The 57,671-nt window shown below is 55.1% G+C and carries 47 protein-coding genes and 1 tRNA gene (2 of these 48 running past the window's edge); 22 read left to right on the forward strand and 26 right to left on the reverse strand.

From position 1 onward, the window contains the following. The 7 genes in view from EGY08_RS05060 to EGY08_RS05090 are tightly spaced (at most 28 nt apart) and all read left to right on the forward strand, a layout consistent with a single transcriptional unit that may run on beyond the window. A protein-coding gene (locus EGY08_RS05060) for an ABC transporter substrate-binding protein (RefSeq protein ID WP_004131076.1) crosses the window boundary here: on the forward strand, positions 1-270 show its 3' end. It extends 543 nt beyond the left edge of the window; the window shows 270 of its 813 coding nt (coding positions 544-813); the start codon falls outside the window, past its left edge; it ends in the stop codon at positions 268-270. 28 nt (positions 271-298) lie between these two features. Then, entirely contained in the window at positions 299-1,024 is a 726-nt protein-coding gene (locus EGY08_RS05065; RefSeq protein ID WP_004131075.1) for an amino acid ABC transporter permease, read from the forward strand. Further along, positions 1,021-1,761, forward strand: a complete 741-nt coding sequence (locus EGY08_RS05070) for an amino acid ABC transporter ATP-binding protein (RefSeq protein WP_049112763.1) — start codon at positions 1,021-1,023, stop codon at positions 1,759-1,761. Before EGY08_RS05065 ends, EGY08_RS05070 begins: the two co-directional genes overlap by 4 nt. Before the next feature lie 13 nt (positions 1,762-1,774). Continuing rightward, the gene (locus tag EGY08_RS05075) at positions 1,775-2,950 is read left to right on the forward strand and encodes a M20 family metallopeptidase (protein WP_004131071.1); all 1,176 of its coding nucleotides are present in this window, start codon (positions 1,775-1,777) and stop codon (positions 2,948-2,950) included. Further along, entirely contained in the window at positions 2,947-4,047 is a 1,101-nt protein-coding gene (locus tag EGY08_RS05080) for a mandelate racemase/muconate lactonizing enzyme family protein (protein WP_049123080.1), read from the forward strand. Before EGY08_RS05075 ends, EGY08_RS05080 begins: the two co-directional genes overlap by 4 nt. Further along, positions 4,034-5,203: a M24 family metallopeptidase gene (locus EGY08_RS05085; protein ID WP_004131067.1), complete on the forward strand. Its 1,170-nt coding sequence runs from the start codon at positions 4,034-4,036 to the stop codon at positions 5,201-5,203. Before EGY08_RS05080 ends, EGY08_RS05085 begins: the two co-directional genes overlap by 14 nt. A gap of 10 nt (positions 5,204-5,213) precedes the next feature. Beyond that, on the forward strand, positions 5,214-6,137 hold the full coding sequence (locus tag EGY08_RS05090) for a dihydrodipicolinate synthase family protein (protein WP_049123361.1): 924 nt from the start codon (positions 5,214-5,216) through the stop codon (positions 6,135-6,137). Here the strand turns inward: EGY08_RS05090 and EGY08_RS05095 are convergent. Next, complete coding sequence (locus EGY08_RS05095) at positions 6,121-7,218, reverse strand: glutamine amidotransferase-related protein (RefSeq protein WP_123828292.1); 1,098 nt, start codon at positions 7,216-7,218, stop codon at positions 6,121-6,123. The genes EGY08_RS05090 and EGY08_RS05095 overlap by 17 nt on opposite strands. A 68-nt stretch (positions 7,219-7,286) precedes the next feature. On the opposite strand from EGY08_RS05095, the gene EGY08_RS05100 reads away from it, so the two are divergent. Next, positions 7,287-8,495, forward strand: a complete 1,209-nt coding sequence (locus EGY08_RS05100; RefSeq protein ID WP_123828293.1) for a pyridoxal phosphate-dependent aminotransferase — start codon at positions 7,287-7,289, stop codon at positions 8,493-8,495. 123 nt (positions 8,496-8,618) lie between these two features. On the opposite strand, the gene EGY08_RS05105 is transcribed toward EGY08_RS05100, so the two are convergent. Then, positions 8,619-8,706: transfer RNA gene (locus tag EGY08_RS05105), tRNA-Ser, on the reverse strand. A gap of 141 nt (positions 8,707-8,847) precedes the next feature. Continuing rightward, on the reverse strand, positions 8,848-10,476 hold the full coding sequence (locus EGY08_RS05110; protein ID WP_087828862.1) for an ABC transporter substrate-binding protein: 1,629 nt from the start codon (positions 10,474-10,476) through the stop codon (positions 8,848-8,850). A 267-nt stretch (positions 10,477-10,743) separates the two neighbouring features. Here EGY08_RS05110 and yccA point away from each other — a divergent pair, with 267 nt between their 5' ends. Together yccA and tusE are read left to right on the forward strand one after the other, a co-directional pair. Next, on the forward strand, positions 10,744-11,403 hold the full coding sequence (yccA, locus tag EGY08_RS05115) for an FtsH protease modulator YccA (RefSeq protein ID WP_004100829.1): 660 nt from the start codon (positions 10,744-10,746) through the stop codon (positions 11,401-11,403). An 89-nt stretch (positions 11,404-11,492) separates the two neighbouring features. Continuing rightward, complete coding sequence (gene tusE / locus EGY08_RS05120) at positions 11,493-11,822, forward strand: sulfurtransferase TusE (protein WP_004131058.1); 330 nt, start codon at positions 11,493-11,495, stop codon at positions 11,820-11,822. On the opposite strand, the gene yccX is transcribed toward tusE, so the two are convergent. From yccX to EGY08_RS05135, 3 genes are read right to left on the reverse strand one after another with little or no spacing between them, the layout of a single operon-like run. After that, a complete protein-coding gene (gene yccX, locus EGY08_RS05125; RefSeq protein ID WP_004131057.1) occupies positions 11,819-12,100 on the reverse strand; it encodes an acylphosphatase in 282 nt (93 codons plus the stop codon). The two genes, tusE and yccX, sit on opposite strands and share 4 nt — an antisense overlap. A 51-nt stretch (positions 12,101-12,151) precedes the next feature. Beyond that, positions 12,152-12,940, reverse strand: a complete 789-nt coding sequence (locus EGY08_RS05130) for a helix-turn-helix transcriptional regulator (RefSeq protein ID WP_004131056.1) — start codon at positions 12,938-12,940, stop codon at positions 12,152-12,154. Positions 12,941-12,955: 15 nt separating this feature from the next. Then, on the reverse strand, positions 12,956-13,510 hold the full coding sequence (locus EGY08_RS05135; protein ID WP_004131055.1) for a YbhB/YbcL family Raf kinase inhibitor-like protein: 555 nt from the start codon (positions 13,508-13,510) through the stop codon (positions 12,956-12,958). A gap of 191 nt (positions 13,511-13,701) precedes the next feature. On the opposite strand from EGY08_RS05135, the gene rlmI reads away from it, so the two are divergent. Together rlmI and hspQ are read left to right on the forward strand one after the other, a co-directional pair. Continuing rightward, positions 13,702-14,904, forward strand: coding sequence for a 23S rRNA (cytosine(1962)-C(5))-methyltransferase RlmI (gene rlmI, locus EGY08_RS05140; RefSeq protein ID WP_123828294.1), 1,203 nt, complete (start codon positions 13,702-13,704; stop codon positions 14,902-14,904). 60 nt (positions 14,905-14,964) lie between these two features. Beyond that, complete coding sequence (gene hspQ, locus EGY08_RS05145) at positions 14,965-15,282, forward strand: heat shock protein HspQ (RefSeq protein ID WP_004131053.1); 318 nt, start codon at positions 14,965-14,967, stop codon at positions 15,280-15,282. A 35-nt stretch (positions 15,283-15,317) separates the two neighbouring features. On the opposite strand, the gene EGY08_RS05150 is transcribed toward hspQ, so the two are convergent. The 9 genes from EGY08_RS05150 to EGY08_RS05190 form a co-directional block, all read right to left on the reverse strand. Further along, complete coding sequence (locus EGY08_RS05150) at positions 15,318-16,250, reverse strand: hypothetical protein (protein WP_004131052.1); 933 nt, start codon at positions 16,248-16,250, stop codon at positions 15,318-15,320. Between the two features lie 42 nt (positions 16,251-16,292). Beyond that, positions 16,293-19,436, reverse strand: a complete 3,144-nt coding sequence (locus EGY08_RS05155) for a glycosyltransferase (protein ID WP_123828295.1) — start codon at positions 19,434-19,436, stop codon at positions 16,293-16,295. A gap of 197 nt (positions 19,437-19,633) precedes the next feature. Beyond that, positions 19,634-20,839, reverse strand: coding sequence for an HlyD family efflux transporter periplasmic adaptor subunit (locus EGY08_RS05160; RefSeq protein WP_004131043.1), 1,206 nt, complete (start codon positions 20,837-20,839; stop codon positions 19,634-19,636). Further along, positions 20,836-22,983, reverse strand: coding sequence for a type I secretion system permease/ATPase (locus EGY08_RS05165; protein ID WP_004131041.1), 2,148 nt, complete (start codon positions 22,981-22,983; stop codon positions 20,836-20,838). The genes EGY08_RS05160 and EGY08_RS05165 overlap by 4 nt, the downstream gene beginning before the upstream one ends. Beyond that, the gene (locus EGY08_RS05170; protein ID WP_004131040.1) at positions 22,980-24,416 is read right to left on the reverse strand and encodes a TolC family outer membrane protein; all 1,437 of its coding nucleotides are present in this window, start codon (positions 24,414-24,416) and stop codon (positions 22,980-22,982) included. The genes EGY08_RS05165 and EGY08_RS05170 overlap by 4 nt, the downstream gene beginning before the upstream one ends. A gap of 170 nt (positions 24,417-24,586) precedes the next feature. Next, positions 24,587-29,080, reverse strand: a complete 4,494-nt coding sequence (locus tag EGY08_RS05175) for a beta strand repeat-containing protein (protein WP_370519168.1) — start codon at positions 29,078-29,080, stop codon at positions 24,587-24,589. A 551-nt stretch (positions 29,081-29,631) separates the two neighbouring features. After that, a protein-coding gene (locus tag EGY08_RS05180; protein WP_096913407.1) for an IS3 family transposase occupies positions 29,632-30,833 on the reverse strand; the annotation gives its coding sequence in 2 pieces (ribosomal slippage) (positions 29,632-30,518 and positions 30,518-30,833; 1,203 coding nt in all). 43 nt (positions 30,834-30,876) lie between these two features. Continuing rightward, on the reverse strand, positions 30,877-33,003 hold the full coding sequence (locus EGY08_RS05185; protein ID WP_228712771.1) for an Ig-like domain-containing protein: 2,127 nt from the start codon (positions 33,001-33,003) through the stop codon (positions 30,877-30,879). A 603-nt stretch (positions 33,004-33,606) separates the two neighbouring features. Beyond that, positions 33,607-34,020 carry a CoA-binding protein gene (locus EGY08_RS05190; protein WP_004131030.1) on the reverse strand — a complete coding sequence of 138 codons (414 nt, stop codon included), beginning with the start codon at positions 34,018-34,020 and terminating at the stop codon, positions 33,607-33,609. Positions 34,021-34,174: 154 nt separating this feature from the next. Here EGY08_RS05190 and mgsA point away from each other — a divergent pair, with 154 nt between their 5' ends. Further along, positions 34,175-34,633, forward strand: a complete 459-nt coding sequence (gene mgsA, locus EGY08_RS05195) for a methylglyoxal synthase (protein ID WP_024360052.1) — start codon at positions 34,175-34,177, stop codon at positions 34,631-34,633. Positions 34,634-34,661: 28 nt separating this feature from the next. Here the strand turns inward: mgsA and helD are convergent, their stop codons facing one another. Beyond that, complete coding sequence (gene helD / locus EGY08_RS05200; protein ID WP_123828296.1) at positions 34,662-36,716, reverse strand: DNA helicase IV; 2,055 nt, start codon at positions 36,714-36,716, stop codon at positions 34,662-34,664. A 122-nt stretch (positions 36,717-36,838) separates the two neighbouring features. Between helD and EGY08_RS05205 the strand changes: the two genes are divergently transcribed. After that, complete coding sequence (locus tag EGY08_RS05205) at positions 36,839-37,285, forward strand: YccF domain-containing protein (RefSeq protein ID WP_004871560.1); 447 nt, start codon at positions 36,839-36,841, stop codon at positions 37,283-37,285. Positions 37,286-37,302: 17 nt separating this feature from the next. Further along, positions 37,303-39,438: a YccS family putative transporter gene (yccS, locus tag EGY08_RS05210; RefSeq protein WP_049112826.1), complete on the forward strand. Its 2,136-nt coding sequence runs from the start codon at positions 37,303-37,305 to the stop codon at positions 39,436-39,438. Here the strand turns inward: yccS and EGY08_RS05215 are convergent. Then, positions 39,426-40,049: a TfoX/Sxy family DNA transformation protein gene (locus tag EGY08_RS05215; RefSeq protein WP_049112818.1), complete on the reverse strand. Its 624-nt coding sequence runs from the start codon at positions 40,047-40,049 to the stop codon at positions 39,426-39,428. The two genes, yccS and EGY08_RS05215, sit on opposite strands and share 13 nt — an antisense overlap. Positions 40,050-40,511: 462 nt before the next feature. Here EGY08_RS05215 and sulA point away from each other — a divergent pair, with 462 nt between their 5' ends. After that, positions 40,512-41,021 (forward strand): SOS-induced cell division inhibitor SulA, encoded by a 510-nt coding sequence (gene sulA, locus EGY08_RS05220; protein WP_049112816.1) that lies wholly within the window; start codon positions 40,512-40,514, stop codon positions 41,019-41,021. Positions 41,022-41,374: 353 nt separating this feature from the next. Next, the gene (gene ompA / locus EGY08_RS05225; RefSeq protein ID WP_004131016.1) at positions 41,375-42,445 is read left to right on the forward strand and encodes a porin OmpA; all 1,071 of its coding nucleotides are present in this window, start codon (positions 41,375-41,377) and stop codon (positions 42,443-42,445) included. Positions 42,446-42,538: 93 nt separating this feature from the next. On the opposite strand, the gene matP is transcribed toward ompA, so the two are convergent. Continuing rightward, entirely contained in the window at positions 42,539-42,991 is a 453-nt protein-coding gene (matP, locus tag EGY08_RS05230; RefSeq protein ID WP_004131014.1) for a macrodomain Ter protein MatP, read from the reverse strand. A gap of 185 nt (positions 42,992-43,176) precedes the next feature. On the opposite strand from matP, the gene EGY08_RS05235 reads away from it, so the two are divergent. Both EGY08_RS05235 and fabA read left to right on the forward strand, forming a co-directional pair. Next, on the forward strand, positions 43,177-44,934 hold the full coding sequence (locus EGY08_RS05235; RefSeq protein ID WP_087830125.1) for an AAA family ATPase: 1,758 nt from the start codon (positions 43,177-43,179) through the stop codon (positions 44,932-44,934). Positions 44,935-45,003: 69 nt separating this feature from the next. Beyond that, on the forward strand, positions 45,004-45,522 hold the full coding sequence (gene fabA / locus EGY08_RS05240; RefSeq protein ID WP_004131011.1) for a bifunctional 3-hydroxydecanoyl-ACP dehydratase/trans-2-decenoyl-ACP isomerase: 519 nt from the start codon (positions 45,004-45,006) through the stop codon (positions 45,520-45,522). Positions 45,523-45,588: 66 nt separating this feature from the next. On the opposite strand, the gene rmf is transcribed toward fabA, so the two are convergent. The 6 genes from rmf to rlmKL form a co-directional block, all read right to left on the reverse strand. Continuing rightward, positions 45,589-45,756: a ribosome modulation factor gene (gene rmf, locus EGY08_RS05245; protein WP_004871568.1), complete on the reverse strand. Its 168-nt coding sequence runs from the start codon at positions 45,754-45,756 to the stop codon at positions 45,589-45,591. A gap of 255 nt (positions 45,757-46,011) precedes the next feature. Beyond that, on the reverse strand, positions 46,012-46,575 hold the full coding sequence (gene pqiC, locus EGY08_RS05250) for a membrane integrity-associated transporter subunit PqiC (RefSeq protein WP_004131009.1): 564 nt from the start codon (positions 46,573-46,575) through the stop codon (positions 46,012-46,014). After that, the gene (gene pqiB / locus EGY08_RS05255; protein ID WP_004131007.1) at positions 46,575-48,212 is read right to left on the reverse strand and encodes an intermembrane transport protein PqiB; all 1,638 of its coding nucleotides are present in this window, start codon (positions 48,210-48,212) and stop codon (positions 46,575-46,577) included. Before pqiB ends, pqiC begins: the two co-directional genes overlap by 1 nt. Continuing rightward, the gene (gene pqiA, locus EGY08_RS05260) at positions 48,202-49,470 is read right to left on the reverse strand and encodes a membrane integrity-associated transporter subunit PqiA (protein ID WP_123828297.1); all 1,269 of its coding nucleotides are present in this window, start codon (positions 49,468-49,470) and stop codon (positions 48,202-48,204) included. Before pqiA ends, pqiB begins: the two co-directional genes overlap by 11 nt. Positions 49,471-49,484: 14 nt before the next feature. Continuing rightward, positions 49,485-51,392 (reverse strand): ABC transporter ATP-binding protein, encoded by a 1,908-nt coding sequence (locus EGY08_RS05265; protein ID WP_004131004.1) that lies wholly within the window; start codon positions 51,390-51,392, stop codon positions 49,485-49,487. A gap of 12 nt (positions 51,393-51,404) precedes the next feature. Then, entirely contained in the window at positions 51,405-53,510 is a 2,106-nt protein-coding gene (gene rlmKL / locus EGY08_RS05270) for a bifunctional 23S rRNA (guanine(2069)-N(7))-methyltransferase RlmK/23S rRNA (guanine(2445)-N(2))-methyltransferase RlmL (protein WP_004131002.1), read from the reverse strand. A gap of 98 nt (positions 53,511-53,608) precedes the next feature. On the opposite strand from rlmKL, the gene EGY08_RS05275 reads away from it, so the two are divergent. Continuing rightward, on the forward strand, positions 53,609-54,718 hold the full coding sequence (locus tag EGY08_RS05275) for a YcbX family protein (protein ID WP_112165332.1): 1,110 nt from the start codon (positions 53,609-53,611) through the stop codon (positions 54,716-54,718). On the opposite strand, the gene zapC is transcribed toward EGY08_RS05275, so the two are convergent. Next, positions 54,715-55,257, reverse strand: a complete 543-nt coding sequence (zapC, locus tag EGY08_RS05280; RefSeq protein WP_004130998.1) for a cell division protein ZapC — start codon at positions 55,255-55,257, stop codon at positions 54,715-54,717. The two genes, EGY08_RS05275 and zapC, sit on opposite strands and share 4 nt — an antisense overlap. 168 nt (positions 55,258-55,425) lie before the next feature. Next, on the reverse strand, positions 55,426-56,436 hold the full coding sequence (gene pyrD / locus EGY08_RS05285) for a quinone-dependent dihydroorotate dehydrogenase (RefSeq protein WP_004130996.1): 1,011 nt from the start codon (positions 56,434-56,436) through the stop codon (positions 55,426-55,428). Positions 56,437-56,684: 248 nt separating this feature from the next. Here pyrD and ssuE point away from each other — a divergent pair, with 248 nt between their 5' ends. Beyond that, positions 56,685-57,260 carry an NADPH-dependent FMN reductase gene (gene ssuE / locus EGY08_RS05290; protein ID WP_004130992.1) on the forward strand — a complete coding sequence of 192 codons (576 nt, stop codon included), beginning with the start codon at positions 56,685-56,687 and terminating at the stop codon, positions 57,258-57,260. 57 nt (positions 57,261-57,317) lie between these two features. Continuing rightward, positions 57,318-57,671: the beginning of an aliphatic sulfonate ABC transporter permease SsuC gene (ssuC, locus tag EGY08_RS05295; protein ID WP_004130990.1), read on the forward strand. It continues 438 nt past the right edge of the window; 354 of the gene's 792 nt are visible here — the first part of the coding sequence; it begins with the start codon at positions 57,318-57,320; its stop codon lies off the right edge, out of view.

A 57,671-nucleotide genomic window follows, 5' to 3' on the forward strand; every position in this document is an offset into this window, starting at 1 on the left:
GACTCCGCCGTTGCCGTCTCCCAGGGCCGCGCCGATGCTGAATTCCTCTCCACGCCGGGGACCGTCGCCCTGCTAACCGAAAAAGCGGGCATGTTCGAAGCGGTTGGCGATGAGTTCGAGGCAGATACCCACATCGCGTTTGCCGTGCGTAAAGGCGATAGCGAAACCCAGGCTCTGCTGGAAAAAGGTCTCCAGGGCCTCGTCAAAAATGGCACCTACAAGCAACTGATACAGAAATGGAACTTCCCTGATTCCGTTGCTCTTTTCTAACCCGTCTCGCCATTAACCGGAGAACGCTATGTCGATCGAACTTATGTGGCAGTACTTCCTCTCACCCGAGTTTATTCAGGGTGCCTGGATGACGCTACTGATTACCCTCTGCTCACTGTTGTGTGGCGTGGTGCTGGGCCTGGTGTTGGCGCTATTGCAGGAAGCGCCGTTTCGCGCCGGGAAAGGGCTGGCCTTTTTCTACCTGTGGCTGTTTCGCGGGACGCCGGTGCTGTTCCAGATAATCTTTGTCTACAACGTGCTGCCAGGCTTCGGCTTACGCTTCTCCGCATTTACCTGCGCAGTGCTGGCGCTTTCGCTTAATGAAGGCGCCTACATGGCGGAAATTCTGCGCTCTGGCCTGCAGGCCGTAAAAAGCGGCCAGCGCACTGCCGGCATGGCGCTCGGTATGACCAACGGGCAGATCATGCGAAAAATCGTGCTGCCTCAGGCCGCACGCATCGTTCTGCCGCCGATGGGTAACCAGATGATCAGCATGCTGAAATCGAGCGCGCTGGTCTCGGTTATCGCTGTTCAGGAACTGCTGCTGGTCGCCAACCAGACCGCCAGCGCCAGCTTCCGCTACTTCGAAGCGCTATGCGCCGCAGGCATCTATTACCTGCTGCTCACCAGCCTGTTTATGGTCTTCCAGTCGTGGCTGGAAAGCGTGCTGGATCCCAAACAGCGCCGTAGCAAAAGCCAGAAGCGGCTGAACCGCCTGTTTAAATTACCAAAACCCGCCCGGGAGGAACCATGAGCGAGAAACCGCTGCTGGAGATGATCGGCATTGATAAGACTTTTGGCCGCCAGACCGTGCTCAAGAACTGCTCACTTGAGGTGCAGCGCGGGGAAACCGTGGTACTGATTGGGCCATCGGGCTCGGGGAAATCCACCCTGCTACGCTGCGTCAACATGCTCTCCCCTGCCGACAGCGGCGACGTGTTCTTCGCCAGCCAGCACATCAGCCGCGGCGAAGTGCCGGTGCACAAACTGCGGCAGCGTATTGGCATGGTGTTCCAGAACTACGAGCTGTTCTCGCACCTGACGGCGGCGGAAAACATCATGCTGGCCCCGATGACGGTGCTGGGGATGAACCGCATTGATGCCCGCACGCTGGCGGACAACCTGTTGGCGAAGGTGCGCATCAACGAACGCGCGGACCACTTTCCGGACGAGCTCTCCGGCGGCCAGCAGCAACGCGTGGCGATTGCCCGAGCCCTGGCGATGAAGCCCGAGCTGATGCTCTACGACGAACCCACGTCAGCCCTCGACCCGGAGATGATCCGCGAGGTGCTGGAAGTGATGGCAGAGCTCAGCGCAGAAGGAATGACCAGCATGGTGGTGACCCATGAAATGGGCTTCGCCCGCCGGGCCGCTAACAACATTCTTTTTATGGAAAACGGCGAAATTATCGATCGCGCCAGCACCAACGATTTCTTCGCCGGCCACGTCAGCGACCGCGCGCAGCGCTTCCTGACGCAAATATTACATTAACCACGGAGTTCCTATGTCCAGTTACCAGGTTGACAGCGCGCGTATGAAAAAAGACTTAGCGACGCTGGTTGCCATCAATACGGAGAATCCGCCGGGCCATGAGCGTGAAGCCGCCGAATGTCTGGAAGGCTGGCTGCTGACCGCCGGATTCGACCTCTCCTTTAGCGAATACGCGCCGGGGCGGACCAACGTTATCGCCGTCCTGCACAATGGACCGGGGCCGTGCTTCGCCTTTAACACCCATATCGACACCGTTCCGGCGGGCAGCGGCTGGACCAGCGATCCCTTCACGCTCGCCGAGCGCGATGGGCGCCTGTACGGGCGCGGCGCCTGCGATGCCAAAGGCCCGCTGGTGGCGATGGTTGAAGCCCTGCGTTTGCTGGCCGCCAACCGTCAGCGCTGGTCCGGCACGCTGATGGGCGTGTTCACCGCCGATGAAGAGGTCGCCAGCGAAGGGGCGAAATTCTACGTACGTGATAACCCTCCGGCGATTGATTTCGCGGTGATTGGCGAGCCGACATCGAATGCGACCTTCTCCGCTCACAAAGGCAGCTTGCGTCCTCGCGTGCGGGTAAAAGGCGTCACCGCGCACTCCGGCACGCCGGAGCTCGGGGTTAACGCCATTTACCAGTCCGCGCGCCTTTTAGGGCTGATTGAAGAGGCCCACCACCAGCAGGTGCGTTGCCGCTGCCACGATCTGGTCGGTAACGCCAGCCTGACGGTGACCCGCATCCACGGCGGGCATGCGGACAACGTGGTGCCCGACAGCTGTGAGCTACTGCTTGACCGCCGCATGGTCCCGGGTGAAGACGAAGAGGTCGTCAAGGCCGAACTGCAACAGCTACTCGACCACGCGTACGCTCATGCGGGCGTGGAAGCCGAAATTATCGCCTGGCAGCCCACCACCGGTGGCGCGACGCAAACCGACAGCAGCGAAGCCATTGTCGAGCAAAGCCTTGCCGCCTGCCGCCGTCACGGACAGAGCGAGCCTGGCCCGTTTGGTTTTCAGGGCGGCTGCGATCTGGTGCATTTCCGTTCGCTGGGCGCAAAGGGCGTGGTCATTGGCCCCGGCTCACTGGCCGTGGCGCACAAGCCCGATGAATTCGTCCCCGTCGATGAGTTTATCGCCGCGGCAGATATCTATCTCGATATTGCGCTCGCCATGCTGCCGCCGGAGCCCGGTTTATGAAAGCGCAGCTCTTTCGGGGAGAGCTGCATTATACCGGTGTGACGCTGCATACCGCCGCCTCTGGCCCGGTGACGGCGCTCGACACGGTCTGGCTGCGTCTGGAAGACCAGGGCGTGACGGGGGTTGGCGAAGTACGGCTCAATATTCGATACCTGCATGGCTATAGCGAAGAGCAGGTGCTGAACAACCTGCTTCAAATCCTCAGCCGTTGGGACTGGCGCCGGCAGCCCGCGGCGCTACTTGCCGCGCTGGATGATGAGGACCACACGCTGCTGCCGCCGTCACGCATGGTGCTGGATATGGCATTGCACGATCTGCTGGCGCGGCAGGAGGGAGTAAGCGTTGCCGCCTGGCTGGGGGCGCAAGCGGGCCTGCCCGCCTGGCGCACCAATCAAACCCTGTTCTGGAGCAGCGAGTCGCGGATGCTGGAGCAGGCGCAGCGCTATGTCGATCGCGGTTTCACCGAGCTGAAGTTACGCACGGGCGTAGCGGATTTCGCCACCGACCTGGCCCGCCTGCAAAGGCTGCGTCTGCGGTTTGGCCAGCAGATTTCGCTGGCAATTGACGTCAACGGCCAGTGGTCGCTGGCGCAGGCTCACGCGGCGTTCCCTTATCTGCGCGAGCTGAATCTCAGCTATATCGAACAGCCGTTAAGCCCGGTATACGACAGCCAGCTTGCGGAACTGTACGGTTACGGCATCCCGATCATGCTCGACGAAAGCCTCAATAGCGACGCAGCCATTACCCGGCTGATTGCTGCCAAAGGCGCGCTATGGGGGCATCTCAAGCTGGTGAAATTGGGTGGCCTCGCTCCGACGCTTGTCGCCGCCAACCGTCTGCGGCTCGCCGACGTGCCGTTCATGATTGGTCAGATGAATGAAGGCCATGCCGCCACCGCCGCCGCGCTCCAGCTGTGCCGTGTGGTGCAACCGGCATTTGCCGAACTGTATGGCGCCGATGGATTAACCGACGATCCCGTCTGCGGGCTGGAATACCGCAATGGCATGGTCGCCGTTAAAGACTCTCCCGGTCTGGGCGTGCAGTTCGATGCCGCGCGGGCCAACTTACTCCAGGAGTTTAACGATGCAAGATGTTAACAATGTGATTCAGGGCAGCGAGTCCGCCTTTCGCGCCGACGAATATGCGCAGCGCATTCGACGTACCCGCGAACGCTTAAGCCGCGCGGGCGTGGACGTGATGATCGTGACCGGACCGGAAAACATTTTCTGGCTTACCGGTCAGCAAACACCGGGCTATTACACCTTTCAGGCGCTGCTGCTGCCGGTAGAAGGGGATCCGGTCTTTGTGATTCGCCAGCTCGAATACTTTAACTTTATCGCCAACACCTTTATTTCAGACGCCGCCATCTACCAGGATGGCGATAACCCGGTGGATTTTCTGGTGGGCATGCTGCAACAGCGCGGCTGGCTCAATAAGCGCATTGGGCTGGATAAACGCGGCTGGTTCCTGCCGATTGCCGTCTATGAAGCCCTGCAGGCGAAGCTCGGCGCTATTGCCGATACGGCTGGCGTCATCGAACCGCTGCGCGCGGTGAAATCGGCTGCGGAGGTGGAAAAAATCGCCGCCGCGGCGCGCTATGTCGATGCGGGCATGCGCGCCGGAATGGCGGCGATTCGCAGCGGCGCAGACGAAAACGCGCTGGTCTCGGCGATGATGGGGGCCGCCATTGCCGCCGGTTCCGAGTATGTCGGCATGGAACCGCTGGTCTCGACCGGCCCGCGCAGCGGCGTGCCGCACGGCACATGGCGACGTCGGGTGATGCAGGATAACGACCCGGTCTTCCTGGAGATGTCCGCCGCCCACGATCGCTACCACGCCGCGATGATGCGCTCCGCCTGGCTGGGCCGGCCGCCCGCTATCGCCATCGAAATGGAAAAAGTTTGTCAGGAAGCCCTGCAGGCCGCCCTCGACGCCATTCGTCCGGGCGCCACCTGCGAAGCGCCGCACCTGGCCTGCCAGAAGGTGATCGACCGCGCCGGATTCACCGAAAACTTCAAAAAACGCACCGGTTACGCCATCGGTATCGCCTTCGCGCCGGACTGGGGCGAAGGCGGCATTCTCAGCCTGTACAGCGGCGTCACCACCGAGCTGCAGCCTGGCATGACCTTCCACATCCCGCCGGCCCTGCGTATCTACGGTCAATTCACCGTCGGCGTCAGCGAAACCGTGGTGGTGACTGAAACCGGATATCGCCAGCTGGGTTCCCTGGCTCGCCCATTAACACTGCTGTAAGGAAAGAAAGATGAAAGATATCAATGAGTGCCGTGAACGCCTGCGCGGTATTTTCAACATTACCGTCACCCCGTTCGACGCCAGCGGCGCGATCGACTACCCGGCGTTGCGTGAAAACATCGAACGCGTGATTGGTCTGGGCTATGACGGCCTGCTGATTGGCGGCACCTACGGCGAGTTCCCGGTAATGACCGTCGAAGAACGCCGCGAACTGTTTCATGAAGTGATGGCCTGCGTGGATGACCGCGTGGCGGTGATGCTATGCAGCGCCAGTTCCGATCCGCGCGACGCCCGCGAGCTGACCGTTCTGGCAAGCGAGCTGGGTGGCCTGCCGATGGTCACCGCGCCCTTTGTTAGCGAAATCACTGACGAACAGATCGTCAGCTACTTCAATGAGATGGCACCGTTATCTAAAACCGGCATTCTGGTGTACAACGCGCCGGGTATCGGCATTACCCTCTCCCCGGCGCTGCTGGAACGGCTGGCAGAGATCCCGAACGTGGTCGGCATCAAACAGGGCGATCTCAACCCCACCGCCATCGACCAGATTGCCAACCGCCTGCGCGGGCGTTTGCGTTTGTTCTGCGCCTCCGATCTGGCTTTCCTCGGACCGATGATGGCCGGGTTTGATGGCATCAGCACGACCAACAGCGGCGCGCTGCCGGAGCTGATCGTCAATACCTTCCGCGCCGTGGAACGGGGCGACGCCGCCACCGCCCGCGATTTGCATCAGCTGTGGTACGCGTATCGGGCGCTGGCGCGCAAACACGGTCAGCCGCAGCTGGTGAAAGCGGCGATGGCGCTGCGCGGCTTTAACGGCGGCACCGTACGCGCACCGTTAAAACCGATCGGCGACGCGGCGCTGGCAGAGCTGACCCGCGTCATGCAGGCGCTTGCCAGCGACCGTCGCAGCGGAGTTACGCTGGCGCGTTAAGCGCCGCCTGTAGGAAGGCGACGAACAGCGGATGGGGCGCATCCGGGCGGGACATCAGTTCCGGATGCCCCTGAACTCCGTGCCAGAACGGCAGCTCAGGCTGGGAAACGGCCTGCACTATACCGTCGCTTTGCGCGCTCACGCGGACCCCGCCGGGAGACAGCGCTGGCAATAAGTCGGGGTTAAAGCAGTAGCGATGGTTGTAGTGCATTTCGCGGATATCGCCGGGGATAAGCCCCGAGGAAAAAGGAAATACGCCGCAGCGGTGACGGCCATCGGCAAAGGGAACAAAGCTGTGCAGAGCTTCATCGGGGGCGACTTCCGCGGGAATGGCCGATTCGAAACCCGGGCTACGGCGCACGGCTGCGGTCATCATGCTCTGCATTCCCAGGCACAGCCCCAGCGTTGGCTGCCCGCGGGCCAGGGTCTGTTCCGCCACGCGGATTTGTCCGTTGACCGCCGCCATGGACGAACCGCCAGGCAGCACTACGCCCTGGAAGAGGTGAAGTTCGTGTAACCCAGCGGACAGACTGACTGGCGCGAAGAAATGGACATCAAGGTTCAGCCCCAGGGACGCCGCCGCATCGCCCAGTGAGCCGAGCGTGGCGGGATAGACCAGACGGTGGTCCGCCTCGCGGCCAATCAACGCGATGCGCAAGGACGCGCCGGCAGACGACGACACGCCGCTATCCCAGCGGCCATAGCGGTCGGCGGTGAGATCTAACAGCGTGTGTTGCCCGTCGCTGAGCGTCAGGCGATGGCGGCTGTCATCGCTGTAAAGCCGCTGGCCCGGCAGGTCGGCGATAAGCGACGCCTGCGAGGACGCCAGCACAATGACGACGTCTGATGACGGCAGGCGGGCGATATCGCGCACCTCTTCACGCAGCGTATCGCTGCGCCAGAGGCCGCTGGTCACGCAGTACCCTGCACGAATAACGTGCTGGTGGCTATCGGGCACATCCCCGGCGAAGTTGGGGCGAAGGCTCCATAGGGGCAACCCAAGACGATTAGCCCACAGGCTGGCGGTAATACCGTAGCGGGCGGGGGCGGAGCTGTTATCGAGAATAAAGATCGGTGACACGGCGAGTTTCCTGCTGATGTTGGGTACCTAATTGTATTAATTGAATCATTAGATACAAAAGAGGATTTATGAATAACAGTCAAATCGCCCGTCGTATGCGATCCGTACGGCCTTCTCCAACCGCGGCCATTTCTGACCAGGTACGGGTACTGGAAGCCGCAGGCAAGCAGGTTATCAACCTGGGCGAAGGGGAACTGGATTTTGCTACCCCGCCCCATATTAGCTATGCGGGCATTGAAGCTATCGTACATCACCAGACTAAGTATACCGCCGTTTCCGGCACCGCAGCGTTAAAGTCGGCGATTGCCGCCAAGTTCGCGCGCGACAACCAGCTGCACTACCGCCCGGAGGAGATCATCGCCGGGAGCGGCGCCAAGCAGCTCATTTTCAATGCCTTTCTGGCAACCCTGGACGTCGGGCAGCAGGTGATTATTCCCGCCCCCTACTGGGTCTCCTACCCGGATATGGTCTCTCTGGCCGACGGTGAACCGGTGATTGTGCCCTGTGATGAACAACACGGCTGGAAGCTGACGCCGGAACAACTGGCCGCAGCCCTCACCCCGTCAACGCGCTGGTTGATCCTCAATTCGCCGGGCAACCCGACCGGGGCGATTTACAGCGAACCGGAGCTGCGCGCGCTGGCAGACGTGCTGGCGGACTACCCGCAGGTGCTGGTGATGGCCGACGACATTTATGAGCCGCTGCGTTACGACAATACCCCGTTCACCACGTTTGCTCAGGCCGCGCCGCAGCTGGTTTCGCGCACGCTGACGGTGAACGGCGTGTCCAAAAGCCACGCCATGACCGGCTGGCGTCTGGGCTATGCGGGTGGGCCGCAGTGGCTGATTGCCGCCATGCAGATCCTGCAATCACAAAGCACGTCCAATCCCAGCAGTATTTCACAGGCGGCGGCGGTCGCGGCCCTTAACCATTCGGCGGATTTCTTCGACGGCTGGCTGCACAGGTTGGATAAACGTCGCCAGCAGGTGCTGGGGATGATTGCCGCCACCGAGGGCCTGAGCGCTTGCATCCCCCAGGGCGCATTCTATGTCTTTGCCAACTGCCAGCAGCTTATTGGGCGGGTGACCCCTGGCGGCGAAACCCTCTACGACGACAGCGGGCTGGCGAACTGGCTGTTAGAACACACTCAGGTGGCCGTGTTACACGGGTCCGCGTTCGGCATGCCGGGGTATTTACGTATTGCCTACGCGGTAGAAGATGGGCTGCTGACGCTGGCCTGTCAGCGGATTACCGAAGCCTGCGCGCAGCTGCGTTAGGGACAGGTTGAGGCAGCGTTTACCTACGCGGGCGCTGCCTCAACGCTTAATCTGGATAATGGCGCAACAGAAAGTGTATAAAACGAAAAACCCCGAGCTATTTAATAGCTCGGGGTTTATATTTGGCGGAAGCGTAGAGATTCGAACTCTAGAACCCTTTCGGGTCGCCGGTTTTCAAGACCGGTGCCTTCAACCGCTCGGCCACGCTTCCAATGAGGCGCACTATAAACACCTCTGTTCCGGCTGTAAAGCACCAATTTATTCAACTGCCTTAAAATTAAACAAAAACTCGTTATTCGTCTGAAATTCAGGCAGTTTGCGCAGATTTTCAGCGCAAACTGCCCTCTGCGGGTTAATGTTTTTTGATATACATATCTTTGCTGTAGTAATACCCCAGCTTATCCGGCGTAAATCCGCCTACCCATGGCTTGACCAGATGGGTGCGCACATAGTGGTAGACCGGAATCGCCGGGACATCCTGCCCTAACAAATCCTCCGCCTGCTGGTAGAACTTGCCCCGCGCCATCGTGTCAGAAGCTTTTGCCGCATTGCGCAGCGCCTCATCGTAGGCCGGGTTGCTGTATTGGCTGGTATTTTCACTGTCGCCGGTGCGGAAGTTGTTGAGAAACGTCGCTGCATCGTCGTAGTCAGCGATCCACGCGTAGCGCACGGCGTCAAAATTATGCGTATGCATGGTGTCGAGCATGGTCTTCCACTCCTGGTTTTGCAGCTTCGCCTCCACGCCAAGATTCTTTTTCCACATCGAGCTGGCGGCTATGGCAATTCGCTGGTGAGATTCGGATGTGTTATAGAGCAGATTAAAGACCAGCGGGTGTGACTCGTTATACCCGGCCTCGCTCAGCAGCTTTTTCGCCTCGGCGATACGCTTATCGCGCGGCCAGTTGGCGTACTCGGGATTGTGCAGCTCTACCCCGCCGATGTCAGGCTGGCTGATAAGCCAGGCCGGACGCTGTCCCTGCCCCAGCACCTTCTCCGCGATAATGTCTTTATCGAGAGCCATATTGAGCGCCCGTCGTACGCGGGAGTCGTTAAACGGCGGCCGGGTGGTGTTGAATTCGTAATAGTAGGTGGCCAGCTGCGGTGAAACATCCAGCTGATCGCCCATGGTTTTTTTGAGCTGGGCAAACTGATTAATCGGCACCGTATACACGATGTCGATCTCTCCCGCCTTATAGCGGTTGACGTCGGCGGTTTCAGAACTTATCGGCAGGTAGGTCACCTTATTGATGACCGTATGCGCGTTATCCCAGTAGCGCGGATTGCGCTCGGCCACAATGCGCTCATTCACCACCCACTGCGACAGCTTATAGGGCCCGCTGGTCACCATATGCTCCGGTTTGGTCCACTTGTCGCCGTAGCGCGATATCAGCACTTTATCGAGCGGAACCAGAGACGGGTGCGCCAACATCGCCAAAAACGCGGCATTCGGCTGAGTTAAGGTCACCACAAGGGTGGCATCATCCAGCGCCTTGACGCCCAGCGTCTCGGGCGCTTTTTTGCCCTGCGCTATCTCTGCGCCGTTGACGATATGCATATTGCCGGGGTAGCTCGCGTAAGGGGACGCAGTAAGCGGCGACACCAGACGCTGCCAGCTCCAGACGATATCCTGCGCCGTAATCGCCGTACCGTCGGACCAGGTCACTCCGGGGCGCAGGTGGAACGTCCAGACGGTGTTGTCTTTATTCTCCCACTTCTCCGCCAGCCGGGGCTCAATCTCTCCTGTTGGCGATACGCTGACCAGCCCCTCGAAAAGATCGCTGATAATGTTGTTTTCAACGTCGCTTTCCACTTTATGCGGATCCAGCGATGACGGCTCGCTGCCGTTATTTCTGACCAGCTCCTGCTTCTCGGCCAGCACCGTTCCCGGCGGCACCTGAGCGGCCAGCGTCGGAATAGCCATGGAGAACAGGCCGATGGTCAGTAGTACGCGTGTGATGTGATTATATTTTTGTGATTTCATATCCCTTGCCTTTGTTACGCTTCGTTTGTACCCTCTCCAGAGTTAGCCGCAGAATGGATATAACGCAATATTTTTCAGTGAGTTATCAGATTTCGATCTGACTTCCGAAGGCGAACAAACAAACATACTGTGTATTTTTGTTTTTCTGGAATTAAATGCTGCATTCAGCCCGTAGCCCTTGAGTAAAGATGGGTAAAAGCACTATGGCTTCGGCCTTGATTTTTTTATGCTTCGTTATTAATTACATCTGTCATAAGAGAGTGACTCATGGATCGTATCATTACATCGTCGCGTGACCGTTCATCGCTGCTTAGCACGCACAAAGTTCTGCGGAACACCTATTTCCTGCTTAGCCTGACGCTGGCATTTTCGGCCATTACGGCGACGGCCAGCACCGTGTTGATGCTGCCTTCTCCGGGTCTGATTCTGACGCTGGTCGGTATGTACGGCCTGATGTTCCTGACCTATAAAACGGCGAATAAGCCAACGGGTATCATTTCCGCGTTCGCCTTTACCGGTTTTCTGGGCTATATCCTGGGGCCAATGCTTAACGCCTACCTGTCTGCGGGCATGGGAGACTTAATCGGCCTGGCGCTGGGCGGTACCGCACTGGTGTTCTTCTGCTGCTCGGCCTACGTGCTGACCACCCGTAAAGATATGTCCTTCCTCGGCGGCATGCTGATGGCGGGCGTGGTGGTCGTGCTGATCGGTATGGTCGCCAACATTTTCCTGCAGCTGCCGGCCTTGCATCTGGCCATCAGCGCGGTGTTTATCCTCATCTCTTCAGGCGCGATTCTGTTTGAGACCAGCAATATCATCCGCGGCGGTGAAACCAACTACATCCGCGCGACCGTTAGCCTGTACGTCTCGCTGTACAACATCTTCGTCAGCCTGCTGAGCATCCTTGGCTTCGCCAGCAGAGACTAATTCTCTCCCCCGGTTGTTCTGAGGCCCCGCTTATGCGGGGCCTTATTTTTTGCTACACTGCCGCCATTTTCAGCGGTATGTGAAGAATCATGTTTATCTTTGACGGTAATGAAATAGAGACCGATAGCGAAGGCTATCTGAAGGACACAACCCAGTGGAACGAAGCGATGGCGGCCGTTATCGCCGAGCAGGAGGGCATCAGCCTTTCCGTTGAACACTGGGAAGTGGTGCGCTTTGTGCGCGACTTTTATCTGGAATTCAACACCTCACCGGCGATTCGTATGCTGGTGAAGGCGATGGCGAACAAGTTCGGCGAAGAAAAAGGCAACAGCCGCTATCTCTACCGCCTGTTTCCGAAAGGCCCGGCTAAGCAGGCGACAAAAATCGCCGGTCTGCCCAAGCCGGTAAAGTGCATCTAATACAAAATGGCGAATTTTTGCCACTCTCTGGTGGGCTGATGGGGCTCGGTCAGAACCCTGTCAACTCGCGCGCTGCGCGGCCCGCCGGCTTTCAGCCAGGCGATAAGCTTCTCCACCTGTTCAGCCTCTCCGCAGGCCAGCACTTCCACGCCGCCGTCGTCGAGATTGCGTGCGTATCCGGTTAATCCAAGCTGCAGCGCCTCGCGCTGGGTCGAATAGCGAAACCCGACGCCCTGAACGGAGCCGTATACCCACGCCATCGTGCAAACCGTTGCCATATTCTCTCTCCTTTCCGGACAATGACTCACTACAGAGGATAGCAAATTCCGTCAGCGTACATGCTTAGGTAATAATCCATAGTGCTGGCGAAAACGGGCGCTAAAGCGCGAGCCTGACAGGTAGCCGCTGCTTTGCGCAATGTCGCCAATAGGTCGCGACGTCGACTGTAATTGCCCCAGCGCGTAGGCCATACGGACCTCTTCCACGATCTGGCGGAAACTGCGGGACTCCAGCTGCAAACGGCGGCGCAGCGTCGACTCCCCCAGAAACAGCATCTTAGCCACTTTCGCTACGCTCCACGCATCGCCAGGCGACAGCATAATAATTTGCCTGACCTGGCCGGTTATGTCTTCGCGCCGTTCGTTGAGCAGCGGTCCGGCGTATCCGGCCTGATACAGCGCCAGCAGCAGTCCCATTGCCTGATGATGCTGCAGTTCGCCGCTGAGCCCCTCCCGTACCGCCTGCAGCACGCTTTGCCACATAAACGACAGTTCCGCCCCCAGCGGCGCGCAAAGCGACGTCAGGCGGCCAGCCTGCGGTTCGCTCATATAGCGATTCTTAAAATCCGCCAGCAGTTCCGGAGTTAATGAGAGCAGATCGGAGCAAAACAGTCCGTTTTCCGGCTGATTAATCACCTCGAGCTCAACCTCGGCGGGCAAAATAATCAGCTGCTGCGGCGTTGCCAGCATCTCGCTGACGCCCTGTACAATCACTTTGCTGCCGCGGTTTACCCGGCAGATCGCAGGTGAGAACAGCGTGACGCGGTGCAATTTGCATAATCGTCGGGTGGTAATTTCCGCCGCCGTTAACGCGTTATGGTGAAAATTGATGTTCCGCATCAGGCTGCCCTTATTTTATCTTCCGGCCATCGCCGTTATCTGCGCGCTGGCGATGGCATGGCTATGCAACATAAAACCGACTAACGCCCCGCTGGCGTCGCCATCAATGGGCAGCGTCGGGGTATCCAGCGCCCATACCGTAAAGCGGTAGCGATGCGGTTTATCCCCGGCCGGCGGACACGCACCGCCAAAGCCCGCATAGCCAAAGTCATTGCGCCCCTGTACCGCCCCGGCAGGCAGTTTAGCGTTATTTTTGTCTCCGGCGCCAGCGGCTATGCTTGTCACCTGTTGGGCAATATTCACCACCGTCCAGTGCCACCAGCCGCTCCCGGTCGGCGCATCAGGATCGTAAGCGGTCACCGCGAAACTGCGGGTCCCTGCCGGGGCATTTTGCCAGGCGATTTGCGGTGAGATATTGCCGCCGGTGCAGCCAAAACCGCCAAACCAGTGCGTCTGCGCCAGCGTCTGGCCGTCGCGCATATCCGCGCTGCTGACGCTAAACGGCGCGGCAATCGCCGTTCCACTTATCATGACCATTATCGCGGCAGCGAATTTCAATCCTGTTTTCATCGTATTTTCCTCCGTCAGGTGAGGAAATACTGTAAGATCCCGGCGTGATTTTTATTGTGCCAAAGCGCCTGCGTTTTGTGCCGAAACGCTCACCTGTCGATACCGGTGGAATGGTGCTTGCCTCAGCCACTTGTGCTAACCTACGCGCCATTTTTTCGGTGCCGACATTCCCGTTGCTTAAAGGTAGCCCCATGACAGACTCCATTTTCCCCCGCTTAGTGTTAACCAAAGGACGCGAGAAATCCCTGCTGCGTCGCCATCCGTGGATTTTCTCCGGCGCCGTCGCCCGGATGGAAGGTAAAGCCCGTTCAGGTGAGACCATCGATATCGTTGATTCGCAGGGAAAATGGCTGGCCCGCGGCGCCTATTCGCCGTCTTCGCAGATCCGCGCCCGCGTCTGGAGCTTCGATCGCGATGAAGCCATTGATAACGCCTTTTTTGAGCGTCGTCTTCAGCAGGCGCAAACCTGGCGCGAGTGGCTGGCGGCACGCGACGGGCTTGATAGCTATCGCCTGATAGCCGGTGAATCCGACGGTCTGCCGGGCGTGACCATCGACCGTTTTGGCGACTTTTTTGTTCTGCAGCTGCTGAGCGCCGGTGCCGAATACCAGCGGGCGTCGATTGTTAGCGCGCTGCAAACGCTGTTCCCGAACTGCGCTATCTACGATCGTAGCGACGTTGCGGTGCGTAAAAAAGAGGGGCTGGAGCTGGCGCAGGGGCCGGTTGTCGGCGAGCTGCCGCCTGCCCTGCTGCCGATTACCGAGCACGGTATGCAGCTGCTGGTAGACATTCAGGGCGGCCATAAAACCGGCTATTACCTTGACCAGCGCGACAGCCGTCTGGCGACGCGTCGCTACGTCGCCGATAAGCGCGTGCTGAACTGCTTCTCCTATACCGGCGGTTTTGCCATCTCCGCGCTGATGGGCGGCTGCCGCCAGGTTGTCAGCGTTGATACCTCCCAGGAGGCGCTGGACGTCGCCAGACAGAACGTTGAGCTGAATAAGCTGGATCTGTCAAAAGCGGAGTTCATCCGCGACGACGTCTTCAAGCTGCTGCGTAAATATCGCGACGCCGGGGAAAAGTTCGATGTTATCGTAATGGATCCGCCGAAGTTTGTGGAAAATAAAAGCCAGCTGATGGGCGCCTGCCGCGGCTATAAGGACATCAACATGCTGGCGCTTCAGCTGTTGAATCCCGGCGGCGTACTGCTGACCTTCTCCTGTTCCGGCCTGATGACTACCGATTTATTTCAGAAAATCGTTGCCGATGCCGCCCTGGATGCCGGACGTGATGTACAATTTATAGAACAGTTCCGCCAGGCTGCCGATCATCCGGTGATAGCAACCTACCCGGAAGGGCTGTATCTGAAAGGGTTTGCTTGCCGCATCATGTAACTTGAAAAATGGAGAATCGGCCCGCATATAGCAGGTAATCATGTCTCCCGGGAGGTGCTTATGATAGCCAGCAAATTCGGTATCGGCCAACAAGTTCGCCACACGCTGCTGGGCTACCTGGGCGTGATCGTCGATGTCGATCCAGAGTACTCGCTCACGGAGCCGGAAGAGGACGAGATCGCCGCTAACGACGAACTGCGTCTTGCGCCCTGGTATCACGTGGTGATGGAGGACGATGATGGCCAGCCGATTCACACTTATCTTGCAGAAGCGCAGCTAAGCAGCGAGCCCAGCGACGAACACCCTGAACAACCTTCAATGGATGAGCTGGCGAGAACGATCCGTCAGCAGCTCCAGGCTCCAAGGCTGCGTAACTGATCTAAAAACCCGCGCTGCGGGTTTTTTATTGCCTGTCATTTTATTACGGTATCTGCCAGGGCCTGGCAAATCAGACTGTTGAACTGTCCGTCACGCTGCTGTTTCTCAGTCCAGCGGGTATTAGCCAGCTTCATTTCGCGGGAAATACCTGCACTGCTTTGCGCTAACTGTTGAAAAAATGGCCGCAGCATCTCTCCCCCTGGCAGCGACTGGAGTTTAAACACCGGGCTGCCATCAACATAGCGATATGCCAGCACCTTATTCGGCAAGATTATCGCCGGGAAAGCGTGCTGTGCGTAGCTAGCCCAGAAGGCCGCCGCATTATAGCCACGAGAAAAGTTACTCTCGCAAGCAGGAAGTTCAGCTGACGGCGCGATTCTTTTCTCAGCGGGTCTGAAGGCATTTTCCATCCAGCGAGCCATACCCTCCAGGTACCATTTCTGTTTAAAAACCGCGTAACCATACTGGTATAAATGGAATAATTCATGGGCTGGCGTAACGTTGCGCGCGGGTTGCAGCCCGGCGTTGAGGACAATTTTTAAGCCGCAGGGCAGCGCCGTTCCATCGCTCATCGTTTCTGCCGCCACGCGATCGAAGGCCAGGCCATGACCTTTAGGTAGCGCCAGCAGATAGAGGTTAATCTGTCGGGCCTGGGCATAAATTTTCTGCCGTAGCGGCGAGCGCAGGCCCAGCAGCGAGGTGTAGAGATATTGCGCCGCCTGTAGCTGACGACCAATATCTTTTATGACGTCCGGCACGCCATCGCCGGTACTATCCTGCGGATATCGCAGGGCATCTTTGCCCTGCAGGCTGTAGTAAATGTGAAAGTCATCCACCACGTGCGTTTTTTCCAGGCGGTGCTCATGAAGCAGGGAGCCGGGAACGCAGCGCGAAACCTGCACGATATCGCTGGCCAACAGCGGCGAACTGCAGCAGGACGCCAGCAGCAGCGTGATGACTCGCCTCATCGCCGCTCCAGGGGGCCGGGCAAAGGGAAAAGGCGCTGATGGTTATCCAACCTTAGCCGCCTGATGACGCTTTTTTTCCAGCCCGCTCGCCTGCTCCGTTCCGGTATCCAGCAGACGTTCGCTTGCCTGCCGCCACGCCGCCCAGCGTCCGGCGATCGCGCTGGCGTAGTAACGTTGCGCGTTGCGCAGCGCGGCCTGCTGCATACTTTGCTGTAGCGTCTGGTCGGAGATGACCTTGATCATCGCCGCCGCCAGCGCGTCCTCATCGCCGCATGGCACCAGAATTCCCGCCTGCCGGTCCTGCAGGATGTCGCGCGGGCCATATTTAATGGCGAAGCTAATTAACGGCGTACCGTATGCCATCGCCTCGACGGCGGAAATGGACTGCCCCTCCTGAGTCGAACAAAGCACCGTGCAGCAGGCCGTCTTGTGTGCCAGCGCGATGTCGGAGGTGAAACCGTTGATATGGATCGCATGCTCCAGCCCCCACTCCGCCACCTGCGCGCTTAAGCCGCGTCGCAGCGGCCCTACCCCATAAGTGTGCAGCTGCGCGTCAGGGATCGCCTTCACGACCTGACGAAACGCGCTCAGCAGTAAAGCGTGCTGTTTCTCTTCCGAGTAGCGCGCCAGGTAAATGACCGTTTGCGAAGGCGTCTTCTGCGGATTCGCCGGTATAGCGCCGTTATCAAGATGGTTGGGGATCACCGCCATCCGGGCGGCCGGAAATCCCTCCTGCTGCAGGTCCTGCCACTGTTCATCAGTCAGGACAATCAGCTGGTCTACGAGTTCCGGCTGTTCCAGGATATGCCGGTATGAGCTTTTCAGCGCCCCGTTAGACAACTGATGATGGGAGTGAATAATCGCGCTCAGCGTGCATGCCATACGCTGGGCGGGCCGTGAGCAGACGAAGCTTTTCCACGTTTTATTTTTATCGACGATAAAGTGCCAGCGCCCTTTTTCCGCCAGCCGGGTTTCCAGCATCCACGCATAAAACGCCTCTTCCTGAGCAAAGCGTTTGACCTCCCCTCCCGCCAGAGCGATTTCAAGATGGCTTAGCTGCACGTTGCCTTTTTTTTCGTCAAAGCTTTTGCGCAGCAGAATATTGCCGGCGCGATCAATAAAGTCTTCGATGATTCTCCCCTGCGGACGCAGCAGGAAGTTGTGTTTACCCACCGGTAGATCCGCGGTGGGATTCACGGCATGCCTGAGCTCGATATTGCCCACCAGCGGCGCCAGCGCAGAGATCGCATTCATCTCAAGACAATCGCTTAGCCACGCATACAGGTTATAAACCGGCACCTCTTCGGGCAGTGCGCCGCGGGCTTTCAGCGCCTTAACCGCCGTGGAGAGTTCGGGATTCCACGTCGCGGTAATCAGCCAGGGTACGGTGCCCAGATGTTCGGTGAACAGCTTCGCCCTGCGCATGGCCGCCACCTCAATACCGTTGCCGACGTCACGCAGGGTCTCCAGCAGAAACACGGGGGTCGCGCTATTCGCCGGCGGCGCGTCGTCCTGCTGGAGCGGCGGCTTTTTTGCCGCTAAATGGTATTTCTGGTAGGCGATAAAGCCGGAAAGATAGTGCTCGACGTCATCGATTCGCACGCGGTAGCTGTGGTGGCGAATAAAGAAGCTGTTGACGATCCGCGCGGGATTTTTAAAGAACATCGCCAGCTCGGGCCAGAAAAAGCCGTTCAGCAGATAGCGGGCGCGGGCCTCCAGCGCCTGCCAGAACTTCTGCTGGTCAAAATCCGCCAGCAGATGGCGATGCTCGGGCGAGGCGTCCAGGCGGGTCACCATTTCAGACGCCGCCATCATTAATTCCAGCAGCGTGGGATAGGTGGTGACGCGATGCAGCACGAAATCAAGATGATCGCGCACGTTGTTCAGGCCAAAGCGAAAGTACTTCTCTTGCGGGCGAAAGCGGGTTAATTCATTCACGCAGTAGCTCAGCCAGTGGTCGTGATGCTGCCAGTGTTTATTTTTAATGAAATAGGCGAAGGCTTTTTCCACCATCTCCAGCCACTGCGGCGCGTTGGTCAGGCCGTACAGGCGCATCAGGGCAAAAGCCGCTTCGCCATCGTAATAAATGATGCGGAATTTGGCTTTTAGCGACAGATCGCGGCTATTTAATACATGAACAAACTGGCCGCTGAGCGGATCCTGCATAAAGGCAATGCCGGTCGCCAACTGCGCCATCAGCGGCAGATATTGCCGGTCTCCAGTCGTTTCGGTGTATTTCACCAGCGCCAGGATGCTGACGGCGTTGCCGCCGAGCTTGATCTCATCGCCCACGTCGCAGAGAAACGCCGCCTCGCGGCCATCGTCCAGCGTCCGTACTTCAATCAGCGTGTTAACCAGGTACGCAATCGCGCGGTCTATCGCCTGACGAACCGACGGCTGACGCGTCGCCTCCCAACCTTCGATCAGCGAATAGGTCGAGCTGGCATGGCGCAGCGCGTTATAGGAGCGGACCGGACGATCGAAACAGGGAAACCAGCCATAATGGTAGAGGCCATCTTGCTTTACCTGACGGGCCAGATAATCGGTGCCTTTTTTAATCACCTCGGCGAGGCACTCGTCCTGCCACTCTTCCCCAATGACGCGATAGCCGGAACCCCGTCCGGTATGTTCAATCACTTTTGTCCCAAAACGATCGCAGAAGACGCCCTGGGTTTTAAAACGCCAGAGCGGCTGCTGCGGATCTTGCGGCCAGCTCAGCGTCTGCTTAAACCGCCGCTGGGCATAGTTTTCCAGATTGACGCTATTCGGCGCCACGACGCCGTTATCCCCGTCGTAGAGCAGCGCGTTACCGGTAATTTCCTGCTCAAGCATTGCGCAATTAAACTGCGGATCAAACGCAAGGCCAAAGCGAAAATAGTTACGCTTGGTGACCATGAATTTTTCGTTGAGGGATTGCCAGCTGAGCTTTTCAACGCTGTCCACGACGTCAATCCGTAACCACTGCGGTTCGCTGTCCTGTTTTTTACGCCACTCCTGTAGCGCTCTGGCCCCTGCCAGCCACGCGAGATCGAAGCTGGTTCCGCTGGAGATATGAGTATGCGCGCGTGATTTTCCATCGCTGACGCTAAAGAAAATGACCCATGCCGGATAGTCAGAGGGCAATACGGTGGATTTTAATTTTTTCGCCTGAAAGCAGGCTTGTTGCAGTAAGTCACTTAGCGCCATCTTTCCCTCTCCGTTTATTCAAGAATGCGTTGAATGTTTAAAAATTATTATCAGAGACTGCAAACAAACCGGTTTTAGATATTGCGGCGATGTCTCTGCCCGGCACACTCCCCGGAGGCGGCGCTCGACGCGCCTTGTCCGGGCTACCGGACCGCAAACGGCGGTGACCCGTAGCCAATAAGGAGCTCGCACATTGATTAACGTTCCCTTAATGCTTCTTTTGCCCGATTAAACGGTTTGACCAGATAATCCATGACCGTTTTTTCCCCGGTCTTAATATCAACGGTGGCAATCATTCCCGGGCCGATTAAAAAGCGCTTACCGCTTTTATTTTCCAGGTAATCGTAGTCAGTACGAATAAACACCCGATAGTAGTAAATATCGGGTTTAGCTTCGTCCTGGGTCGTATCCGGCGATATGGTTTCCACCACGCCGTTAAGCGCGCCATAGATGGCATAATCATAGGCGGTAATTTTCACCAGCGCCTGCTGGTCAGGATGAATAAAAGCGATATCGCGCGGTGAAATCCGCGCTTCAATTAATAATCGGCCATCTACCGGAACAATTTCCATCAGCTCGCCGTTCGGCGCAATAACCCCACCAATGGTGTTGACCTTGATATTTTTTACGATCCCCTGAACCGGCGAACGAACGGTTAAGCGCGTGACCGAATCGGCGCGGCCTTTAATCACTTCCGCCAGGCTGGCCACGTCGGCATTGGCTTTTGACAGCTGTTCACGTGCGTCAACAAAATAGCGGGTATTAAGATCAATCTTTTTAAAGCTAATATCCGCGACCTGTTGGCGAAGACGTAGCACTTCAACGTTGCTCGCCGCTCCGGTTTTCGCCAGCCTTTCGGTGATGGCCAGTTCGCTATTGACCAGTTTTAGCGATTCATCCAGTTGGCGCGTCGATTTGCTCAACTGCTCCTTGCGGCTATGGTAGAGGCGAGTCTCTTCGGCCAGCAGCGCGGGCCAGGCTTTCAGGGAGTCGGGAAACGCCAGCGGCTGATTGTTGACTTCGGCAGTTAAACGAATGCTCGCCGCCAGCGAGGCGCGATATTTCGCCTGGCTTTCGCCAACATTAGATTCGCTGCGGGTGGGGTCGAGACGGGCCACGACCTGTCCGGCTTGTACCTTGCTGCCTTCCCGTACGTTCAGCTCGGTTAAAATACCGCCGTCGAGGGTTTGTATCACCTGCTCGCGGGAGCTGGGGATCACTTTCCCGGTGCCCGTTGAGACTTCGTCCAGTACCGCGAACCATGCCCAGACGCCGCCCACCAGCAGCATCACGGCCAGCAGGAGAATCAGCCGTCGCGATTTTACGATCTGCGCTTCGTCTTGTTCGCTCTCCGGCAGCAGCGCCACCGGGTCATTGTCGGCCAGCAGGGGAAATTTACTCATATATTCACCACCTGGCCGCGGGCTTTCTCTTGTTCAAAGACCGTCGCTTTGGGTTTATCCAGCGCCAGCTGCCCGTCCTGGATAACCAGGATCCGATCAACGATATTGAGCACCGCCGCTTTGTGCGTGGCGATAATCATCGTTCTCTCACCGGCCCACTGCGCCAGCTGTTCCACAAAAGCTTTTTCTGTTCGCTCGTCGAAAAACGAGGTCGGTTCATCGAGCAGGATAATGTTCGGATCGCGCAGCAGCGTTCTGGCCAGCAGCAGCGACTGCCGCTGGCCGCCTGACAGCCCCAGTCCGCCTTCCATAACGACGTGTTCAAGACCAAGGGGCAGTTTGCGCACGAACTCCAGCGCGCCGCACAGGGTAAGCACCGAGAAGATTTCATCATCCGTCGCCGCCGGACGCCCGAGGATCAGGTTCTCGCGCAGGGTGCCGTGAAACAGCCGTGCTTCCTGGGTCAGCAAGGTGGCGTTGCGGCGAATATCCGCGAGATCGATCTGCGGCAGGCTTAAATCATCCAGCCGCAGCTCGCCGGAGACCAGCTCGATGTTGCCCATCATCGCCTGCAGTAAGGTCGATTTACCGGCACCGATTCGTCCAAGAATAGCGATTCTCTCCCCGGCTTTTATCGACAGTTGGTTAATCCGCAGCGGGATGGCGGCGTCGTTAAGGCCATAGCGGAATTCCGCCTGGCGGAACTCGTAGTTGCCGTGCAGCACGGCGCGATGAACCCGAGGTTCGTCCTGCCCCCCTTCGACCGGCAGCGCCATCAGCGTATCGAGGCTGGCCTTCGCCGTTTTCACCTGCTGCCAGCGCGCAAGAACCCCGCACAGCGCGGTCATCGGCGCCACCATGCGGGTCGATAGCATCGATGCCGCCACCATCGCCCCGGTGGTGATGTCGCCATTAATTACCAGCGGCGCGCCGACCACCACCACCGTGGCGTACAGCAGGTTTTGCACCGACATTCCCCAGCTGACCAGGCCGTGGGTGAGCCTGCGCGTTTTGACCCCTGACTCGGCGGTAATCGCGATATAGCTATTCCACTGATGCAAGAAACGGCTTTCCGCCTGCATCATTTTGATGTCCTGCAATCCCTGGATGCTTTCCACCAGGATGGCGTTACGCAAGGTATTTTCGTGCTGGTTTTTATTGGCCAGCGCCGCCAGCTTGCGCTGCAAAAGCAGGCCGGGGAGGATCATCAGGACCGTCGCCACCGGCGCAATCCAGCTTAGCCACGGCGAGACAATAAACAGCACCACCTGAAACAGGAGAAAGAACGGTAAATCCGCCACGATGGTCATCATCGTCGAGGTCATCATTTCTCGCACCTGCTCCAGCTCGCGGATTTGCGAAATAAAGCTCCCCGTCGAGCGCGGCACGGCGCTGTTTTTCAGGCGCAGCGCGTGGCCGAAGACCCGGTCAGAAACGCGAATATCCCCGCGTTTGCCGAGCAGATCCGTGACGTGCCCGCGCATAATTTTCAGCACAAAAGCAAAGACCGCCGCCAGCAATACGCCGCTGAACAGAACATAAAGCGTGGGATAAGACTGCGCCGGGATCACCCGATCGTAAACCTGCATCGAAAACAGAATACCGCTCAGCGCAAGAACGTTTATCGCAAAAGACGCCAGCATCACGTGCATATAGGGGCGAATATCTTTCAGCACAATTTTGCGCAGCCAGTCCGGCTGAAAACGGGCCAGATAGCTCTCGGTGCGAATATCCCTTTCCGGCGCCGCCGGGCGAAAAGCAATGGTCTTTTCAATTTCCGGCAGCAGGGTTTCCAGCGGGCAGTAGCTGAGCAGCGCGAGCTCCTTCACAAACCGCACCCCGACGGCGTTATTGACGTCAACGCTTTCAACCACGGCGATTTGGCCGTCGCGAAGCTGGATGACTAGCGGTAGCCGCCAGGCCGACATTTTCTGATCGGCGGCGGATAAAAACTGGCAGTTTAGCCCGGCGTGGCGCGCCAGGTGCCGGAGCGCCTCAGGCAGGGTTTTCTGCGTCGCCCATTCGGCGGCGGCATGCAGCGTTCCGGGCGAAAAGCTTTGTCGATAGTGGTTGGCAATAAAGGCTATCGCATTGGACCAGTCGATCAGATGCGGTATCCCGGCGCGTTCATCTTGTGAGGTCATGGGCGGATCTCCACGCCCTGGATATTTTGTTTTTCCAGCGCGAACACCGTGCGCATCTTGCCGGTGCTGAACAGGCAGTCCAGCTCCAGGGAGCGCAGTTGCGATTCCGTCAGGACCTGGCTAAATCTGGCCTGGTAAATTTCCTGATCGACGTTGAGCAGATCCAGCAGCGGGCGCGAACCGAGCTGAAGGTACTGATCCTGATACAGCGCCCGGGTTTGTTCGCCCAGCTGCTGCTGGCGCTTTTGAATACCCAACGACTGAGCCAGATTAACCGCTTCATCGCGCGAGGCGTTGAGTTTCTGGCTGGCGTCCAGCTGCGCGGTTTTGATCGCCGCATTCGCCGCCGCCAGGCTTTGCTGGGCGGCGTCGCGGGAGGCGGTCATCGCCCCGCCCTGATAGATGGGCATCTGTACTTTAACCCAGGCGGAATATTGCGTTTTATTGAGCACCGCGCTGTTGGCGTAGTTATCGTTGAGGTAGTGGGTAACTTCCGGCTCAAGGGAAATCGTCGGCAGCATTTGCGCATTGGCGTTATCCAGCTGCGCCTGCGCCTGACCGGCCTGGGCCAGCGCCGCTAATACCGCAGGCACTGAGCGATAATCGATTTTGGCTACCGCGCAGGCGGCATCCATCCCCTGCGGGACGTCATCCGTTACCGTGGCGATTCCGCCGATGCCAATGTAGGTCGCGAGCGTGGCTTTCCAGCGCTCAAGGGCCGCCTGATATTGCAGGAGCGTGGATTGTGCGCCTTCCACGCGGGTATCGGTCTGCACGACGTCCGATAAAGACGACGCCCCCGCATCGTTGCGCTGGCGAATAAGATCGCCAATCTGTTTGAGCGAATTGACCTGCGCTTTGGCGATTTCCACCAGCTTCTGATAGCCCTGAACCTGGACTACCGCCGCCGCGGTGTCATGAGCGACCTGATCGATGCTCAGCATGACGGTAGCCTGCTGTTGGGCAACGCCGGAGTCTGCGGCTCTGACCGAGCTGGACACTTTGCCGAAGTCGTACAGCATTTGCGATACCGACACCACCAGCGATGGCGTATATCCGGCATCAGAATAGGTATTACTATAACCATTATTCATACCCGCACTAACTTGCGGGTAATATTTGGCTTTCGCCACGTCGACTTTCTGCGCCATCTCCTGGAGTTTACTCACCTCCTGGGTTATAGACGGATGCCAGTTCACCGCATTTTTTACCGCTTTTTTAATATCCAGTGGGCCGGATATTCGGCTTTGGCTATTAATAATATCCTCATTATACCCCGCGACCTGTTGGCTATCAGTTAAGCGCTGGCTGCTAATATCATTCGGCATTAAATATGAATTTTCCGCATGAGCAGAAAATGCCGGATTGAAAGAAATAAAGAGGGCTGTATAGCCGCAGGTTATGACATTCCTTTTTTGTTTAAATAGACGCATCAAATTTACCCTTCAGAAAACACGTACTGAAAAAACGGATATAATCATTCCCGCATCATTATTTTTATTAAATGATAGTCGGCTATCTACCGGTTCACTGACCGATTCATTCCTCCGCAATGAAATAACCTCGACGGCGCTTCCCTGCGCCGTCAGCGTTATAACGCCAGTTAGTTGGAGTTATTCGTATCAATCAGCTCGTTGAGCGAATTGATATGCACCCCTTCCAGCGTAATTAAGGTTGTTGATTGATGGTCTCCGGCCCCGCCGTCGCGGTCGATGGATACCACCGTGTTATTGCCAACGTAGCTCAGGGTCACATAGTTGCCCAGGCTGCTGCTGTTCCCATCCCAGTCAACCAGCAGCGCAGACACATCGATATGATCCCCTTGCGCAACCGAGAAATCCTTCCAGGTATCGCTGCCGTTACCGCCGGTATTGTCATCGGCCAGCAGGTTGTAAACCACCGTGTCGGCCCCGATACCCAGGGTGAAGGTATCGTCATAAGCGGTGCTGTGGACATCGTCTCCGTTCACGCTGCCGGTCATCTGCGGATGCAGATCGATGGTCAGCGTCGCCGCGGAAGAAACGCCATTGCTGTCGTTTACCGTGTAGGCGAACACCTCCTTGTGCGTGATTGTCGACACATCCATCCCTGCCTTCAGACTGTAGGTATAAGAACCATTATTCGCCATCGTCAGGGTGCCATAGTCACCGTAAATTGTGACGCTGCTTCCGGTTACTGCGCTACCGTTGCTGGTGGTGATACTGCCATTACTGTTGAAGGTCCAGGATTCGGCACTGCCAGTGGAAGTATGTCCGGCGACGGTGTATGAGGCATACAGTACGCCATGGAAATCTTCCGTACCGCCTGAATTGTTTCCGTTCTGGATATTCCCGCTGACGTTGGTTCCGGCCACCGTATAGTGGGTGGCGGTGTCGAACGTTGTACCGGCGATAGAAGCTCCAACCGTATAATTCGGCGCTGGCGTTAAGAAAGTATCCAGAGTGGCGGTGGCTTTCGAAGCCAGGACCATCTCGTAATTTCCTTCACTCAATGCCACACCCGTTAACGTTAGCGTATCCGTAGCGCTAGCTGTTGCGCCTATAATCGTGGTCAAATTTTCTGTCGGCGTCCCTTGCCATACCAGGACCTTACTGCCATCGGTGAGCACGTGATAAATGCTGACCGTGCTGTCAATCCTGACGGTGTTGACCACCGAGCCACTCGCGGTGTAGTTCACTTTCACCGAGAGGGTATCCATTTCACGATCGGCTCCCACGCTAAAGTTAATCAACTTACTCGCTGATACTCCGCTCCCGCTCGACTTACCGCTTGTGTTCAGTCCAGAGGTGTCAATCGCTGGAACATTCACCGTTGCCAGCGCCGTTGCCACGTTCAGCGCAACCACGTCATTCACCGCCAGCGAAGCCGGGCTGTCGATATCGAACGTCAGCGTCGTGCTCGCCGTGTGGCCCAGACTGTCGGTTATGGTGTAGGTAAAGACTTCCGATTGGCCGACGCTATTCACTCCGCCATAAGGCTGATAGGTATAGCTACCGTCGCTAAGGATGGTCAGCGATCCCCAGGCACCGGCTATCGTCGTTCCGCTGCTGGTGACCGCCACCGGATCGGCGTCGGTTACCGAGGTGGCGGTAACGCTGGTCACCTTAATATTTACCCCGGTGTCCGCCACATCGCCGTCGCCATCGCTTTGCAGGACGTTACCCGTCAGGCTGTCGGTGTGATAGCCCTCAGAGTCGGTGACCTCCACGTTGATAAAGGTGCCCAGGTTCAGGTCCAGCAAGGCGCCCAACAGGCCGCCGGTATTCGGTGAAGAGACCACCGCCGTGTACGATCCTGAAGGTAACATTGAGGACCAGCCGCCGCCGCTGTAGTCCAGGCTGAGACCCAGTCCGTCAACATTAATATTGACGGCGTTGGTCAGAACCTGCACCACTTCGCCGGTCGCCTTATCGACGATTGAGAGATCCGCCGTAAAGGACGATGCGCCGCCCAGCAGGCTCAGCAACGTGCTCAGGGCCGCGCCCAGGCTCAGGCCAGTGCTCCCCGAGACAGTGAGCAGCACTTTTTCGTTCGCGCCGGCGGCGACATCAAAGTCAAAACTATTGCCGTTGAGCAAACCAACGTTGACGGAACCGAGTAACGAGACGCCGACAAGTTGGCCAACGGTACCGCTTTCTCCGTTGAGCGTATCGAACGTCGCGGTCAGATCCGTTTCCTGCGCATCCGGATTGGCCTGTGCCGGTTCGATGTTGCCGCCGATATTAATCGTCAGGTTAGTCGTCGAGGTATTGCCCGCTTCATCAGTAATGGTATAGCTAAAGACATCCGATTGACCGATAGCGGCCCCGCCTTTGGTCAACTGGTAGCTATAGCTGCCATCAGAGTGAATCGTCAGTACCCCATAAGCCCCGGTGATATTGACGCCAGCGCTGGTCACGGTAACCGGGGTCGATCCGTCGACGGAGTCCGAGACCGCACTGGTGACCGAGATGCCCTGACCGCTATCCTGCATATCGCCGCTGGCGGTGGTATCCAGCACGTTACCTTCAATGGCGCCGACGCTATAGCCAACGGAATCCGTCACGTCCACGTTGACAAAGCTTGCCACCTGGGCCGCCGCCAGCGCGTTGATCAACGATACCAGGGGGCCGTTACTTTCCGGCGCAGAGATAATCATGGTGTAGTCACCCGCCGGCAGATTGGCGAAGGAGACCGTGCCGTTATAGGAGAGTCCGCCAAGCAGGCTCGCCGAGATATTGACGCTGTTTTCGGCAATCGCCACGACTTCGCCGGTGGCCGTATTTACCACCGACAGATCGGCTGTCAGGGTATTTCCTGCCCCCAGCAGGTTGACGATAGTGGTCAGCAATCCGCTCGCCGTCAGCAGCGAGTTGCCGTTCACCGATACCGTCATATCCTCAACGGTTCCGGAACCCACGCTAAAGCGCAGATTATTGCCCGACAGCAGCGAGACATCGACGGTGCTGAGTAACGTCAGGCCAACCAGTTGGCCGCTGGTACCGCTGACGTTGTTCAGGTTACCTTCCAGCGCGACAACGTCCGGGCTGTTGCTATCGGGGATGGCCTCGATATCGCTATCGGAATCCGAGTCGCTGTCGCTATCCGAATCACTGTCTGAATCGGAGTCGCTATCGGAATCGGAGTCACTGTCAGAGTCAGAGTCAGAATCACTGTCCGAATCCGAGTCGCTGTCAGAATCTGAATCGCTGTCCGAATCCGAGTCGCTGTCGGAATCAGAATCACTGTCCGAATCGGAGTCGCTATCGGAATCCGAGTCGCTGTCAGAGTCTGAATCGCTGTCCGAATCAGAATCACTGTCGGAATCCGAGTCACTGTCGGAGTCGGAATCGCTGTCAGAGTCGGAGTCGCTGTCGGAATCAGAATCACTGTCCGAATCGGAGTCGCTATCGGAATCCGAGTCACTGTCAGAGTCAGCATCGCTGTCCGAATCCGAGTCGCTGTCGCTATCCGAATCACTGTCTGAATCCGAATCGCTATCGGAATCCGAGTCGCTGTCAGAGTCTGAATCGCTGTCCGAATCAGAATCACTGTCGGAATCCGAGTCACTGTCGGAGTCGGAATCGCTGTCAGAGTCGGAGTCGCTGTCGGAATCAGAATCACTGTCCGAATCGGAGTCGCTATCGGAATCCGAGTCACTGTCAGAGTCAGCATCGCTGTCCGAATCCGAGTCGCTGTCGGAATCAGAATCACTGTCCGAATCGGAGTCGCTATCGGAATCCGAGTCGCTGTCAGAGTCTGAATCGCTGTCCGAATCAGAATCACTGTCGGAATCCGAGTCACTGTCGGAGTCGGAATCGCTGTCAGAGTCGGAGTCGCTGTCGGAATCCGCATCGCTATCCGTATCATCAGCCAGACCAATATTGATAGTCAGCGTCGTGGTAGCCGTATCGCCATCCGCATCCGTAATGGTGTAGGTAAAGACCTCCGTTTGACCGACAGAATCAGCGTCCCCGGTCGCATGATAGGTGTAAGAACCATCGGCATAGATCACCAGCGTACCATAGGCGCCCTCAACGATCGTTCCACCTGAGCTAACCGTTTCCGCCGCGGCCCCCGGCACCGAAGTCGCAATGATGCTGGTCACGGTAATACCCGTACCAATATCACCAACATCCCCGCCAGCATCCGTCTGCAGGACGTTACCGCTGATAATCGCGGATTCGTATCCTACGGAGTCGGTTACCGCAACATCCACCGCAGTCACTACGCTGATATTTGCCAGGAAGTTCACCAGCGTCGGCAGCAGTCCGGTATTCGTCGGCGACGAGATCACCACCGTATAGTTACCTTCCGGCAGATCGCTGAAGCTGGCGCCGCCGCTGTAATCCAGGCTGACGCCTCCCGCCGTGATAGTCACCGCATTCGACGCCAACGCAACCACTTCACCGGTCGCCGTATTCACCACCGCGAGATCGGCCTGGAAGGTATCGGTACCGCCCAGCAGAAGCAGCAGCGTATTGATCAGTGCCGCCGAACTCAGCGTTGTCCCGCCGGAAATATCCAGCACCACATCCTGAGTCGTTCCACTCGCGACGGTAAAGTCAAAGTTGTTGCCGCTAAGCAGCGAAACATCAACCACGCCAAGCAAGTTCACGCCAGTCAACTGGGTAATCGTACCGTTTACACCATCGAGATTGTCATGGTTCTCCGATATCAGTGCGGTATTGGTATCCGCGTTGGCCTGCGGAATATCCGAGTCGCTGTCCGAGTCGGAATCGCTATCGGAATCCGAGTCGCTGTCGGAGTCCGAGTCACTGTCAGAGTCCGAATCGCTGTCAGAGTCAGAATCACTGTCGGAATCGGAATCGCTGTCGGAATCCGAGTCACTGTCAGAATCGGAGTCGCTGTCAGAATCGGAGTCACTGTCGGAATCAGAGTCACTGTCGGAGTCGGAATCGCTGTCGGAGTCAGAATCACTGTCGGAGTCAGAGTCGCTGTCGCTGTCCGAATCCGAGTCACTGTCTGAATCCGAATCACTGTCGGAGTCGGAATCGCTGTCCGAGTCAGAGTCGCTGTCAGAATCGGAGTCGCTGTCGGAATCGGAGTCACTGTCAGAGTCCGAATCACTGTCAGAGTCCGAATCACTGTCGGAGTCCGAGTCGCTGTCTGGATTGGCCCCTATATTTCCAGACACTTTTTATCGCTTTACCCATTACTGGTTCGCCGCCGCAGATATTCCCGTGGCGAACGATATCCCAGTGCACTGTGCGGATGCCATTCGTTGTAATGTTCGAAGGCCTCCGCAAGGTTCTTTGCCGCTGTTAACCCGTCAGGTTTTGGCATGATGCTGATGTAGTCGCGCTTCATCGTTTTCACGAAGCTCTCCGCCATTCCGTTGCTTTCTGGACTACGTACCGCCGTATGTTTTGGCTCCAGTCCTACCATTCTGGCGAACTGACGCGTCTGATGAGAACGGTAGGCTGAACCGTTGTCTGTCAGCCACTCAACGGGGGATGTCGGCAGCCTGTTACCGAAGCGACGCTCTACTGCACCCAGCATGACGTCCTGCACGGTTTCACTGTCATATCCACCGGTACTTGCCGCCCAGTGAAGTGCCTCGCGATCGCAACAGTCCAGTGCGAACGTGACCCGCAGTTTTTCACCGTTATCACAGCTGAACTCGAAGCCGTCGGAGCACCACCGCTGGTTACTTTCTCCAACGGCCACTTTCCCTCTATGCGCCCGCTTCGAGGGCGGTATTGCCGGTTTACGCTCAAGCAGCAGCGCATTCTGACGCATGATGCGGTATACGCGTTTGGCATTGATCACCGCCATGTCGTCAGTTTCTGATTGTCTGCGCAGCAGTGCCCATACACGACGATAACCATAGGTGGGCAGATCGTCGATAACGGTATGGATACGAGCCAGCGCTTCAGTATCATCAGGCTTGCGCTTGCACCGACGATCCTGCCAGCCCTTCGACCGACGGGCCATGGCATGCAGTTGCGCACGTGAGACCCGGAGGCAACGACTGACAAGGCTTATTCGCCATCCTCCGGCAACAAGGGCACGTGCGCTATCCACTTTTTTTGTCGGCCATATTCAACGGCTTCTTTCAGCAGCTCGTTTTCCATGGTTTTTTTGCCCAGCAGGCGCTGTAACTCTTTAATTTGCTTCATTGCAGATGCCAGCTCCGACGCGGGTACAACCTGTTCACCCGCGGCAACCGCAGTGAGACTGCCTTCCTGATATTGCTTACGCCACAGGAACAGCTGACTGGCAGCAACGCCATGCTGACGGGCGACCAGCGACACGGTCATTCCGGGCTCAAAGCTCTGCTGAACAATGGCGATTTTTTCCTGAACGCTGCGCCGTCTGCGCTTCTCTGGACCTAGAACATCAATCATTCGGACTCCAACGACTAGTCTAAAACTAGTATTAAGACTATCACTAATTTAAGTGATACCAACTGTCTGGAGATTCATGGGGCCAGTCTACAGCATCACTGTCGGAATCCGAGTCGCTGTCGCTATCAGAATCGCTGTCAGAATCAGAATCACTGTCGGAGTCCGAATCGCTGTCGGAGTCGGAGTCACTGTCGGAATCCGAGTCGCTGTCTGAGTCCGAATCACTGTCAGAATCAGAATCGCTGTCAGAATCAGAATCACTGTCGGAATCCGAATCACTGTCGGAATCGGAGTCACTGTCGGAGTCAGAGTCGCTGTCGGAGTCCGAGTCACTGTCAGAGTCGGAATCGCTGTCGGAGTCAGAGTCGCTGTCAGAATCGGAGTCGCTGTCGGAATCGGAGTCACTGTCAGAATCGGAGTCGCTGTCAGAGTCGGAGTCGCTGTCAGAGTCGGAGTCGCTGTCGCTATCAGAATCGCTGTCCGAATCGGAGTCACTGTCGCTATCCGAGTCGCTGTCCGAATCAGAATCACTGTCGGAGTCCGAATCACTGTCGGAGTCGGTGTCATCGGTAAGATCGACAGTTAATATAAATATCGGGGATCGTCCGCTGACGTTGCCGGCCAGATCGGTCACCGTGGTGCTCAGGCTATGGGATCCTTCCTCCAGTGCTTCAGGAGTAAAGCTCCAGTTCCCGTCAACACCCGCAATTGCGGTGCCCAGTACGGTATCACCGTCATAAATTGTGACCGTGGCACCCGCTTCCGCCGTGCCACTCAGGGTTGGCGTATCATCATCCGTTACGCTACCGCTGTTCAGCGTGCCCGTGTCTTCTCCTGCATTATCAGTTACCTGCAGATCGCTAACCGGGTCCACTATAGTGTCTACCGTCAGCTCAAACGCCGGCGAACTTTCACTGACGTTCCCGGCTTTGTCCGTTACCGTAGTACTCAGGCTGTGGGTGCCTTCGTCCAGACTATCTGGCGTGAAGCTCCAGCGTCCATCCTCGCCGGCAACCACTGTGCCCAACACTGTGTCGCCGTCATAGATCGTCACCGTGGCTCCCGCTTCCGCCGTGCCGTTCAGAGTGGGCGTCGCATCGTTGGTCAGATCCCCACTCTGCAGCTGGCCGGTGTGCTCTGCAACATTGTCAGTTACCTGCGGAATGCTGGCAGCGGGCGCAGTGGTATCTATCGTCAGCTCAAACGCCGGCGAACGCTCGCTGACGTTGCCGGCTTTGTCCGTCACCGTCGCGCTCAGGCTATGAGACCCCTCGCTCAGCTCCGGTAACGTGAAGCTCCAGTTGCCATTTTCATCCGCGACGACAGAACCCAGTATGGTATCTCCGTCATAAATCGTTATTGTTGCCCCAGCTTCTGCCGTCCCTTTAATCTCTGGGGTCGTATCGTCAGTGACATCTCCAGAATGCAGCACACCAGTGATGGGGCCCACATTGTCAATGACTGCTATGTTCTGTGCCGCGGTGGGTAGCTCGGTATCAGTATCGGAGTCGCTGTCAGCATCAGAATCACTATCCGCGTCGCTGTCAGCATCTGAATCACTATCTGAATCTGAATCCGAGTCGGAATCACTGTCAGAATCGGAATCACTATCCGAATCTGAATCCGAGTCGGAATCACTGTCAGAATCGGAATCACTATCCGAATCGCTGTCAGCATCCGTATCACTGTCGGAGTCTGAATCACTGTCAGCATCTGAATCGCTTTCAGAAACCGAAGAGTGGTGGTCTTTGTTTGAGGTGCCGGCGAACATCGCCGCAATGCCCAGCAAAGCTGCGCCCGCCATGACCCAACCAGCAATACTTTGTCCTGCGCCACCGGTCGCAATGACTTCAGAGAGATCGCTAATTAGCGAATAGTGTGCTCCATCAGTACCCGCTCCTTCCAACCACCATAATGCGCCAGTGTCATCATCCATAAGAACCAAATCACTGTGCTGTCCATGTTCATCCACAACGAAAAAGTTTTTAATTGTAACGGTGTCACCGTTATGGAGTTTTAGAACAAGATCATTACCTTGGCGGGTATACGAACTTATATCCTCACGCTTAACGTGCAGGACAACCACTGACTGCGTATTGAGATTAATTTGATTGCCATCAACGGTGTATTCAACACCTGTTTCTTTCACTGTCACATTTATATTTTTCATCAGGTTGCACCCTTGAGATGAAGACGCAGTCAGAGGTATGAGATAATTCTTAATTATGCACCTTATTAGATATACCAGTTCCTGGCGTCCCGCAAGGTTAAATAAAAACAGAAACATTACATTCTGAAATAAATAAAAAACACTAAATTACAATAACTTAAAACAATAAGCTTACATTTTTAAATGTTAATTAAGGCTATAATTAAAATCGTTACTCACGGTTATTACAATGAAGATAAAATCATGGATAATACATTTCTCATATCGTTAAACCTCCATTTAAGTACCAGGTGAAAAATTTCCGTGATATTAATCATAAAAATCACACAAGAAAAAACAAATATTTTTGAAAGATTCAAAAAAAAATTATCGCCGTTCCCCATGTATTTACCAGGGGTTATTTATAAAAAATAAATTATCTATTGGAGAAGATTTTTCGTAATAAGGGAGATAAAGCCAGGAAGGTGTCCGTTAAATCCACAAAGATAATGCGCTTTATTTTTAAATAAAGAAACGTTTCGATGTAGTTTTAATTAAAATACTGTCCCTAAATAACTTAATTTATATTGATAATAAAAAACCCCGTCAGGCGGGGTTTTAGGTTTATCGGGCTAATCCCAATCGAGGGATCTCAATCGCCGGACAGCGATCCATCACCACGTTTAGACCGGCGTCTCGGGCGAGAACAGCCGCTTGTTCATTGATTACACCCAGCTGTAGCCAAAGCGTTTTCGCACCGATAGCCACCGCTTCCTGGGCAACGCCCCAGGCCGCTTCCGAATTACGGAAAACATCGACCATATCCACTTTTTCCGGCACGTCAGCAAGCGTGGCATACCCTTTTTGCCCCAGCAGCGTGGTACCCGCAACCTTAGGGGAAACGGGAATAACGTGATATCCCTGCTCCAGAAGATACTTCATCACCCGATAGCTTGGGCGATCAGGTTTGTCACTTGCCCCCACCAGGGCGATAGTCCGCGTCGAGGTCAAAATACCTACGATATCGTTTTCTTTCATCATCATCCTCCTGCTATTTAGCCCAAGTGTATGCTAATCCGGATGAACCCGCATGAGTCCTGACCTGCAGATGCGTCAAATTTTTTCATCCCGACGCTTGCAGCAACAGTCACTTCCAGTAATCTGTCTACAGGCCAAAATGTGGAATGAAATGATGGAACTAACAACACGTACCTTGCCAGCGCGCAAGCATATTGCGCTGGTTGCACACGATCACTGTAAAGATATGTTGATGAAATGGGTCGAGCGCCACCAGCAACTGCTGGCGCAACACACGCTATCGGCGACAGGAACGACCGGAAATCTGGTATCACGCGCGACCGGGCTGGAGGTACAGGCGATGCTAAGTGGTCCCATGGGCGGCGATCAGCAGGTAGGAGCGCTGATTTCAGAAGGTAAAATCGATGTATTGATTTTTTTCTGGGATCCGCTGAATGCCGTACCGCACGATCCGGATGTGAAAGCGTTATTACGTTTGGCGACGGTATGGAATATCCCCGTCGCCACCAACGTTTCGACCGCCGACTTTATTATCCAGTCCCCGCATTTCAACGACCCTGTTGATATCCTGATCCCTGATTATCAACGCTACCTTGCAGAGCGTCTGAAATAAGCCCCGCTGGCGGCCATGCCGCCAGTCATTATGGTTTTCTTGCTACCGGGACACTCAGCGCCTCTAACATTTCAACAAACGGGGAAGGTTGTTCTTTATTAAACAATAACCATACGCGCAGACGTGCGCGGGTGATGGCGACATACAGTAACCGCCTCTCTTCGGCATCGGGAAAATCCTCCGGCTGCGGTAATAGCGCCTGCTCCATAATCGACTCGCGTGCCGGTGCGGGAAACGCATCATCCCCCTCCTTAAGGCCAAGAATAATGGCGTAATCGGCTTGTTGCCCTTTGCTGGCATGAATAGTCATAAAATCGAGCTGCAGATGCGGCCAGCGCGTGGCGGCTTTCTCAAGCGCCACCGGCTTCAAATGATGATAACGAGCTAACAATAAAATCCGCTGTTCTCGTTTGACATAACCGCTCATTTTATCAAGCAGATCGTCGAGTTTGTCCTCCGCTAATAACGTCACCGCTTTTTTGTCCCCTGCGACAAGGCTGTTTAGCGGTTTCGTTAACTGATGCGGATTTTGTTGGATAAACCCGTTGGCGACCTCTCCTATCCGACTATTAAATCGGTACGTCGTATCCAGCGCACAGCAATCTCCTTCGCCAAAATAGTGATTAAAGGCTGTTGTTAAAGAGAGCTGAGCACCGCTAAAACGGTAGATAGCCTGCCAGTCATCGCCAACGGCAAACAGCGTAGTCTGCGTGTTTTGCCGACGTAACGCGGCGAGTAGGGACGCCCGCTGCGGGGAAATATCCTGAAACTCATCTACCAGAATATGCTTCCACGGGCTGACAAAGCGCCCCTTATCCAGAATATTAATCGCCTGATGAATCAGGCCGGAAAAATCGACGGCGTTTTCATCTTTTAATGCCGTTTTCCACGCTTTTAGCAAAGGGGCCATCAGCTTGACGCGCTTGCCAAAAAGATCGCGTACCTCTTCAGGCGCTCCAGCAATCATTTCAGCCTGCGAGCCGCCATGCATTCGCATCAGGCTAACCCAGCGGTCAAGGCGACTGGCGATACGACGCTGCAGCGTTTTATCCTGCCAAAAATCCCCTTCCGGGATCTGCCAGTCCATTTCTTCTTCCAGCCACAGTCGCCAGCCTTTCGCCTGCGCTTTTTTCTCCTGGCACTGCTGCTGCCAGCTCTGGACTAAGAGTCTTTGCCGTGCGGCGCTGTCGTTCTCCAGCTTGCTGATCGTCGGAGCTTTTTTACTGCCCTGCTGAATAATATGCAGAGCCAGGGAATGAAAAGTTCGCGCAGAGATCTCTTCAGTTCCCAGACGCTCGCGGATGCGCTCATCCATCTCCTGCGCGGCTTGTCGACCAAACGCCAGGAGCAGAATCTGCTCGGCCGCCGCTTCGCCACGGGTCAATAGCCAGCCAGCGCGCGCCACTAACACGGAAGTTTTACCGCTTCCGGCGCCTGCCAGAACTAATAACGAACGCTCGCCGTTTACGACTGCGCGCGCCTGAGCCGGATTCAGCGGCGATGATTCTACCGCGGCAAAAAAGCCGCGGTATTGTTCCAGCATTGATTCAGTAAACGTTTGATTATGCTCGAGCCTGGCTTTCTCGGTGTTGCTCAACCAACTTTGACATTGCCGCCATAACTCGCGGCAGTTATCGAAAGCGTCAAGACGGGCTGTTGGTACAGGTAATCCGCCAAGCGCATGGCGGATTTTACGCTGGATATCGCTCACCTGCTGACGCGTCAACCATTTCCCCTCTGCGCTGGAACGCGCCACGTCAGCCAGCTGCTGGCGAAGGACATCAGCGGCGATATCGCTCATTTCCGCGCTCCACTGCTGCCAGAGCGTGTTCAAATGATGGTAAAAACGCTGGGTTTCATTCCATTCGGTGCCATGCAAACGCACAACTTTCTCGCCCGGCAGGATAAATTCCAGCTCCCCCCATACCAGACCACGCTTGCAATGGATTGATAATAACTGATTGAAAGGTATAAGATATTCATGGCTATCACCGGAAACCTTTACTCCGGCATTAAGAAGTTGCACCCTATCATAAGGATGCTGAGCCATGCGCTTGCCCAATGTTGTCGCTCTAAGTTCCATATAATGTCGAATTTCAATCAGGTTGGATGTTTTTAAGTTTAACCGCCAGCGACCGGGTGCTCCAGCGTAAAAAACGCTACAATGGCCAGGCCTTATTATCCACGGAATTAAACAGAGGGTTTATGCGTACCGTTCTGAATATTTTAAACTTTATCCTTGGCGGATTCGCCACCACGCTCGGCTGGCTTCTGGCGACGTTGGTCAGCATCGTGCTGATCTTTACGCTACCTCTCACCCGCTCCTGCTGGGAGATAACAAAACTCTCTCTTCTACCCTATGGTAATGAAGCCGTTCATGTTGATGAACTCGATCCTCAGGGAAAGAATAGCCTGCTAAACGCGGGTGGGACACTACTGAACATTTTATGGTTTATTTTCTTTGGCTGGTGGCTATGCCTGATGCACATTTTTTGTGGCATCGCACAATGCCTGACCATCATCGGCATTCCAGTTGGCATCGCCAATTTCAAAATCGCCGCTATTGCTTTATGGCCAGTAGGCCGTCGAGTCGTCTCCGTCGAGACTGCTCGTGCTGCGCGTGAAGCCAATGCGCGCCGCCGCTTTCAGTAACTGAATGGAACACAGAAATGCTCACCCCCCTGCTACGCCGCTATACCCGGAACAGCGCCTGGTTATATAACATCAGGATTTTTATCGCACTTTGCGGCACGACCGCGTTTCCCTGGTGGCTTGGCGAAGTAAAACTCACGATTCCTTTAACGCTTGGGGTCGTGGCAGCGGCGCTGACCGACCTTGATGACCGCCTGACAGGACGTCTGCGTAATCTGGCCATTACCCTCGTGTGCTTTTTTATTGCTTCGGCCTCGGTGGAACTGCTCTTCCCCTGGCCTTGGTTATTCGCAGCAGGATTAACCGTTTCTACCATCGGCTTTATTTTGCTCGGTGGGTTGGGCCAGCGCTATGCCACAATCGCCTTTGGCGCCTTGTTAATCGCCATCTATACCATGCTGGGGGTAACGCTTTATAGCCACTGGTATCTCCAGCCGCTGTTTTTGCTGGCCGGGGCGGTGTGGTACAACTTACTCACCCTCGCAGGGCATCTTATTTTCCCCATCCGTCCCCTACAGGACAACCTTGCACGCAGCTACGAGCAGTTAGCGCACTATCTGGAACTTAAATCGCGCCTGTTCGATCCGGATATTGAAGATGAAAGCCAGGCGCCTCTGTATGACCTGGCAATAGCCAACGGTCAGCTAGTGACAACCCTAAATCAGACCAAAGTTTCCCTGCTGACGCGCCTGCGCGGGGATCGCGGTCAGCGCGGAACGCGTCGCACCCTGCAGTATTACTTCGTGGCGCAGGACATCCACGAACGCGCTAGCTCTTCGCATATTCAATACCAAACGCTGCGCGATCGCTTTCGTTACAGTGACGTGATGTTCCGCTTTCAGCGCATGCTGTCAATGCAGGCGCAGGCATGCCAGAAACTGTCCCGAGCCATCCTGCAGCGCGAGCCCTACCTTCACGATACTCACTTTGAGCGCGCTTTTATGCACCTTGACGCCGCGCTCGATCGTGTAAAGGCCAGCGGCGCGCCGGCGGACCAGATCAAGGCATTAGGGTTTTTGCTTAATAACCTACGCGCAATTGACGCCCAGCTGGCGACAATTGAATCTGTCCAGACCACCTCGCAGTTCAGTCACAACACGGAAAACCTGTTGGCTGACGACCAGCCTGGCGGTTTTGGCGATGTCTGGCTGCGCTTGCGCAGTAATATGTCCCCCGAGTCCGCCCTGTTTCGCCATGCGGTTCGAATGTCATTGGTCCTGTGCGCTGGCTACGCTTTTATCCAGTTGACCGGGCTGAATCATGGTTACTGGATATTGCTGACCAGCCTGTTTGTTTGCCAGCCAAACTATAACGCGACTCGCCACCGGCTGGCGTTAAGGATAATCGGTACCCTTATCGGCGTGGCGATAGGTCTCCCGGTGCTGCTTCTCGTTCCATCCGTTGAAGGCCAGCTGTTTTTAATTGTTTTGACCGGCGTGCTGTTCTTCGCTTTCCGTAATGTGCAGTACGCCCATGCAACAATGTTCATTACCCTTCTGGTTTTGCTTTGCTTCAACCTCCTGGGTGAAGGTTTTGAAGTCGCCCTACCGCGTATATTTGATACGCTGATCGGCTGCGCTATCGCCTGGGCCGCTGTCAGCTTTATTTGGCCTGACTGGAAATTCCGCAATCTGCCGCGAGTACTCGAACAAGCAATCAACGCTAACTGCCGGTATTTAGACGCCATACTTGAGCAATATCATCAGGGACGCGACAACCGCCTTGCCTATCGCATTGCGCGAAGAGCAGCGCACAACAGGGACGGTGAATTGGCATCAGTAGTCTCAAACTTATCAACTGAACCAAGAGCGGGCTCGCAAATTCGAGAAACCGCTTTTCGTTTGTTGTGCCTGAACCACACTTTTACCAGCTATATTTCAGCCCTGGGCGCCCACAGGGAAAAGCTGACAACGCCAGATATCCTGGCGCTGCTGGACGATGCCGTTTGTTATGTTGATGACGCGCTGCACCACTCGCCGGCCGATGAGCAACGGGTACAGCAAGCTCTATCAAGCCTGCAGACCCGGATACAGCATCTCGACCCCCGTGCCGAGAGCAAGGAGCCGCTGGTACTTCAACAAATCGGGCTGCTACTGGCGCTGCTGCCAGAGATTTGTCGGCTACAGCGACAGGTTGAGATTCAACCTGAGTAGGCCTCCCTCTCCTGCATTTGTTCCGCCGCCCACTCCTCAAGCTCCTGACGCTGTTGCGTCGGGAGCGTGGCTGCATGTACGCCAGCAATAGCTCCCTGTAAACAATAAAGAATATTAACCGTTAACGCTTTATTCATTTTCCGTAACCTCAGCCAGGCTTCTTTGGCCCCAATCTTACGCAGCGTTAATTCATCTGTGATGCCTGAATTAATCAACTGTAGCTCCATGTGAAAACTGATATTTGGCAAATTTTTCAATCTCCCTGAATGCCGCTGCCGATGTTTTTCATAGCGAGCGCTCTGTAATGACAGCGCTGATAAATGAAAAAGCATTTTGCTATCCTGCCAAAGCCCTTCATCAATATGATAATACTTCAGCGCGACCAGACGACCATTCTTCTGCATCTTCAAAAGCGGGTTTTTATGCGCCACGCGGTACTCCGCGCTCTGCTCACAGACCCGAAGATAGATTTCCCCCTCGGCCATCATGGCAAATACGGTGTTATCTATCGCCAGGCTATAGCCACCAAATAAGGGCCGACAGCTTATTTTTCCTAATGGAGACAAACATGCCCGAAACTGATGGATCCTAAAACATACAAGTTTCTTCATGATTATTCCTTTGTTAATCATGTAAATAAGACATAAATTTGCTAACGGATCCGTTAATAAAGAAAATAAGTGACTTCTCTTCATGCGGCAACATGAATTATCTCTTTATTTTAATCAGCTTGTTTTTTTGCGAGCGGCTTTCAGAAAATAGCCTTTTGATGAAGTCAAAAGCAGGGAAAGTAAAATGCTTAATTAATATTAATCACATTAGAGCACAAAGTGGAGGGTATCTCTGGTCACTCGTATACGGTTAACATCATCATTTGTGAGAAGAATTTATCCAGGTAAAAAGCGCAACAACGATGAATTCACATTATGTACGCGCTGACATACGACGCTATCGGCACTTGCTTATTCCCAGAGATGTACAAATTTCATCCAGAAACAGAGAAAATAGTGTTGATCTTTCACCCTGCCGCATATACTGTATATGCATACAGTAAGCCACAGGCGGGATAGACTATGTTTACATCAGCTCACGCAAATCGTTCACCACTGACTTCTACTTCAGTACGTCGTCGCTCTCATGACGCTGCCGAACAGCCAGCTAACGGGCTGATCAGTGAAATAGTCTATCGAGAAGATCAGCCTATGATGACGCAGCTACTATTGCTTCCTTTATTACAGCAGCTTGGTCAGCAGTCACGCTGGCAGCTCTGGCTGACTCCACGGCAGAAGCTAAGCCGTGAATGGGTGCAGTCATCCGGTTTACCGCTGTCCAAGGTTATGCAGATCAGCCAGCTCTCCCCCGCTAATACCCTGGAGTCAATGGTTCGCTCACTGCGCACCGGAAATTATAGCGTCGTTATTGGCTGGCTATCAGAAGAACTGAGCATTGAGGAACATGAGCGACTGGTTGCCGCTGCAGAAGAGGGTCACGCAATGGGCTTTATCATGCGCCCGGTAAGAAATAACGATCAGCCAGGCAGACAACTTTCTGGGCTAAAAATTCACTCAAACCTGTATCATTAACCGAGTTTAGGATTAATCCTGGAATTTTTTTTGCCCTGACGCGAGATGGGCTTTCTTGATGGGCATTTTTGTTAAAATGCTTGTCTGATGCGGCTTCGCGACTTTTTTTGCCCCGAATAAGTTCAACCGTATTTGTTAAACATAGCGTACACAACCCTTTTTTTTCATATGCCTGACGGAGTTCACACTTGTAAGTTTCGAACTAAGTTGTAGACTTTACATCGCCAGGGGTGATCGGCTTACGCTGCATGTATCAGCATAGTTAACAACAAGTCACGCCCCGGGTGAAGGATTTAACCGTGAGGTCTTCTGAACCTTCATGGCGAATTTTGGATGATAATGAGGCGCAAAAAATGAAAAAGACAGCTATCGCGATTGCAGTGGCACTGGCTGGCTTCGCTACCGTAGCGCAGGCCGCTCCGAAAGATAACACCTGGTACGCAGGTGCTAAACTGGGCTGGTCCCAGTATCACGACACCGGTTTCTACGGTAACGGTTTCCAGGGCAACAACGGCCCGACCCGTAACGATCAGCTGGGTGCTGGTGCGTTTGGTGGTTACCAGGTTAACCCGTACCTCGGTTTTGAAATGGGCTACGACTGGCTGGGCCGTATGGCTTATAAAGGCAGCGTTGACAATGGCGCTTTCAAAGCTCAGGGCGTTCAGCTGACTGCTAAACTAGGTTACCCGATCACTGACGATCTGGATATCTATACCCGTCTGGGTGGTATGGTTTGGCGCGCAGACTCCAAAGGTAACTACGCTTCTACCGGCGTTTCCCGTAGCGAACACGACACTGGCGTATCTCCGGTATTCGCGGGCGGCTTAGAGTGGGCTGTTACTCGTGACATCGCAACCCGTCTGGAATACCAGTGGGTTAACAACATCGGCGACGCTGGCACCGTTGGTACCCGTCCTGATAACGGCATGCTGAGCCTGGGCGTTTCCTACCGTTTCGGTCAGGACGATGTTGCTCCGGTTGTAGCTCCGGCTCCGGCTCCGGCTCCAGAAGTGACTACCAAGCACTTCACCCTGAAGTCTGACGTTCTGTTCAACTTCAACAAATCTACTCTGAAACCAGAAGGCCAGCAGGCTCTGGATCAGCTGTATACCCAGCTGAGCAACATGGACCCGAAAGACGGTTCCGCAGTTGTTCTGGGCTACACCGACCGTATCGGTTCCGATGCCTACAACCAGCAGCTGTCTGAGAAACGTGCTCAGTCCGTTGTTGATTACCTGGTATCCAAAGGTATCCCGGCTAGCAAAATCTCCGCTCGCGGTATGGGTGAATCCAACCCGGTTACTGGCAACACCTGTGACAACGTGAAAGCTCGTGCAGCTCTGATTGACTGCCTGGGTCCGGATCGTCGCGTAGAGATCGAAGTTAAAGGCTACAAAGACGTCGTAACTCAGCCGCAGGCTTAAGTTATATCGTCAATAAAAAACCCCGCAATGCGGGGTTTTTTTTGGCTTAAATTCCGCATTCAAAAAAACAGCAGAATCCCGGCGCCAGCATCGCTACTCTTTACCTAGCAGCACCTGCAAATCATGCTTCAGGCTGGACATCTTGCTGGCATACTTCTCTTTATGCTCAGCATCCTCAATTAACTGCACGATAGTTTCCGACAGCGTTTTACCCCGTCTTTGCGCCAGACCTGCAAGGCGCTGCCAGACCACGAATTCAAGGTCGATAGACTTTTTACGCGTATGCTGATGCTCCGCGTTGAAGTGACGCTTACGTCGAGCGCGGATAGTCTGCTTCATGCGGTTCACTAGCTCTGGATTCATATGCTGCTCAATCCAGGTATTCACCAGCACGGGTTCATTTTCGAGCGTCAGTAATACATCGACCGCGGCTTGCGCAGCGCTGGCTTCAATGTAGCGGGTAATAAGCTCACCTTCCCGATGCTTTTTTACCAGATAAGTCCATTTCCAGCCGCTTTCAAGATTTTCCAGTTGTTGATATTTCATTGCGATCTCAATGTGACCGTGTAACTCATTTCAGGATATCAGTTTTTTCCTGATGTGCTGAGAATAAATCATCTTTAGTGATGTTGGTAGATTCGTTATCACCACAACAATCGCAATCCCCCGTGTGCTCAGACGCCGCATAATGTATAATCGCGCGTTTTACATCTGACTAAAAAACAGCGACTTTGACCATTACGAAACTTACCCGAAACGACCTTGCTCCTGATACGGAAAGTTATCAGGCGCTGTTTGCACAAGCCGACCTGGCGCACGCAGAGGAATCCCTCTCAGGCGAACTGCAACCCCGTCTCTTTTATGCCCTGGAGCAGCTACTGGTCACTCCAGCCATTTCGCCATTTATGCTGGTTAAAATTCCGGAAGAACCGGAGTACCTGCAATGGTTAGCTAACGAAACCCGAACTTTACATCAACCGGCAGCAACACTCTGTGGCGTTCACTATCAGGTTGATGGCGGAAAAATCTCTCTTACGCCGGCGCATACTGCTGAAGATAATTTCGCCAGCGTTGCCCCGGTAGAAGCCGCTGACTGGATCGAAGCAGAACAGCTGTTTGGCTGCGTGCGCCAGTTTAATGGTGAAATCACCCTACAACCCGGTCTGGTCCATCGCGCCAACGGCGGCGTATTGATTCTCTCCCTGCGCGCCTTACTGGCTCAGCCCCTACTGTGGATGCGGCTAAAAAACATGGTGGCCCGCCAGCGTTTTGACTGGCTGTCATTCGATGAGTCTCGCCCTCTTCCGGTGAGCATCCCTTCTATGCCCCTGAGCCTGAAAGTGATCCTCGTGGGCGAGCGGGAATCCCTGGCTGATTTCCAGGAGATGGAACCCGAGCTTTCTGCGCAGGCTATCTACAGCGAATATGAAGATAACCTGCAAATTGCTGATGCAGATACGCTGAAGCAATGGTGCCAGTGGGTCTGGCAAAATGCTCAACAGCTTGAACTTCCGGGACTGTCCGCTAACGCCTGGCCGCTGCTGATTCAGGAAGGCGCGCGTTATACCGGCGATCAGGAAACTTTGCCGCTGTGCGTTCTCTGGATTGCCCGCCAGCTTAGAGAAGCCGCCGCGTTCTGTGAAGGTGAAGAGATTCGCGCCGAAGAGATACAAACCATGCTGGAGCGTCGTCTGTGGCGCGAGGGCTATCTTGCTGAGCGCATCCAGGATGAAATCCTGCAGGAGCAGATCCTGATCGAAACCGAAGGCGAATGCGTAGGACAAATCAACGCACTCTCTGTCATTGAGTTTCCGGGTCACCCTCGCGCGTTTGGCGAGCCTTCGCGTATCAGCTGCGTCGTGCATATTGGCGACGGCGAATTCATCGACGTTGAACGCAAGGCCGAGCTGGGCGGCAACATTCACGCAAAAGGCATGATGATCATGCAGGCGTTTCTGATGTCCGAGCTGGAGCTCGAACAACAGCTTCCCTTCACCGCCTCCCTGACCTTCGAGCAGTCCTACAGCGAAGTGGATGGCGATAGCGCCTCCATGGCCGAACTGTGCGCGCTAATCAGTTCGCTGGCCAATGTACCGATTAATCAGAGCATCGCCGTTACCGGCTCTGTCGATCAGTTTGGTCGCGTACAGCCGGTTGGCGGGCTCAACGAGAAAATTGAGGGCTTCTTCGCTATTTGCCAACAGCGTGGGCTGACCGGTAAACAGGGCGTCGTCATCCCCTCCGCCAACGTTCGTCATCTGAGCCTGGCACAAGAACTGCAGCAGGCCGTTGCGGATGAGCAGTTCTTTATATGGGCAGTCGATGACGTGTCGGAAGCGCTGCCCATTCTGACCCAGTTGCTCTGGGACGGCGAAGGACAAACTTTACGGCAAACCATTCAGGAACGAATTGCGCAGGCGACACAGCAAGAGAGTCGTCATCGCTTTCCGTGGCCGCTACGCTGGTTAGGCGGTTCAGGTTCGAACTGATCGGACTTGTTCAGCGTACACGTGTTAGCTATCCTGCGTCCCGAACTCAAAATAAGGCTTACTGAAAACATGGTAGATAAACGCGAATCCTATACAAAAGAAGACCTTCTTGCCTCTGGTCGTGGTGAACTATTTGGTGCAAAAGGCCCCCAGCTGCCGGCACCAAGTATGCTGATGATGGACCGCGTCATCAAAATGAGCGAAACCGGTGGTAACTATGACAAAGGTTATGTTGAGGCAGAACTCGATATTAACCCGGACCTGTGGTTCTTCGGTTGCCATTTCATTGGTGACCCGGTAATGCCGGGCTGCCTGGGTCTGGATGCCATGTGGCAGCTGGTTGGTTTCTACCTGGGCTGGTTAGGCGGTGAAGGTAAAGGCCGTGCATTAGGCGTGGGTGAAGTTAAGCTCACTGGCCAGATACTGCCAACGGCGAAGAAAGTGACCTACCGTATTCATTTCAAACGCGTGATAAACCGTCGTTTGATTATGGGCCTGGCGGATGGCGAAGTGCTGGTTGACGGTCGTCTGATTTACACCGCAACCGACCTGAAAGTGGGCCTGTTCCAGGACACTTCCGCATTCTGATAAGCAGTGACCCGTTAGAAAAGGCGAAGCCCCCGCGCAGCGGAGGCTTCTTTTTTAAAGAGACAGTCAGGCAGTTTGTACCCTGTCCTCCATGGCTTCTCGCCAGCCTCCTAGCCAATAAGACCTTTGGTTTAAGGTCTGGTAAGGACACATTTCCTTCGACCTTCCGGTAATACCGGCCTGGTACCCACGCTGATGTGCCCGTTCCAGGCGATCTCGTTTTTGTCTCTTCATGCCTCGTTTCCCTCATTCTTTGATCTGGTGGAAAAGAAAACAATGGTCACTTAATGCGCAACCACGGTTAACGAATACCGCGAATCAGAGATAGCGTCAATGCGCAAAATTCACGCCATTGTCATATTTGTGAGCTACATGAAAGTTCGTTTGTACAAAAACTGTGAACCAGCACAAGTAACAATCTGATGAGACAAACAAAAAGCCACTGCGATTTTCATTCTCGCAGCGGCCTTTTACTCTTATGAATTTTACTTATGGCAGACGATTAAGCTCGCTGGCAATCGCGGTTGCTTCCTGAGTCCAGGCCTGAGCTAACGTTTTCACCATCGCGTCGTAGCCATCCTCTTGCTGCTTAAGCTCAATATGGAACGGCCGCTTGATCAGCTGCCCTTGATGCTTCAGCAGCCACTCGCCGCTGACGATTACCCGGCCATCGTAACGACCGTGAAAACCACTAACGGATACGTTCAGCGTATCTTGCTCGCTACCCAGCGGTTGAGAAGCGACAACCCATCCCGGTAGCTGGTTGCTAAGGTTCGCCACCAGCGTTGTTCTCAGCTGTTGATCGAGCGGGCTAGCCCATAGATTGTTGTTGGCAATCACATACTGAACATCGGTGGTCTGATAAACCACCCCGTTACCGGCCAGATAATCTGGAATGCTAACCTGCTCAACCCACAGCAAATTTTTGCTTTGATGGGCGGCGCTTTGCGCGCCTCCCTGCGCCACCGGAAGCTGATAGTAAGTTTTACTCTCGCCGCCGCTGCTGCATGCCGTCAGCGCGCATACCGCCGCCGCTATTAGCCATTTCTTCATTATTTCGCTCCCTTCGGCTGTGGATCTTTTTTATCCTTCGCCTCAAATACCAGCGCATTGCTCTTATCATTGAGCGTTTTCAGTACCGGCTGCAGTTCGCGAAGAACCTGGTCGAGACGCTGCATGTCCGCAACCATCTTATTGTATGCCGCAGATCCCGGCTGGAAGCCTTGCATACTACGATTAAGTTCACGCAACGTATTCTGCATATCGCCCGGTAGCTGCTGCATCGACTGACTTGACGTTATCTTGTTCAGACTATCCAGCGTCGCCTGTACGTGCTGCATCGTTTTTTCACTTTGCGCCAGCGTACTGGTTGCCTGCTCCAGCAGCGGGTTAATTGGCAGATTATTAATCTTATCCAGCGCATCCATCAGCCGCTGCTGGATCTGCGCCAGGCCACCGCTCACGGTTGGAATAATCGGATATCCGCCAAACTCCTGGAACTTGCCGCGCGCTGGCGCTTTCGGGTAGAAGTCGAGATCGATATACAGCGCCCCGGTGACCAGGTTACCGGTTTTAAGTGAACCACGCAGTCCACGGTTCATCAGATCATCGATATGCTTACGAATGTCAGGATCGGTGCCTAACTGATTGATCAAGCGTTCAGGCTCAATCCGCACTTCGACCGGAATACGATAGTCATCGTTTAAGCTCTGCTTCAGACCGGGGATAAAGAACGGTACTTTACCCACGGTCCCAAGGCGGATACCGCGGAACTCAACCGGCGCGCCGGGTTGCAGACCGCGAATCGAATCTTTAAAGAACATCACGTAGTCAATATGCTGAGTAAACACTGAATCCTGAATGCTGCGCTGGTCGTCAAACAGATGATATTCAGTTTTATTCGCCACCGGCTCACCTAACGGCAACCCTTCGGGAATATCAAAGCTGACGCCGCCGCCAAACAGGGTCGACAGCGATCCCATTTCAACGCGCATACCGGCAGCGGTCAGATCCACCGCAATACCGCTATCCTTCCAGAAGCGCACGTTATTGGTTACCAGCCGATCGTTAGGCGCACTGATAAACAGTTGATAAGTAATGTTCCTTTTTTGCGCATCGAAAGTGCTGGTTTCAACTGAACCTACGCGATAGCCGCGGAAAAGCACCGGATCGCCGGGTGAAAGCTGACCCGCTTTGCTGCTTTCCAGCAGGATGCGAATACCTTTAGCATCAGGGGATGCCAACGGTGGTGAATCCAGCAGCGGATACTGCGACGGGACAGAACCTTTGGTACCGGGCTGCAGTTCGATATAGGCGCCGGATAACAGCGTCCCCAGACCGCTAATCCCTTCACGACCGACCTGCGGTTTAACCACCCAAAAAACCGAATCCTGATGCAGCAGTTTTTCCATGCCTGAATTCAGCCGGGCTTTAACTTCCACGTGGGTCAGGTCATCAGTCAGCGTTGCGCTTTCAATCACGCCGACATCAACGCTGCGGCTTTTGATCCGGGTTTTCCCCCCTTCAATTCCCTCAGCGTTAGTCGTAATCAGGGTCACTTCCGGCCCCTGGTGACTATAGTGATAAAAAAGAATCCAGGCACCAATGAGCGCCGTAACTATCGGGAAGATCCACACCGGTGACCAGTTTTTCACCTTTTGCACCTTCGCTTCTCCGCTCTTATTTTCCATGCTGCAGTCTTTCCTCATGGCTTGAATCTGGCTCACGATCCCACAATAAACGAGGGTCAAACGTCATGGCCGAAAACATTGTCATTACTACGACCAGCGCAAACATCACAGCTCCTATCGCCGGATAGATATTCATTAATCCACCGATGCGTACCAGAGCGGAGAGGACTGCGATAACAAACACATCAATCATTGACCAGCGGCCAACAAACTCGACGACTTCATAGATCAGATGCATGCGCTCCGAGTCGCGATCTCCCTTGCCGCTTGCGTTCCAGCATAGCCAGCCAATGGCGATCATCTTTAACGTCGGCACCATAATACTGGCGATAAATATCACCATAGCAACCGGATACGATCCTTCACTCCATAGCAGGATCACCCCCGCCATAATAGTGGAGGGCATTTTATCGCCCAGCAGGTCGGTAATCATGATCGGCAAAATATTGGCGGGCATATAGAGGATCAATGAAGTCACCAGCAGCGCCAGCGTCCACTGCAGGCTGTTTTTACGCCGGGCGGTTCCCTTGGTACGGCAGCGTGGACAAACAGCCTCATCCACGGGCAAAACCGCCGTGCAGCATGAACACGAGCGTAGACCCTGGCGCAAACCGGAAACGCCGACTTTCAACGGCTGTTTAATCGGCGGCATTGGCGCAATATCATCCCATAACCAGCGGCGATCCACGCACTGGAACGTTCGCAGCTGTAACAGGCAGAACATACACCAGGGAATAAAACTCAGGCCGATGCCGATATCGCCGTATGCCATCAGCTTAACGAAGCTAACCAGTACTCCGGCGAGGAAGATCTCCGCCATCCCCCAGGTTTTAAGGTGAAACAGGATCCGCGCCAGAAAGGCTTTTAACCCGGAAGGCATGCTCACCCGGTTGACCAGTAGCAGTATAGTGACCAGGCAGAATGCCGGCACCAGCTGTACGAACAGTAAAAAGAAAGTCCCGAGGCTGGCGTAATCCTCGGTAAACAGCACATTTGGAATTTCCAGTAGCTCAATTTCGCTGCTGATCCCCCCAACCTTCATAAAGATGAAGGGAAACAGATTGGCCAGCAGCAGCATGAACAACGCGACCAGCGCGTAGGCTGTGGGACGCTGCCGGGGAGCGTCCCATGACGTTGTTAATGTCGTTCCGCAACGCGGACACGTAGCTTTCTGGCGATGCTCCAGCTGCGGCAAAGCCACCAGCAGATCACATTGTCGACACAGGATATGCCGCGCAGCATGATGATGATCGCACATGAAAACTCCTCAGCTTACGCGCCGTTTTTTAATCCTTCGAGATATTCCCAGCGTTCGAAGGCGGTTTCTAGCGCCTGCTCCGCTTCACTCAGCTGCGCAAGCACCTGCTGCGTATGGTCATGCGATTGCCCAAAGAAAGAAGGGTCGGCAACCTGCTCCTGCAAATTCTGCAGCTGGGCTTCCAGCTCTTCCAGTTTCTGCGGCAGCTGTTCCAGCTCGCGCTGCAGGTTATAGCTTAGTTTGCTGGCAGCGCGTTTGACACTTTCTGCTTTCGGTTGAGCAACTTCAACAGTCTTTTTAGAAACCGACTGCTTTTTCGCCAGATACTGGGCCTGCTGACCGCGTGCGTCATGATAGCCGCCAACGTATTGACCAATTTGTCCCGCGCCTTCGAAGATCCAACACTCCGTTACCGTGTTATCAACAAATTGACGGTCGTGGCTAACCAGCATCACCGTTCCCTGATAGCCGTCAACCAGCTCTTCCAGCAGTTCCAGGGTTTCGACATCCAGATCGTTTGTCGGTTCATCGAGAATCAACAGGTTACTGGGCTTGAGAAACAGACGCGCCAGCAACAGACGGTTACGCTCACCGCCCGACAGCGCGCGCACCGGCGTCATCGCGCGTTTCGGATGGAACATAAAGTCCTGCAGATAGCCCAGGACGTGGCGCGGCTTGCCGTTCACCATCACTTCCTGTTTACCTTCCGCAAGGTTATCCATCACCGTTTTATCCGGATCAAGTTCCGCGCGGTGCTGGTCGAAGTAAGCCACCTCCAGCTTGGTACCCACGTGAATACGTCCGCTATCCGCCTGCAGTTGACCGAGCATCAGCTTTAGCAGCGTGGTTTTGCCGCAGCCGTTCGGGCCAATCAGCGCAATTTTGTCACCTCGTTGGATTTGGGCGGTGAAATCTTTCACCAGCACCTTGCCATCAACCTGGTAGTTGACGTTCTCCATTTCGAACACGATCTTGCCCGAACGCGCGGCCTCTTCGACCTGCATCTTCGCGCTGCCCATCACTTCACGGCGCTCACCGCGCTCGCGACGCATGGCTTTTAACGCCCGTACGCGCCCTTCGTTACGGGTACGACGCGCTTTGATCCCCTGGCGGATCCACACTTCTTCCTGCGCCAGCTTGCGATCGAACTCCGCGTTCTGTAATTCCTCCACGCGCAGCGCTTCTTCTTTATCCAGCAGATACTGATCGTAGTTACCCGGATAGGTGACCAGCTTGCCGCGATCGAGATCGACAATGCGCGTCGCCATATTGCGGATAAAGGAACGGTCGTGCGAAATAAAAATAATAGTGCCTTTGAACATCTTCAGGAAACCTTCCAGCCAGTCGATAGTTTCAATATCGAGGTGGTTGGTCGGTTCGTCGAGCAGCAGCACGCGCGGCCCGCTGACCAGCGCGCGGCCAAGGGCCGCTTTACGCAGCCAGCCGCCGGAAAGCGAGGAGAGCTCGGCGTTAGGATCGAGACTGAGCTGTTCCAGCACTTCATTAATGCGGCTATCGAGCTGCCACAGGCCTAAGTTATCCAGTTGCTCCTGAAGACGCGCCAGTTCGTTCAGATTCTTATCACTCGGATCGGTCATCACCAGCTGCGAAACATCGTGATAGCCCTTGAGATAAGCCGCTTGTTCCGCAATCCCTTCGGCCACAAAGTCGTAAACGGTGCCGGTTACATTACGCGGCGGATCCTGCTGTAAACGTGCCACAACCAGATCCAGTTCATAGATAATGCGCCCGTCATCAAGACCCTGTTCACGATTGAGGATCTTCATCAGGGTCGATTTACCCGCACCGTTGCGCCCTACCAGGCAGACGCGTTCGTTATCTTCGATATGCAGTTCAGCATTATCCAGCAGCGGCGCATCGCTGAAAGAGAGCCAGGCGCCGTGCATACTAATTAAAGACATTCTTTATTCCTTTCAGGCTGCGGTAATCAGCCAGCAGTTGTGAATCTGACGGTTGCGGGCAAAATCCTGAGACAGCGTTTTTTGCGTGATCTCCTGCGCCTTCAGGCCCAGTTGCTCCAGCCCGTCATGATCCATACGGAAACCGCGTTTGTTGTTCGAGAACATAATCGTGCCGCCTTTACGCAGCAGACGTTTTAAATCGGTCATCAGGCGCAAATGGTCGCGCTGAACGTCAAACGCATCATCCATACGCTTGGAGTTGGAGAAGGTTGGCGGATCGATAAAGATCAGGTCGAACTGCTCGGTCGTCTCCCGCAGCCAGCCCAGCACATCGGCCTGCATCAGGCGATGCGCGCGGCCGGTTAAGCCATTGAGGCGCAGGTTACGTTCAGCCCATTCAAGATAGGTACGTGACATATCGACCGTCGTCGTGGAACGCGCGCCGCCAAGGCCGGCATGGACGCTGGCGCTGCCGGTGTAGGAGAAAAGGTTGAGGAAGTCTTTGCCTTTACTCATCTGGCCCAGCATGCGGCGAGCGATACGATGGTCGAGGAATAGCCCGGTATCCAGGTAGTCGGTCAGGTTGACCCACAGACGCGCGTTATACTCCTGTATCTCAATGAACTCACCCTTTTCGCCCATTTTTTGATACTGGTTTTTACCTTTCTGCCGTTCGCGAGTTTTCAGTACCAGCTTGTTCGGCGCAATCCCCAGTACGGCAATGGTGGCGGCAATAATATCAAACAGGCGCTGGCGGGCTTTATGCGCATCAACGGTTTTCGGCGGCGCATACTCCTGCACCACCACCCAATCGGCGTAGCGGTCGATAGCGACGTTATACTCCGGGAGGTCGGCATCATACAGGCGATAGCATTCAATACCTTCCTGACGCGCCCACTTCTCGTATTTTTTCAGGTTCTTGCGCAGACGGTTGGCGAAATCTTCCGCCAGCATAGCGGTTTTGCCGCCTTCGTTTTCTGCAAGATGGTAGTTCTTCTGTACGCAGTCGAGCGGGCCGTTTTTCGCTTTAAACTGTTTATCAGCACGAAGCTGCAGGCAGCTCAGCAGATCCGGCGAGGCGCTAAACAGCGACAGGTTCCAGCCGCCAAACTGGTTTTTCATGATCCGCCCCAGCAGGCTATGCAGGGCAATCAGCGCCGGTTCACTCTCCAGACGCTCGCCGTACGGCGGGTTGCTAATCACCGTGCCATAAGGGCCCTTCGGCAGTGGGTTGCTAAGCTGGGCAACATCTTTCACTTCGAAGGTAATCAGTTCGCCAATACCGGCTCGGCGGGCGTTACGCTGCGCGCGTTCGATAACGCGGGCGTCAACGTCGGAACCGTAAAAGCGCGATTCATACGCCGCAAGTCCCTGACGGGCGCGGGTTTGCGCTTCGGCTTTCACTTCTTTCCAGATAGCATCGTCATGCTGCGCCCAGCCGCCGAAACCCCAGTGACCACGGTGTAAACCCGGCGCACGATCGGTGGCCAGCATCGCCGCTTCAATCAGCAGCGTACCGGATCCGCACATCGGATCGAGCAGCGGCGTACCCGTAGCCCAGCCGGAACGCATCACTATCGCCGCGGCCAGGTTTTCTTTGATTGGCGCCATGCCGGTCCCATCGCGGTAGCCGCGCAGGTGCAAGCCCTCGCCGCTGAGATCCAGGGAAATATGCGCGGTCTCTTTATTCAGCCAGACGTTAATTCGTAGATCGGGGTTTTCACGATCGACGTTGGGACGCGGCAGATTCTTACGCGTAAAGCTGTCTACGATGGCGTCTTTAACCTTCAACGCCCCGTACTGACTGTTACGAATCTCTTCGTTCAGCCCGCTAAAGTGCACGGCAAAAGTGGCATCCTGGGTGAAAATCTCCGTCCATGGAATAGCCTGTACGCCAAGATACAGATCCAGGTCGCTGTAGACGCTGCACTGCCCCAGCGGCAGCATAATCCGCGAAGCCAGCCGGCTCCACATCAGGCTTTGATACAGCAACCGCGTATCTCCCTGAAAATGGACCCCGCCCTGGACCAACTGGCAGTCCACCGCGCCCAGCCCTTCCAGTTCAGTTTTTAACAGCTCTTCCAGCCCACGAGCCGTACTGGCAAACAGAGAATTCATATCGTCACTTTTACTAAAAGAAAATTGGTGCGCATTATAGCCAATATGCGCCCTATGTCATAAAGTTAAAGGCTTATTTTTAAAGCCAGGGGCAGCGTATGGTCACCCTTTCGCGTCTTTTCGTTCATCCCGTCAAATCAATGCGGGGAATTGGGCTCAGCCACGCTTATGCAGATATCAGCGGGCTAGCCTTCGATCGTATCTTTATGGTGACGGAAACCGATGGCACCTTCATCACCGCCCGTCAGTTTCCGCAAATGGTTAAGTTTATTCCGGCGCCGCTCCATGATGGTCTGCATCTGACCGCGCCGGACGGCAGCAGCGCGGTGGTCCGCTTCAGCGATTTCTCGACGCAGCAGGAGCCTACCGAAGTCTGGGGTAACCACTTTACCGCCCTGATTGCCCCATCCGCGGTCAACCAGTGGCTAAGCGGATTCTTTAACCGCAGCGTTCAGCTCCGCTGGCTGAGTCCGCAGCTCAGCCGCAGGGTGCAACGTCACGATGCCGTGCCCCTCTCCTTCGCCGACGGTTTTCCCTACCTGCTGGCCAATGAGGCTTCACTACGCGATTTGCAAAAACGTTGCCCGGCCAGCGTAAGCATAGAACAATTTCGCCCGAATCTTCTGGTGACCGGCGCGGCCGCCTGGGAGGAGGATACGTGGAAAGTGGTGCGCATTGGCGAGGTCATTTTTGATGTCGCTAAACCGTGCAGCCGCTGCGTATTGACGACCGTCAGCCCGGAGCGCGGGCAAAAGCATCCTGCCGGCGAGCCCTTAAGCACGCTGCAGAGTTTCCGCACGGCGCTGGATAACGGCGATGTCGATTTCGGCCTGAACCTGATCGCGCGAAATAGCGGCGTAATCCGCGTGGGCGATGAGTTAGAAGTGCTGGCCCGCGGCCCGGCGAAGGCCTACGGCGCAGGCGAGAGTGATAATACGCCGGCACCTGAAGCGCAGCAGAACGCGACGGTAGAAATAGTCTGGCAGGGAGTGAGCTTTACCGGTAATAATCAGCAAATCCTGCTGGAGCAGCTGGAACAACAGGGAATTCGCATTCCTTACTCATGTCGGGCAGGAATCTGCGGCAGTTGCCGCATCCGGCTGGAAGAAGGGGAAGTCAGCGCGCTGAAGAAAAACGCGGTAGCCGCCGATGGCACTATTCTGTGCTGTAGCTGCGTACCGAAAACCGCGGTGAGGCTGACGCCTTAAACCGCCTGGCCCAGGCTGTAGCTGGCGACACCTGGCGCTGGCTGCAGTCTGTCATTCATAATTTTAATCACATCGCCCAGTTGCATCACGCGGCCGGCAAGCGTCAGACCGGGCTGAGCTAACAGGCATAGCGCGGCGTTTTCGCCGGGCTCAACCACCAACAGATTGACCTGCTGGCCGGTATCGCTGAGCCATGCGCTGGCGGCATCGCCAACGCCGGGCTGCCAGCTCTCTTCATGAGTATTGAAGTGCCAGCTTTTCGGCATTTGCGGTTTGAGAAAACGAATGGCGACCAGCGCATTAAGCACTAATTCTGCACGCTGTTCTTTTGTTAATTCGAGGTCGCGGCATTTTTCTTCAAAGGAAAAATAGAGCGCGGCATCATCAACGCAAAATCCGGAAGGCGCGAAGGCGTCGGGCGTCAACATTCGGCGGGCAAAACGCGACCTGAATAACATACCATTAGCCAGATCGAGCATCATGCGGTCATGCTCTTCATCATAATACCAGCGCCAGTTATCGTCAGGTTTGATCCGCATTTCTACCCCCGTCCTCTTCCACTTCCATCTGTAATTAACAGGTAAACTGCTACAGAATATTTCCAAAATTAAGAAAAGACTAAAATGTTTAAATAAGCAACAATGAAGGAATATAAAACAACCAGGGCTATAAATAAAGCCCTGGTGAAGTATCAGAAGGGGAAAAGATTAGATATGGGTAACAATTTCTTTAATCAGCGGCGGACCTTTAAAAATAAATCCGGAATAAATCTGCACCAGCGTCGCTCCGGCGGCTATCTTTTCCCGGGCGGCAATCACCGAGTCAATACCGCCGACTCCGATAATGGGCAGACGGCCATTTAATTCCGCAGACAGCATACGGATAATTTCCGTACTCTTTAGCTGCAAAGGACGTCCGCTAAGCCCACCGGTTTCATCACAATGTTTCATCCCCTGTACCAGCGATCGATCCAAAGTCGTATTGGTGGCAATCACGCCATCTATATTATGCCGGACTAAACTGTCCGCCACCTGGATCAATTCTTCGACGGAAAGATCCGGTGCGATCTTTACGGCCACAGGAACATATTTCTGGTGCTTCTCTTGTAGCTCACGTTGCTTATTTTTAATACCAGAGAGCAAATCATCCAACGCGTCTCCGTATTGTAAAGTACGCAAGCCTGGGGTATTCGGCGAAGAGATATTAATGGCGATATAGCCGGCATAAGCATAGATTTTTTCCATACAAATCAGATAATCATCTTTACCTTGTTCTACCGGGGTATCTTTATTCTTGCCGATATTAATCCCCAGAATGCCGTCAAAATGCGCCTTTTTTACGTTCTCAACGAGGTTATCAACACCGTGGTTATTAAAGCCCATGCGGTTGATCAACCCTTCAGCATCGACCAGGCGGAAGATCCTTGGCTTATCGTTGCCCGGCTGCGGGCGTGGGGTCACGGTGCCAATTTCAATGGAACCAAAACCCATCGCGCCGAGCGCATCAATGCACTCGCCATTTTTATCCAGCCCGGCGGCCAGGCCCAGCGGATTCTTAAATGTGAGCCCCATACAGGTCACCGGTTTTGTCGGCACCTTCTGGCGAACCAACATTTCCAGCGGGGTACCCGAAACACGGCGTAATTGTTGAAAAGTGACTTCATGAGCGCGCTCAGGATCGAGCTGAAAAAGGGCTTTACGAACGAAGGGGTAGTACATGAACTCTCCTGGATTCCCGGTGTGCAAACCGGGGGCGTATTATGTGCGATCCACCCCTGAAAGGGAATTGACCTACGACAAAAAATCTCATCTCCGACGCAAACGTTTACCTTTCTCCCACTCGTTATGCACTTTCTGACAATCCAACGCCGGATAAATCATTTAGGGAAATAAAAGCGCTCTGTCACACTGCAGCTAAATGTTATCAATTATAGATAAATGCGAATATTTAGTTATAAGGAGTGAGTATGCGAGTCATCACACTTGCGGGCAGCCCGCGTTACCCTTCCCGCTCCAGCGCGCTTCTGGAATATGCCAGAGAGACGCTCTCCGCGGCGGATATTGAAGTCTGCCACTGGCACCTGCAGAATTTTGCCCCGGAAGACCTGCTCTACGCTCGCTTTGATAACCCCGCCCTCCATGCGCTGAATGAACAGCTTGCCGGCGCCGATGGGCTGATCATCGCGACCCCCGTCTATAAAGCCTCTTTTTCTGGTGCGTTAAAGACGCTTCTGGACCTGCTGCCGGAGCGCGCGCTGGAGGGAAAAATCGTTCTGCCGCTGGCTACTGGCGGAACCATCGCCCATATGCTGGCGGTGGATTACGCCTTAAAACCGGTACTCAACGCGCTGAAAGCTCAGGAGATCCTGCACGGCGTTTTTGCTGATGATAGTCAGGTCACGGATTATCAGCATAAACCACAATTTACCCCGAATCTGCAGGGTCGCCTCGACCAGGCGCTGGAAACCTTCTGGCAAGCGCTGCATCGTCCCAGCAGCCGCGCGCCGGCGCTGAAAAATTTACAGCAGGTTGCGCATGTTTAAAAATCCCGCGTTGATGCCCGTATCCAGGCAAAACGGTCAAGAATAAAGGAACACTCTATGGCGACGCTTTCGCAAAAATTCCTGATCCGCGTAGCCCCTTGGCTTTTGCCGGTCGGCAGCGTGATCGTCTGGCAATTCGCCTCCTCCGTCGGTTGGCTATCGACTCGTATTTTACCGTCGCCGGAAGGAGTGCTAAAAGCCTTCTGGACGCTCTCCGCCAGCGGCGAGCTTTGGCAGCATCTGGCTATCAGCTCATGGCGGGCGCTTATTGGTTTCAGCATCGGCGGTTCTATTGGCCTGGTTCTCGGGCTGATTAGCGGCCTGTCGCGCTGGGGCGAACGCCTGCTGGATACCTCCATTCAGATGCTGCGCAACGTGCCGCACCTCGCGCTGATTCCGCTGGTGATTTTA

The organism is Klebsiella sp. FDAARGOS_511 (assembly GCF_003812845.1).
GTDB lineage: Bacteria > Pseudomonadota > Gammaproteobacteria > Enterobacterales > Enterobacteriaceae > Klebsiella > Klebsiella grimontii.

Coding starts and splice junctions, on each gene's coding strand:
- EGY08_RS05065 (WP_004131075.1), top strand. CDS start 299: ATGTCGATCGAACTTATGTGGCAGTACTTCCTCTCACCCGAGTTTATT.
- EGY08_RS05070 (WP_049112763.1), top strand. CDS start 1,021: ATGAGCGAGAAACCGCTGCTGGAGATGATCGGCATTGATAAGACTTTT.
- EGY08_RS05075 (WP_004131071.1), top strand. CDS start 1,775: ATGTCCAGTTACCAGGTTGACAGCGCGCGTATGAAAAAAGACTTAGCG.
- EGY08_RS05080 (WP_049123080.1), top strand. CDS start 2,947: ATGAAAGCGCAGCTCTTTCGGGGAGAGCTGCATTATACCGGTGTGACG.
- EGY08_RS05085 (WP_004131067.1), top strand. CDS start 4,034: ATGCAAGATGTTAACAATGTGATTCAGGGCAGCGAGTCCGCCTTTCGC.
- EGY08_RS05090 (WP_049123361.1), top strand. CDS start 5,214: ATGAAAGATATCAATGAGTGCCGTGAACGCCTGCGCGGTATTTTCAAC.
- EGY08_RS05100 (WP_123828293.1), top strand. CDS start 7,287: ATGAATAACAGTCAAATCGCCCGTCGTATGCGATCCGTACGGCCTTCT.
- EGY08_RS05110 (WP_087828862.1), bottom strand. CDS start 10,476: ATGAAATCACAAAAATATAATCACATCACACGCGTACTACTGACCATC.
- yccA (WP_004100829.1), top strand. CDS start 10,744: ATGGATCGTATCATTACATCGTCGCGTGACCGTTCATCGCTGCTTAGC.
- tusE (WP_004131058.1), top strand. CDS start 11,493: ATGTTTATCTTTGACGGTAATGAAATAGAGACCGATAGCGAAGGCTAT.
- yccX (WP_004131057.1), bottom strand. CDS start 12,100: ATGGCAACGGTTTGCACGATGGCGTGGGTATACGGCTCCGTTCAGGGC.
- EGY08_RS05130 (WP_004131056.1), bottom strand. CDS start 12,940: ATGCGGAACATCAATTTTCACCATAACGCGTTAACGGCGGCGGAAATT.
- EGY08_RS05135 (WP_004131055.1), bottom strand. CDS start 13,510: ATGAAAACAGGATTGAAATTCGCTGCCGCGATAATGGTCATGATAAGT.
- rlmI (WP_123828294.1), top strand. CDS start 13,702: ATGACAGACTCCATTTTCCCCCGCTTAGTGTTAACCAAAGGACGCGAG.
- hspQ (WP_004131053.1), top strand. CDS start 14,965: ATGATAGCCAGCAAATTCGGTATCGGCCAACAAGTTCGCCACACGCTG.
- EGY08_RS05150 (WP_004131052.1), bottom strand. CDS start 16,250: ATGAGGCGAGTCATCACGCTGCTGCTGGCGTCCTGCTGCAGTTCGCCG.
- EGY08_RS05155 (WP_123828295.1), bottom strand. CDS start 19,436: ATGGCGCTAAGTGACTTACTGCAACAAGCCTGCTTTCAGGCGAAAAAA.
- EGY08_RS05160 (WP_004131043.1), bottom strand. CDS start 20,839: ATGAGTAAATTTCCCCTGCTGGCCGACAATGACCCGGTGGCGCTGCTG.
- EGY08_RS05165 (WP_004131041.1), bottom strand. CDS start 22,983: ATGACCTCACAAGATGAACGCGCCGGGATACCGCATCTGATCGACTGG.
- EGY08_RS05170 (WP_004131040.1), bottom strand. CDS start 24,416: ATGCGTCTATTTAAACAAAAAAGGAATGTCATAACCTGCGGCTATACA.
- EGY08_RS05185 (WP_228712771.1), bottom strand. CDS start 33,003: ATGAAAAATATAAATGTGACAGTGAAAGAAACAGGTGTTGAATACACC.
- EGY08_RS05190 (WP_004131030.1), bottom strand. CDS start 34,020: ATGAAAGAAAACGATATCGTAGGTATTTTGACCTCGACGCGGACTATC.
- mgsA (WP_024360052.1), top strand. CDS start 34,175: ATGGAACTAACAACACGTACCTTGCCAGCGCGCAAGCATATTGCGCTG.
- helD (WP_123828296.1), bottom strand. CDS start 36,716: ATGGAACTTAGAGCGACAACATTGGGCAAGCGCATGGCTCAGCATCCT.
- EGY08_RS05205 (WP_004871560.1), top strand. CDS start 36,839: ATGCGTACCGTTCTGAATATTTTAAACTTTATCCTTGGCGGATTCGCC.
- yccS (WP_049112826.1), top strand. CDS start 37,303: ATGCTCACCCCCCTGCTACGCCGCTATACCCGGAACAGCGCCTGGTTA.
- EGY08_RS05215 (WP_049112818.1), bottom strand. CDS start 40,049: ATGAAGAAACTTGTATGTTTTAGGATCCATCAGTTTCGGGCATGTTTG.
- sulA (WP_049112816.1), top strand. CDS start 40,512: ATGTTTACATCAGCTCACGCAAATCGTTCACCACTGACTTCTACTTCA.
- ompA (WP_004131016.1), top strand. CDS start 41,375: ATGAAAAAGACAGCTATCGCGATTGCAGTGGCACTGGCTGGCTTCGCT.
- matP (WP_004131014.1), bottom strand. CDS start 42,991: ATGAAATATCAACAACTGGAAAATCTTGAAAGCGGCTGGAAATGGACT.
- fabA (WP_004131011.1), top strand. CDS start 45,004: ATGGTAGATAAACGCGAATCCTATACAAAAGAAGACCTTCTTGCCTCT.
- rmf (WP_004871568.1), bottom strand. CDS start 45,756: ATGAAGAGACAAAAACGAGATCGCCTGGAACGGGCACATCAGCGTGGG.
- pqiC (WP_004131009.1), bottom strand. CDS start 46,575: ATGAAGAAATGGCTAATAGCGGCGGCGGTATGCGCGCTGACGGCATGC.
- pqiB (WP_004131007.1), bottom strand. CDS start 48,212: ATGGAAAATAAGAGCGGAGAAGCGAAGGTGCAAAAGGTGAAAAACTGG.
- pqiA (WP_123828297.1), bottom strand. CDS start 49,470: ATGTGCGATCATCATCATGCTGCGCGGCATATCCTGTGTCGACAATGT.
- EGY08_RS05265 (WP_004131004.1), bottom strand. CDS start 51,392: ATGTCTTTAATTAGTATGCACGGCGCCTGGCTCTCTTTCAGCGATGCG.
- rlmKL (WP_004131002.1), bottom strand. CDS start 53,510: ATGAATTCTCTGTTTGCCAGTACGGCTCGTGGGCTGGAAGAGCTGTTA.
- EGY08_RS05275 (WP_112165332.1), top strand. CDS start 53,609: ATGGTCACCCTTTCGCGTCTTTTCGTTCATCCCGTCAAATCAATGCGG.
- zapC (WP_004130998.1), bottom strand. CDS start 55,257: ATGCGGATCAAACCTGACGATAACTGGCGCTGGTATTATGATGAAGAG.
- pyrD (WP_004130996.1), bottom strand. CDS start 56,436: ATGTACTACCCCTTCGTTCGTAAAGCCCTTTTTCAGCTCGATCCTGAG.
- ssuE (WP_004130992.1), top strand. CDS start 56,685: ATGCGAGTCATCACACTTGCGGGCAGCCCGCGTTACCCTTCCCGCTCC.